This is a genomic window from Variovorax frigidus (assembly GCF_051216515.1).
GTDB lineage: Bacteria > Pseudomonadota > Gammaproteobacteria > Burkholderiales > Burkholderiaceae_C > Variovorax.
Genome location: NZ_JBPJZF010000007.1, coordinates 1 through 57,671 on the forward strand (window position 1 = coordinate 1; position 57,671 = coordinate 57,671).

Here is a 57,671-nt window from a genome sequence, read left to right on the forward strand (position 1 = left end):
GCCGCTGACCGAGGTCAGGCTGCCCGGCAGGAAATCGACGCGCGTCGTGTTGCGGTCGCCGACCAGCAGGTTGCCCAGCGGCACGCGCAGCACGCCGCCTTGCTCGATCACCGCGGCCCCCAGCGCCAGGCGGCCGAAGACCGCGTAGGGCACCGCCGGCGCGGCCTGGCCGTTGCCTTCGATGCGCAGCACGCGGTCGGGCGCATAGGTGCCGTCGCTCAACACACCCGCCTGGACCGAGGCCGAGACGCCGGTGGCCGGATAGATCTGCGCAGCGCGCAGCGTGAGGTCGCCCGAGGTGGAGAGGCCGGTGGTCGCCGCGCCCGTCACGGTGGCCGGCTTGTCGGAGAGGAAGCGCAGGTCGCCTTCGCTGGCGAGCGTGACATGGTCGAAACCACGCCGCTCGATCAAGGGACCGGTCGGCGGGTTCGGATTGCCGGCCTCCGGCGACAGCGGGACGCTGCCGTGGACGCTGCTCATCACGTACAGCGAACGCACGTCGACGAGGCCGGCGCGCACCTCCAGCTGCGCTTCGGAAGTCAGCCCGTCGCCCGTGCCGCCGACGACAAAGCGCCCGCGGGTCGTGTCCTGCGACGAACCCTGCGTGATGCCGGCCAGCCGCACGTAGGGGGCTTCGAGCGTGATGCGCGCATCGTTGCGCGCGCCGGCGGCCAGCCTGAGCGGGCCATAGACCGACAGGCTCTGGCCGAGCCGCAAGCTGGCGTTGTCTTCCAGGCTGATGCCGCCCCCGGTGTACAGCGCGAGGTTGTCGAAGCCGCCCTGCGCGAGGGTGTCCACGCCCAGCCGGCCGTGGCCGTAGACCAGCGCCGCATCGGCCGCGCCGGGGGCCAGCCCGGCCGGCAGGTCCGACGGGCCCTGCTGACCGCCGATCACCAGGTCGCGGTAGCTGCGCACCGCGTTCTCGGCCAGCGTGTACTGCGCCGGGCCGGAACTGATGCGCACCTCGGGCGATTCCAGCGCGACCTGCAGCGTGCCGCCGGCCGCGCCCGCGCCGCCCGCCCGGGCGCGCAGTTCGCCATCCAGGTAGAGGCCGTTGTTCGAGGCCAGCGCAATGCGCCCCCCGCGGCTCGCGACCGCGACCGGGCCGGCATCGCCCATGTCGAGCACCGCCGCGGTGCCCGAGGCATCGAGCAGTGCACCTTCGCGCACGACGATGAAGCCGTTGGCGGCCGTGGCCGAACCGTCGCTTTCCTTGATCTCGCCGCCGATCACGATGCTGCCGCCGTCGCGCACCAGGCCGTAGCGCCGGCCCTGCGCGTCGAGCGCGGTTGCGGGCGTGGCCGACACGTCGATCACTGCCTGTTCGCCGATCCAGATCGAGCGGCTGTGCGCCACGTCCACGGCGCGCTCCTGCTCGATCCGCGTGAGGTCGAGATTCTTGAGCGAGATGCTGCCGCCGTGCGCCTCCAGCCCGCCTTGCAGCGTGAGCTGGCCGACGCTCAGCACCTGGATCGATTGGCCCGCATCGACCGTGATCTGGGCGCCCTGGCCGATCGACATCGACACCTTCGACAGGTCGGCCGCCAGGGTCTGCGCCGTGCCCGCCTGCAGGCTCAGGCTCGCGCCCGCGCGCTGCTTGAGCACGCCCTTGGCGGCATCCTCGGTGTAGAGCGGCGGCGTCCAGACCTGCAGCGCCTGGCCGGCGTCGGCGCCGGTCGCGACGTTCTTGGCTTCAGGCGTCACGCGCAACACCGGCATCGTCACCTCGACCTGCGTGCCCTCGGCCACCACGAGGCCGCGGTCGCCGATCAGTTCGTAGCGGCTGAAACCCTTGTCGAAGAAGTGGCCGGCCAGCACCAGCGTGCCGGGCTCCGCAGCGGGCATGGCGCCCTCGCCGATGCGGATGCGGCCCGTCTCCAGGCTCAGCGTGCCGCCGCCCGTGGTGCCGCCGCCGCGCAGCACGCCGTCGATCGCCAGCACGCCCTCGCGGCCGCCGGTCTCGGCATTCGCCTGCAGCCGGATGTCGCCGCCCTTGCCGCCCTGCTGCGCCTTGCCGTTGGCCAGCAGCGCCGCGCCCGAGGACACGTCGACCACGCTGCCCTCGGCCAGCCGCACGTCGCCGCTGCTGCGGATCGACACGCTGCCGCCGTTGCGCCACGCCATGGCGTGCGTGTCGGCCGCGTCGAGCCACAGGTTGCTCCACAGGCCGCGCGTGTCCAGCGCCGCACCGCTGGCGACCGCCACGCCTGCACGCGTGTCTGCGGGCGTCAGGATGCGGGTGGTGTCGGCAAGGTAGTTGGTGCTGGCCTGCGTGAGCGTGTCGCCCAAGCGGATGCGGCCGCCGTGCGCCGTGAGGTCCGCGTTCACCTCGACCTTGGGGCCGTAGAGCGTGATGTCGCCGCCGTTGCCCAGCGTCAGCGCCGAGTCCACCGTGATCGAGTGCGTGGCCGCGATGCGCACCGCGCCCATCGCGAAGCCGTTGAGCAGCGTGGTGTCCAGGTAGAGCGTGTCCTGGCGCGCGGCCGGCAAGGCCGCCGTGAGGTCGAGGCCGGCGGCGATACGTTCAGCCGTGTCGCCGAGCACCACGTCCTTCACGCCCGCGGTGTCGAGCCGGCGGTGCATCAGGCCGGTGCTCTTGTCGTAAAGCGCGGCGTAGCTGCCGACCACCAGCTGCCCGCCACGCGCCGCCGCATTCTGCGACTGGTTGTAGCCGTCGAGCGCCGCATTCGGCGCCTGCGTCTGGCGCACACCCTGGAAGGTGTCGCCCAAAATGTCACCCTCGATCACCGCGCTCTTCGTCCCGACCACCAACAGGCCGGCATCGCGGCCCACGGTGTAGCCGTTCTCGAGGCGCTGGCGCGCTGCGATCAACGGGCTGTGGAAATACTCGGTGGCCGTGTCGCCCCAGCGTTCGTGGAGATCCTCGAAGCCCTTGTAGAGCCCCGTGTAGCGCAGGTCGCCCGGCGCCTTGTTCAGCTCGTACAGGCGGCCGTCGGCCCCCTTGAGCCAGCTCTGGTTGAGCTTGCCGGTCTGCACGTCCAGCGTGCCGCCCGACAGGTTGATGGTCGAACCCGCCTGCGTGACGAGTTCGCCACCGCCGAAGTTGACCACGCCGCCCTGCGCCATCCATTCGCCGACCGTGTGCCCTTGGGTGCCCAGGTAGCCGCCGACTTCGAGCAATCCGCCGGCCGTGTACCAGCGGTCGCTCTCGTAGCCGTTGGTGCCCTTGGGCACGAACACCAGGCTGCGGCGGTCGATCCACACGTCGTTGCTGTTGAGCGCCTTGCCGTCACGGTTGACCGGCGCATCGCGCTGCTCGTTGCCCTGCACGTTGATCTTGACGTTGTTGCTCTCCATCGTGAGCTGCACGCCCACCGCGCCCGCGACGTCGATCACCGCGCCGTCGCGCACCAGGCTGCGCCCGGCCGCCTGCACCGCCACCTGGCCGCCCGTGGCCAGCGTGAGTGAATCGCTCTGGAAGTCGACCGTGCCGCCGCTGGTGATCTCCACGCGCGAGAGGTCGCGACGGTCGTTGCCGGCATTGATGAGGTTGCCGCCCGGGTCCACGGCCGGCGTCACCAGGCCCGCGCGCTGGCTGTCGAGCGCCGAGGCGCCACTGGTGTCGAGCAGGATGGCGGTGGTGCTGCCCGCGCCCAGGGTCACGGCGCCGCGGGTGCCGAGCGCGTTGAGATGCACCGTGCCGCGCGTGTTGACCGTGGTGCTGGACAGCACGACGCCGTCCTGGTGCACCTCGCGGCCCGCGAGCGTGACGTCGCCCGTGGTCGCCGCGATCAACCCGGTGTTGACCACCTTGCCGGCGGTGCTGCCGGCGTTCAGCGTCACGAGCGCTTCATTGCCGCGCGTGGTCGAGGCCTGGTTGCCGTCGGTGCCCACGCCCTTGCGGATCGTGAAGCTGTCGCCCGCCGCCAGCAGCGCCTGGCCGCCGGGGGTGGTGATGGCTCCCGCATTGCTGACCTCGCCGCCCATCAGCAGCACATAGCCGCCGCCCTGCGTGGCCGTCTTGGGCACGGGGGTCGCGATGCGCGCACCGGCCTGCACCTCGACCTTGCCCAGCGCGTCCTTGAAGTTGGGCGTGTTGCCCGCGGCGTAGACGCCGTTGGCCTTGAAGCCCGCGTCGTCGAGGTGCGCTGCAGCGGCCACCAGGTTGCGCGTGTCGACCTGGCTCGTTCCGCTGAACACGATGCCGTTGCGGTTGACCACCAGCACCGTGCCGTCGCCCTTGATCTGCCCCTGGATTTGCGAGGGGCGTGCGCTCGGGTCGTTGACGCGGTTGAGCACGGCCCAATCGGCCTGCTGCCTGAAATCGACCGTCGTGTTCCTGCCGACGTTGAAGCTCTCCCAGTTCAGGATCGCCTTGTCCGCGGTCTGCTGGATCGCCACCGTGGTCTTGCCGTCGGCCACGGTCTGCACCGGTGCCTGGGCGTTGGCCCACCCGGCCGTGAGGCTGTGCGTGTCGACCTTCAAACCGCCTTCGGCCAGGCCGTCGGGCACGCCGCCACCGGCCGCGAGCGCCGCCGCGCGGGCGGCAGCCTGCGCCGCCTGCTGCGCCGCGATGCCGCGCGCCGCGAGATGGAGGTTGTCGATCGAGCGCGCGAGCTGCGCATTGGCCTGCTGCTGCTGCGCCTGCGGGTTGGTGAGCATCGACACCGGCTGGCCGTTGGCCAGCCGCCCCGTCGCCGCCACCGTGTTCTGGGTCACGTTCTTCTGCGCCATCCACGCCGGGCTGAAAGCCCGCTGCGCATGGGCCGCATGCATCGCGCCGCCCGCGGCGAGCATCACTGTGAGCGCACGCACCAGCGGCTTCATCCGCCGCACGCGTCGATCGAGGCGTGCAGGAACAGTGGTGGCTGGCTTCATCGGGGCAGGATGACGGGACAACATGACAGATTTCTTTCGAGGGCGAACGAATGGACGAAGATCGTGGCCATCACGCCGCGCATGCGACGGGTGGCCTTGTCCTTAGACGGATGCCGCGCTGGAAAGCTGTACGAATCTGCGCTCGAAAAACGCATGTCACGGGACCGTCATGCAAAGACACGGGAAGCACATGGACACGCCTGCATTCCGAAGGGGTCGTCTGCCTGCGGCATGCAGAATGCAGGCCTGCCACGCTTCACGCCCTGTTCATCTGCAGCCGAAACCGCCTCCGCAGTCCGACCGCGGCCCAGGTGTTTGCGACGACCGACGGTGTAGCGACAGATTCCGCGGGCCTCGCGGCGGATGCCGAATGCCCGATCGGCCCGTAACGGTTGGCCTGGGCCGATGTGATCTTCGTCATGCTTCAACTGCGCGTTGAACCCCTCGAGGAAGCTGCTCAGCCGTTCCAGTACCGGTGCCAACGCTTGACCACCGGCCCAAGCCAGGGAAGGCTCGAATACGGGTACGTCGCAGGAGGCTCGAGTTTCCTGATCACGCCGCGCCTCCCTTCTTCTTGCCCGCGTTCGGTGTCACCACTTCCGGCGCACTCAACGCATAGAACTCATGCAGCTTCGCCGCCAGCATCTCCTTGTCGGGCAACTGCGTCTGGTACTGCGCCACCAGGGCAGGCGAGAGCGTGCGGCTCAGCGCGTATTCCACCACCTCGCTGTCCTTGCTGGCGCACAGCAGCAGGCCGATGGCCGGGTTCTCATGGGACTTCTTCGCGTCGCGGTCCAGCGCTTCAAGGTAGAAATTGAGCTTGCCCAGATGCTCGGGCTCGAAACGCTCCACCTTCAGCTCGATGGCCACCAAGCAATTCAGACCACGGTGGAAGAACAACAGGTCGAGCGCGAAATCCCTGCCGCCCACCTGCAGCGGAAACTCCGAGCCGACGAAGCAGAAATCGCGGCCCAGCTCGCTCAGGAAGTTGCGCAGCTCAGCCAGCAGGCCACGATGAAGATCGGCTTCGGTATGACCTGCGGGCAGGTTCAGGAACTCGACCGAATAGGCATCCTTGAACGCGGCCGAGACAGCCTCGCCGTGAACTTGTGTCAGCGCTGCCGAGACTTTGGGTGGGGTCAGCACGGCCTGCGCGAAGGCCCCCAGGCGAAACTGCCGCTCCAGTTCGCGGCTGCCCCAGCGCTGCTGCGAAGCCATCCGCAGATAGAACTCGCGTTCTTCAGCCCGTTTGGCCTGGGTCAGGATGATGAGGTTGTGGGTCCAGGGCAGTTGTGTCAGCAGTGCTGTCACTTTTTCGTCGCCCCGATAGGTTTCAAAGAACTGCCGCATCCGAAACAGGTTGCGGCGCGTGAAGCCGCGCTGCCCAGGCAGGGTGCGCGCCAGGTGCAACGCCAAGTTGTCCACCACCCCCTCGCCCCACTCGGCTTCGGCGAGCTTGCCACTGATGTATTCGCCGATTCGCCAGTACAGGCCGACCAATTCGGTGTTGACCGCCTGATAGGCCCGCTGGCGGGCTTGTTCGATCAGGCGCACCACGTCGGCGAAGGCTGCCTCCATCCGCGCATTGGCGCCAGCCTCACCGCTCGATTCTTGCGACACCGTCGCAAGCGTCCTTTTGCCAGCCGTCACCTTCTTCTTCATTCACAGGCCCCCTTTATCGTTAGTACACCCAACGGTCCCCCCGGCTTCCTTCTCGATGGCCGGGAACACCACACGCTGCTCGATGACTTACGCGCCGTCAAGCATCCTCTTGACATCGGACACCTCTTGCTTGGCTATTGCCCGGTGCATTTCCGGAAATGTCTCGCACCTGGGAACTGCGCATTCCGCGACCAGGTGAGGACCGGAGGGATCGGAGCTCCCAAAGGTGGCCAAGGTGCTCTTTGCATCGCCCCCACCGGCGCCGCCTTGGACCGGGCACAGCACGCCGACGGCGACAAGCCATCCGTCGCCGGGCCTTCACCCCACGGGCTCCGACATAAGATCAAGCGAGCCCCCCGCCCGCCCATGACCACCCCGCCCTCTCCCCCAGCCACCTCCTTCCTCGCCCAGATCCGCCACATGCTGGACGCACTGCCGCCGAGCGAGCGGCGCCTGGGCGAGTTCATCCTGGACTTCCCCGGCGACCTCGCGAGCTACAACGCCTCCGAGCTGGCCGCGCTGGTGAAGGTGTCGAACGCGACCATGACGCGCTTCATCCGGCGCCTGGGCTACGACAGCTACGAGAGCGCTCGGCGCCATGCGCGGGAAGAGCGCTCGGAGGGCTCGCCGCTGTTCCTCGATTCGCTGCGGCCGGGCGCGCCCGAGGGCTCCATCGAGGCCCACATCCGGCTCGCGCAGCAGAACATCGCCGCCACCTTCGGCCACATCGCCGAGTCCACGGTGGACGAGATCGCCCAGGCCATCGCCAAGGCACGCAGCGTGTGGTTCCTCGGCTACCGGAGCAACCGCAGCTTCGCGAGCTACCTGCGCTGGCAGCTCGCGCAACTGCTGCCGCGCACGCAGGTGATTCCCGGTGCGGGCGAGACCCTGGGCGAGTACGCGATGGACATGGGCGACAAGGATGTGCTCGTCGTGTTCGCGCTGCGGCGCAGCCCGGCGGTCGCGGCCCAGTTCGCGAGCAGCGCCACGGCGGCGGGCGCCAAGGTGCTGTACGTCACCGACCAGCTCTCGCGCACCCATGTGAATGCGCGCTGGGTGATCCGCTGCCACTCGGCGGCGCCCGGACCGCTCGACAACCACGTGGCGCTGATGCTGCTGTGCGATGTGCTGGCAACGCGCGTCATGGAACAGGCCGGCGCGGCGGGCCGCAAACGCCTGTCCGGCGTCGAAGCGGCGCACCAGACCTTCGCCGAGTTGCGCGCCGAAGCCGCGTCCCGCCACCCCGCGTCCTGATCTCCCGAGGCCACCGGTCGCCAACGCCGGACGCGGGTTTCTACGCGTTTTCATGAAAACCAGTTTTCATTGAAACTCTGGCACGAAATCTGCGTTTCACTCACGGGTGACCCGATGGAGGCACCAATGCCGGGCGTTCCGATGAGAGCGCCTCTTCCAAACGTACAAGACCGAGGAGTTTTCATGGCTGGAGAAGCAATCGTTTCTTCGTCCGCACCACAAACCGCCCAGATGCGCCAACTCGAGACGGCGCTGGACGGCATGGGCGTGACGCGGTCGCACAAGAGCATCATCTTTCTGGTGGTCTGCGGTGTGCTGTTCGATGTGTTCGAGCAGAACGCCGTGGGCCTGGTGGGCCCGCTGCTGCGCCAGCAGTGGGGACTGAGCGCCACCGACATCGGCTTCCTCAACACCATCACCTTCATCGCGGCGGCGATGGGCCGGTTGGGCTCGGGTTACTTCGCCGACCGGAAGGGCCGGCGCTTCATGCTCAACGTGAACCTGGCGCTGTTCACCTTCGGTGCGATCCTTTGCGCCACCGCACCGAACTACACCGTGCTGTCGATCGGACGCTTCATCGTGGGACTGGGGCTGGGCGGCGAGATCACGACGGCGGTCACCATGCTGGCGGAGTTCTGTTCGGCACGCTTTCGGGGCACGGCGGTGGGGCTGATCAACGTCGGCGGTGGCGGGCTGGGCAACATGCTCGCGCCCGCCTTCGCACTCGGCGTGTTCGCGATCTTCCCGGGCGACAACGCCTGGCGCTGGCTCTTCGGCTGCCTGGTGCTGCCGGCCATCTTCATCGTGTTCTACCGACGCTTCATTCCCGAGACACCGCGCTTCCTGCTCTCGCAGGGCAAGGTGAAGGAGGCCAACCAGGTGCTGTCGATGCTGGCCGCGGGCCAACTCGCCAACGGCAGCTACCCCTTCCATGAATACATCACGGCCGATGCCGAATCGACCGCGCCACAGCGCAGGGCCACGCGCATCGGCGACATCTTCAGCGGCGTCTATGCGCGCCGGACCATCGCCGTCGGCATCGCCTCGTGGATGACCTTCGGTGCCCAGTTGTCCGTGCTGACGCTGATGCCCACCATCCTGGTGGCGCAGGGCTACTCGATCACCAAGAGCTTCGCCTTCACCATCGTGATGCAGAGCGGCAGCCTGCTCGGCGCGATCGCCGCTTCGGTGCTCGGCTACAACCTGCCGCGCAAGCGCGTGCTGACCTTCGGCGCCATCGCGGCCTGCCTCGCGGGCCTGGCTTTCGGCAACCTGACCGGCAGCGTGGCCTTCGTGCTGATCTTCGGCGCGCTGTTCCAGTTCTGCGTGCTCACCCTGAACACCTCCATCTGGATCTATGCACCCGAGCTCTACCCCACGCGCATGCGCGGCCTGGGCGTGTCCTTCCTGCTGGCGCTCGGCACGGTCGGCGGCGCGTTGTCCCAGCTGGCGGCGGGGAAGATGTTCGACCTGCACGGTGTGGCCGGCATGTTCGGGATGATCGCCGTGATGTATGCGATCTTCGCGGTCGCGGTGCAATTCGCGCCCGAGACCTTCGGCCGATCCATCGAGGGCGGCGACGACGATGCGCCCGCGCTGCCCACGACCTCCCGATAAGCCTCGCCCGGCACCGGACCGCCCATGAAACCCATCGTTCTGCTGATCAACCCGAACACCTCGCGCGAGACGACCGCGATGATGCACCGCCTCGCGCGCCAGGCCTTGCCGCAGACCTTCGCGCTCGAGAGCGAGACCGCCGCGCGCGGCGCGAAGATGATCACCACCGTCGAGGACCTCGCGGTCTCGGTGGCGGAGGTGCTCGCGATCGGCCGGCGGCGCGCCGCCGAGGTCGGCGCGATCGTGGTCGCGGCCTACGGCGACCCCGGCCTGGAGGCGCTCCGAGGCAGCGTGGCGATTCCGGTCTTCGGCATCGGCGAGGCCTCGATGCGCGAAGGCGCTGCGGGCGGGCGCCGCTTCGGCATTGCGACGACCACACCCGACCTGGGCCCGGCGATCACCGCGGCGGTCGAGCGGCTCGGGCTCACCCACTGCTTCACCGGCTGCCGGATTCCGCCTGGCGATCCGCTGGCACTGGCCGCCGACCCCGCATTGCAGGACGCCTACCTGGCCGATGCGGTCGCGCTCGCGATCCAGCAGGACGGCGCGCAAGCGGTGGTGATCGGCGGCGGCCCGCTGTCCGAGAGTGCCGAACGCATCGCCGGCCGCTTTGCCGTGCCCGTGATCTCGCCGGTCGCAGCGGCCATGCGCATGGCGGCCGCGGCGCTGCAGGCCTAGCTTCCAGCTCCTCTGTTCTATCGCGGCCCGCACGGGCCGTGCGGATGCGCACGTCCTCCTTTTTTCTTCTTCATTCACGAACCCACACCATGAACTTCCTTCACAGGCTCCCTTGCGCTGCGGCGCTCCTGCTGCTGGCACTGTCGGTCCAGGCCCAGTCCTCGCGCGGCCTGCCGCCCGGCGGCACGTCGTCGGTCACGCTGTACGGCATCGCCGCGACCGAACTGGTCCATGTCACCAACGTGCGCGAGGGCACGAGCCTCGGCCGCACCACCCGCCTGGAGAACAGCAAGGTGACGGCCTCGCGCCTGGGCTTCATCGGCACCGAGGACCTGGGCGGCGGGCTCTCCGCTGTGTTCAACCTGGAGACGGGCTATTCGCTCGACACAGGCAACCCGTCCAACGCCACGGCCTTCTTCAACCGCAGCAGCTACGTGGGGCTCCGGGGCGGCTTCGGCACACTGACGCTGGGCCGGCACTGGGATCTCGAAGACGACATCCTCGGGCGCTACTTCATCTTCGGCGGCTACGCCGCCTTCCAGTTCGCCGAGTTCGCAGGCCTCAGCGAAACGCTCCCCAACTCGGTCAAGTACGTGTCGCCGAACTGGGGCGGCGTGACGCTGCGCGGGCTCTACGCACTCGGCGAGGGCACGACCGGCCACGTGTCGGAACTGGCCGCCAACTACGCGGCCGGCGGCCCGTTCGAGGCGGGTGCGACCTGGCGCGTCCAGCACGACGCGCAAGGCCGCGCGACCCGGTTGGCAACGGTCGGCGCGAGCTACCTGTTCCAGCCCGGCGCCACGGGCAGCTGGCGCCTGCATGGCGGCTACGCGACCAGCACGCCCGACGCGGCCATCGGCACGCCGAAGGTCGCGGCCTACGACATCGGGCTGGTCTGGACGCCGCCGAAGCTCGCACTGAACCTGACACTCGACTACGTCGCGCGCGACCAGAAGGGCACGCCGAACGACAGCGCCTTCGTGCGGCTGGGCGCGGAGTACTTCCTGTCGAAGCGCACCACGTTGATCGCCAACCTGGTGCGGCTGCAGAACGAGGGCACGGCGAGCCAGCGCCTCTACGGGCTCGGCGCGGCGGGCTACGATCAGAACGTCTACAGCGTCGGCCTGCGGCACGCGTTCTAGGGACTGTTCACACCAGGCTGCTACGATGCCTCCGCCGGGAAAACAGCCTCCCGGCCTGCAAAGCAAGACGGTGTCCCGTCCAAGCGCTGGAGACCCTTCGGAGCCGTCCGTGGACACTGCATCGCCCTCTGCCCCGCCCTCAGCGCCTGCGGCCTCTTCCGCCCCCCTCGAGCCCATCACCTTTGCCGAGGCCCTGCGCTTCTGGCTGAAGCTGGGTTTCATCAGCTTCGGTGGCCCCGCCGGGCAGATCGCGATCATGCACGCCGAACTGGTCGAGCGTCGGCGCTGGATCAGCGAGAAGCGCTTCCTGCATGCGCTGAACTTCTGCATGCTGCTGCCCGGCCCCGAGGCACAGCAACTGGCCACCTACATCGGCTGGCTGATGCACCGGACGCGCGGTGGCATCGCCGCCGGCGCACTGTTCGTCCTGCCATCGCTGTTCATCCTGATCGCGCTGTCGTGGGTCTACCTTCGCTTCGGCGACGTGCCCGTGGTCTCCGGCATCTTCTACGGCATCAAGCCGGCGGTCACCGCACTGGTGCTGCACGCGGCGCATCGCATCGGCAGCCGCACGTTGAAGAACCGATGGATGTGGGGCATCGCCGCGGCCGCATTCGTCGCGATCTTCGCGTTCGACACGCCGTTTCCGGCGATCGTGCTGGCGGCCGGCGTGCTCGGCCACTTGGGCGCGCGATGGGCGCCCGCGGTGTTCTCGCCCGGCGGCGGCCACGGCCGCGTCCCGGCGCACTACGGCCCGGCATGGATCGACGACGACACGCCCACGCCGCCCCATGCACGTTTCTCGCGCACGCACCTGGTCAAGGTGCTGGGCATCGGCGCGGGCCTCTGGCTGCTGGCCATGGGCGCGCTCGTCGCGGTCCAGGGCGTGGACGGCACGCTCACGCAGATGGGCTGGTTCTTCACCAAGGCGGCGCTGCTGACCTTCGGCGGCGCCTATGCGGTGCTGCCTTACGTGTACCAGGGGGCGGTCGAGCACCATCACTGGCTTTCGGGCGCGCAGATGATCGACGGACTGGCATTGGGAGAGACCACGCCGGGCCCGTTGATCATGGTGGTGGCGTTCGTGGGCTTCGTGGGCGGCTGGCTGAAGCAGGTGCTGGGGCCGGACGCGCTGTTCCTGGCGGGTGCCCTGGCCGCCACCGTGGTGACCTTCTTCACCTTCCTGCCGTCCTTCGTCTTCATCCTGGCCGGCGGGCCGGCCATCGAGGCCACGCACGGCCAGCTGGGGTTCACGGCGCCCCTCTCGGCCATCACCGCGGCCGTGGTCGGCGTGATCCTGAATCTGGCGTTCTTCTTCGCCCAACACGTGCTGTGGCCCCAAGGTTTCGGCGGCCACTTCGACGCCGTCTCGGCAGCGATCGCCGTGGCTGCGGCCATTGCCCTGTTCCGCTTCAAGGTCGGCGTGCTGCCGCTGCTCGGCGGATGTGCGGCCGTGGGATTGGCGGTCACCCTGCTCCTCCCGGCGATGCGCTGAAGCCCTCAGCCCAGCAGCACGATCCCGCCAGGCAAGGCCGTGCGTTCCAACCGGAACAGCCGCTGGATCTGCACCAGCGCCTTGTCCAGGTCCGCGATCACGAAGCGCCCGCTGACGGGCTTGTCGCCCAGCGCGCGCGCCAGCAGCAGCACGCGGCCCGGCCGGTAGCGGTTGATCTCCGCCACCACCTCGTTCAACGCGGTGTTGCGAAAGCTCAGCACGCCCTCGCGCCAGGGCGACAGCGCCGCCGCGTCGATCTGCCGTGGCGCGCCCAGGGCGTGACTGTCGTAGGTGATCTGCTGCGAAGGCCGGAGCGTCGCCTCGCGCCCGCCGGCCGCCACCTGCACGCGGCCGTCGAGGCAGGTCACGACGCAGGAGCCGTCGGCCCGCCGGCGCATTTCGAAGCGGCCGTCGGTGGCCCAGGCTCGGCCCTGGTCGGCGCTCACGGTGAAGGGCTGCGCGGCGCGGGCGGCATCGACCGACACCTCGCCGTCGATCAGCTCGATGCCGGCGGCGCGCACGCCCAGGCTGCTGCGGGTGTTGAGGTCGACCGTGACCGACGGCGCCAGCGCCAGCCGGCGCTGCTCGCCGACGCCGGTGCGGATGTCGGCCCGCAGGGCCTCCACCGACGGCCACAGCGCGAGCGGCGGCTTGACGACCAGCGCGACGCCGATGCCGGTGACCGCGAACGCCATCGCACCGCCCAGCATCCGGCGCCGCGACAGCACGGGCGTGGGCATCGACGACGCCGAGGCGGCGCGCAGCCGCGCGAGTTCGGGGTCGTGCTGGCCGGCCAGCACGGCCGCGGGCCGCAGCGCGCGCCACTGGCCGTGGGCCTTGCGGAAGGCCTGGGCATGCGCCTCGCTGGTTTCGCACCAACGCTTCAATGCACGCGCATCGCGTGGCTTGGCCGCGCCCGATGCGAGCCGGCGCACCCAGGCCTGCGCCTGGGCATCGAGCGCGGCCGAACGCGGGTGCGGGTCAGCCGCGCGCATCGGGACCTCCGTCGCACGCACGGGCGAAAAAGGCAGGGAACACGGGGCGCATGTACAGAAGACGGTTCTCGCGCGCCGAAACTGCACACCCGCGGTGCCGCGTCATCGCATGCGCTCCATCACATGCTCGTGGGCGCGGCGCAGTTCGCGGTCGACCAGGCTCACCGACACGCCCAGGCGCCGCGCGACTTCCTGGCGCGGCATCTCGTCGACGCGGATCAGGATCAGGATGCGGCGGCGCCGCGGCGGCATCTCGTCGAGCACGGCCGCCAGGCGCTGGGCCTCGGAGCGGGCCTCCGCGGTCTGCGCGGGGCCGGGTGCGGGGTCGCTCAGGCTGTCGAAGATCTGCTCCACCTCCGCGCCCCCGAGGAAGCGGCCTTCGGTGCGCAGCCGGTCGAGCGCGGCGTTGGTCGCCATGCGCATCAGGTAGCTCAGCGGGTACTGCACGGGTGCGGCCGATTCGGCGCCGCCCTCGAGCCGCAGCCAGGTGTCCTGCAGCGCATCGCCGGCCAGGTCGGCGCTGCCCAGCTGCAACGTCAGCCGGCGCTTGAGCTCCTCGTAGCGGCCCAGCATGAAGTCGCGCAACGCGCCCAATCCGGTCTCGCTCATCGGGCCTCGCAGTCGCGGCCGGCCGCCAGGGCGCGCGGCACGATCAGCATGACGAAGGGCTCGGCCGCGTTGCGCGCGGGCGGCGGGCGGCCCACGCGCACCTCGCGCAGGGCCTGCAGGATGGCGCCGTCGCGCGCGGCATCGCCGGTGGTGTCGAGCAGCGTCGGGCGCGCGATGCGGCCCTCGCCGTCGACGTGGAAGCTCAGCGCCACGCGCCAGCCGTCGGGCGCGGTGCGCGCGTCGCGGCAGAAGATCTCGCGCACGCGGGACTGCAGCAGGCCGTCGTAGACGGGATCGCGCAGGGCCGGCGCCACGGCACCGGAGGCCTCGGCCCGCTCGCCCCCCGGTTCGAGCACGAAGGCCCCGGGCGCGGTGAAATGCAGCGCCAGGCCCGAGCCCTGCAGCAGCAGGCGCAAAGCGGCCTCGGGCGGGTAGTGGCCGGCCAGGGCCGGTGCACGCAGGCCCGCGACCTTGTCGGCCTGGTAGAAGCCCGACCACCCCGTCAGCGCGCCGAAGGTTTCGAGCGCTTCCGCCAAAGGCTGGGCCGGCAGGTCGAAGGCCATGCCCGCCGCATGCGCCGCTGCCGGCCGCGGCGGGGCGGCCATTCCGGCCTGCGCCAGGCTCATGCCGATCGCCAATGCGAGCGCGCAGGCGAGCGGAGCCGGGGTTGCCATGGACGGTGGGAGGTCATGCGGTGCAGAAGGAGCGCCGCGAAAAGGCACGGCTCGTCTCGCAGCGCATGCTGCCCGTGCAATTTGACCGGCGCGTGACGAAGGCCCCGGAAGTCGCGCGGCATCGGTACCTCGAAGGCGGGTTTTGCCCTACAGGCGATGCGCGTGCAACGATGTAACTTCTCTTTCACATTCCGGGCCGCGGTGCATTTCGCGCCATGCGCCTGCCATTTCGGCAAGCGGGCGGACCTGGCCACAGGAGCTGCCCATGGACGTGGTCGTCATCGGTGGAGCCGCAGGTGCATTCGATGTGCTGAAGCGCCTGGTTGCTGCACTGCCCAGCAATTTCCCCGCGCCCGTCGTCGTGGTGCTGCATCCCGACGAACGCCATCCCAAATCGCTGCCCGCCGCCTTGATGAAAGCGACGCCGCTGGATGTTTCCTATGCCGATGACGGCGAGGGCTTGAGACGCGGCCACGTCTACCTGGCACCACCCGATCGGCATCTGGTCTTCGACGCGGCCGGCCATGTGCATCTGGACGACGGGCCGAGGGTCCGACACCACCGCCCGGCAGCCGACCGCCTGTTCAAGAGTGCGGCCGGCGTCTTCGGCCGGCAGGTCATCGGCGTCGTGCTGAGCGGCAGAGGAAACGACGGCACCGACGGCCTGATCGCCATCAAGGGCGCCGGCGGCATCAGCATCGTCCAGAGCCCCAGCGACGCACAGGAACCCGGCATGCCCACGTCGGGACTGCTCAACGACAGCCCCGACCATGTGCCGCTCGCGGAGGAACTCGGCCCGCTGATCCAGCGGCTCGTCGCGCATCGGGCGCAGCGCGCGAGCCGACGCACCGTGGCGCTGTAGGCCCCTAACCGCGCCAGTGGCGCCGAGCCTCGTTGAGCTCCGCCATCGAGATGTGCAGTTCGGCCATGGTCTGGACCATGAGTTCGAGCAGCGCCGCGCGCTGGCGCACCCTGGCCGCCTCGGCACGCTGGGCACGCTGGGCCTGCTGCGTGGCGGCCCGCAACGCGCGCTTCGCGGGCGAGTCGGGTCCGCTCGTATCGTGCAGCGAGGGCTCGTCGGACAGAGGCCCGACCACGCCGGCAGCGAGGCGCATGGGGCTCACGCCTCGACGGGCGCTTCCACGGCGGCCGGCGCGTCGGCACGGGCCTCGCCTTCGGCCTCCGAAGCCGCCTTGTAGTTGCGCAGGTGCAGGAAGAACTGACCCATCATCTGGGTCCACAGGTTGAGCGTGAGCGCCAGATGGGCCGGGGTCACGCCGCCGGCGGCCACCACGTCCATCTCGAGCACCACGAAGTCGCCATGCTGCGCCACGCGCGCGAAGCGCTTGCTGCGGTGCCACGACGAGAGCACGCCCTCGGGCAGCGTGCCGCCCTGCACGCGCAGCGGGCAGCTCAGCGTGAGGTCGGCGAACTCGCCAGCGGCGATGGGGTTGCCCCACAGCACCTGGAAGCCGATGCCGTGGCTCGCGCTGTGCAGGCGCACCACGCCATCCTGCTCGACGGCGGTGACGGCACAGCCGGCCGCCTGGATGGCGTCGGTCACGACAGTGGCATTGAGGCTCTGGAGCAGCGCGGGGGCGACGGCAGCGGTTTCGGCGGCAATAGGGGTCGATTTCTCGGTCATGGGTGGGGTCTCCGGAATGCGTTGAAAAGAGGGTGTGGAATCAATTGATCTGCCGCAGTGCCGCATCGAGCGCCGCGCCGTCGATCTTCACGTTGGCGGCCGGCGCGAGGCCGGCCATGTGCGCCTGCACGAGCTGCTGCTGGCGTTGCTGGCGCAACGCGGCCTGCAGCTGCGGCTTCATTTCCTGCAGCGTGGCCGTGCGGGCCGGCTGGGTCTCGAGCAGCTTGACGATGTGGAAGCCGGCATCGGACGCCACGGCCTCACTGACCTCGCCGACCTTGAGCTTGCCCACCGCCGTGCGCACCTCGGGCAGCAGCTGGGCCAGCGGCAACGCGCCGACCTCGCCGCCGCGTTCGGCGCTGCGTTTGTCGTCGGAGCGGCTGCGTGCCAGGCTCGCGAAGTCGCCGCTGCGCGCCTGCGTGGCGAGCTTGCGCGCCTCGTCGCGAACCTTGGCCTGCGCGGCCGCATCCCCGGCCGGTGCGGCCAGGTAGATCTGCGCCACGCGGTAGAGCGCGGGCAATGCGAAGCCGCCCTTGCCCTGTTCGTAGGCGGTGTTCACTTCGGCGTCCGACGGGAAGCCCGCGGGCACCTGGGCCAGCGACTCGAGGTAGCTCGTGGCCACGATGCGCTGCGTGATCTCGTCGACCGCAGCATCGATGCGCGCCTTGACCTCGGGCCGCTCGGCCCAGCCCTTGGCGCGGGCTTCGCGCAGCAGCGCTTCGCTCGCGAGCCGCTGGCGCAGCCAGTTGTCGAGCGCACCGCGGTTGTCCTTGAGCGCCGTGCGTTCGGCTTCGGGCAGGCCCTGGAGCAGGCGCTCGACGTCGGCCCGGCCGACCGTCACCGCGCCCAGGCTGGCCACCACGGGATTCGATGGGGCGGCCTGCGGCGGGGTCTGCGCCGTGGCCGCGCCGAGGCACGAGGCCAGCAGCACGCCGGCCGCGGCGCGCAGCGAGGGCATGCGGACCGCAAATTGCTTCTTCATTCGGTGGATCTCTTTCACTGCGTTTTCAACAAGCACCAGGGGCCGCCGCGCGTCACGCATCGCAGGCATTGCCGCAGCTTCCTCCTGCAGGCTGCGGCGTTCGTCACGGCTTCCCTGCAACATGACGAAGCACTCGCGACCGAGCAGCAGGAGGTTCGGCGCCGGCATGGCGATCAGGCGGCGGACCATGGGGCGTCTCACTGCGCCGCGGCGGGCGCCGGTGCCCCGACGGCAGGGGGGGCGGCCGGCATGCTCACGCTGCGCGCATCGAAGCGGCCTTCGTAGAGCTTGTCGCCGTACTGCTGCGCGATCTGCTCGTACTTCACGCGGCTCTGCGCGGCGAAGGGCTGACGCGACGCGAGCACGCTGCCCAGGTCCACGGTCTCGTAGGCGCGCAGGATCTCCTGGCCCACCGCATAGAGCTGCGTGTTCTTGGCCTCGCATTGCGTGACCGCGGTGCGCTGCAGCGTCGTCTCGGCCGCCAGGCGCTGGCGCTCGGTCTCCGAAGCGCGCGCCATCTTCAGCAGCTCGTCGTAGGCGTTGCGGTACTGCGCGACCTGCGCGGTGGCGCGTTCGGTCGCAGCCTGGGCCTGGGCCTTGAGTTGCTGACCGCCTTCGGCGGCCTGCGCACGGCCCTGGCGCTCGGCACCGAGCTGCGACTCGGCCCGGGCCAGCGCCTTCTTCAGTTCGGCGACTTCGGCGGCCGGCGCCGGTGCGGCAGCGGCAGGCGCCGCCGGCGCGTTGCCGGACTTGAGCTGCGCCAGCTCGTTCTGCGCCTGCTGCAACTGCGAGGTGGTGATGCGCAGCTGCGCGCGCAGCCGCTCTTCCATGCCCTGTGCCGGTGGCGTCTGCGCCAGGGCGGCACCGCAGGCCAGCGCGGCGGCCAGGCTGAAGGCCAGTGGCTTCCAGCGCGGCGCAAGAGCGCGCGATCGATTCGATGGGGTGTTCACGCGCCGCTCCTTAGAACCGTGCATTGAATTCGAGCTGCAGCGTGTCGATCGCCAGCGGCGCGCCGAAGACCTGCTTGGTCGCCGACCAGCGGCCGGTGAACCAGGCGTTCTTGTCGATCGCGTAGGAGGCGCCGAGGAAGTAGCCCTTGGCGTTGGTGCCGCCCTGGTGGAAGGTCGAGTCGTTGAAGCCGTCGGGCAGCGCGTCGGGTTCGATGCGCTTGTAGCCGGCCAGCACGTTCCAGTCGCCGCGCACGGCGGGGCTGGGTTTGCCGTAGGTGGCCTGCAGGCTGTAGGCGCTGCCGCCGCTCTGGAAGTCCGCCTCGGTGGTGGCGCCCGTGCCGCCGAAGTTGTTGATGATGCCGCCGCGTGCGCGCGCGAACATCTCGGTCTTGTCGTAGGCCATGTTGCGGATGAAGTTGGCGTCCAGGCGCAGCGCGTTGCCGGCGACGCGGGTGTCCCAGCGGAAGTTCAGGTCGACCAGCTGGAACTGGGAAGCCAGGCCCACGTACTGCGGCTGCGGCGTGTTGCCCGGGTCCAGCGGGTTGAGCGCGATGTCGCGCAACAGCATGAGCGTGTTGCCCTTCTGCATGAAGGCCGGGCGTGCCCAGTCGGTGCTGCAGCTGTCGGCGCCCGCATACAGCGCGCAGGGCGACGAGACCTTGCCTTCGGTGTTCTTGAAGTCGTAGTAGGCGATCGCACCGCGCAGGCTGTTGACGCTGTCGAGCTTCCAGCGCGCGCCGGCCTGTGCGCCGAGCAGCCACTTGTTCTCGCTGCTCATCTTGTCCTGCTGGCGGCTGGGAAAGCTGTCCGACGAGTACTCGAGCGGAATCAGGCCCAGCGTGCCGAACACCGAGATGTCCTTGTTGGCCAGCGTCTTGTCGAACTGCGCGGCGATGCCGTCGAAGTTCAGGTCGCCCGAGAACAGCGTGTCGGTCGAGACGAAGGGGTTGCCGAAGCGCCCGCCGGTGACGGTGAGCCATTCCATGGGCTGGTACGACATCCACATCTGGTCGAGCCAGACGTTCTTCTTGGCGAGACCGCCGCCCAGCGTCTGGGTGGTCGACACCGGGCTGCCGTCGCTGCCCGAGGCCAGCCGGATGCCGGCCTTGGTCTGGTCGCTGATGTCCGCGAAGATGCCCAGGCGGGCCCGCGCGCGGAACAGGTTGCGCCGGTCCTGGCGCGTGTTGAGCAGCGAGGGCAGCGCGAGGTTGGTGTTGTTGTTGACGTCGAAGCCGCTGCCTTCGTTGAAGGCCGGCCAGTTGATCTCGATGTTGCTGTTGCCGCCCGAGTAGCTGCGCGACTCGTTGCGCACGCGCACGTCGCCTTCGACCCGGATGCGCTTGCTCCACTCCGGCGTCTCGTTGGGCGCGGCCCAGCCTTCGGACTTGGCCTGCGCCATGACCTGGCCCTTGACCTCGTCGCGGATCTGGTCGCGCACGGTTTGCGAGATGTAGGGCACGCGCACGTCGCCCGGCTCGACGCGCAGGCCGCTGCCGGCGACAGCTGCCGGTGCGGCGGCTGCGGCCTGGCGCTGCAGCTGCTGCGCGGCCATGGCTTCGGTCTGGGCCTGCGCCAGCAGCGCTTCGCCCACGTCCTTGCTCAGCGTGCCGCTTTGCATCAGGCCGCGGACCAGCCGCACCATGGCGCTGTCGCCCACCGGTGCGGCCGCGGTCTGCGCATGGGCTGCGGTGCCCATCGCGCCCAGCAGCGCGAGGGCGGAGGCCGCCGCCAGCGACTGCGCGCTGCGTCGGAGAGTCTTGGATTGGTTCATCGGATTGCTCTAGAAATGAATGGAATGGACAGGGATGCCGGAGGCCTCGATCAAGGCCGGCGCCCCTTCATGGACACGCGCATCGGGAAGCGCGCGGAAGCCGGCGGGCTCTCGTCGATGCGGGTCATCTCGCGGGCCATGGCGAGCACGGCCTCATCGGACTGCGCGTTGCCGGTGCTCTTCACCAGTTGCACACGCGTGGTCTTGCCGGCCGCGTCGAGCCACAGGTCGATCTGGATGTCGTCGAAGGTCAGCTGGCGGGTGCGCGGATCGCGCGACAGGGCCTGCTGCAGTGCATTGGCCACGTAGCGCCCGTAGGAGCCGCTGCCCAGGCCGCCGCCACCGCCGCCGCCGGTCATGCCGCCGCCGCGTCCGGCCGCGATGCCGAAGGCGTCGGTGCCGGCCTGCGCCGCGCCGTCGATGGTCACCGGGTCGCCAACGTCCTGCGACGGGCTGGGCGGCGCGTCGTCCTTGGGCGGCTCCTTGTTGTCGATCGGCGTCGGCTCGGGCTCGACCACGTCGGGCTTGACCTTCTCGGGTTCAGGCTCGGGCAGCTTCTCGGGCTCGGGCGGCGGCGGAGGGGGCGGCGGCAGCATCAGCATCGGCGCATCGGCCACCTGGCGCTTCTGGCTCGCCGTGTCGGACAGCAGGTACCAGACCAGCGCCGCCAGCAGCGCCAGCACCACCGCACCGATGACGAATCCGCCCCAGCGACGCCACAGGCCGACCGCGTCCTTCGACGCCGGCCGCCCCGGGCTGGTTGGATGGGCAAGGTTCACGGGCCCGTCCTCAGCTCGGCTTGCCGGTCACCAGGCCGACCTGGTTGAGCTCGATGCGGCGCAGCAGGTCGAGCACCTCGACCACCTTGGCGTACTGCACCGCCGCGTCGCCGCGCACGATGACCGGGAAGTCCGGCGACAGGGCCTTCTCGGTGCGCAGGCGCTCCTCGAGTTCGGCCAGCGTGACCGGGTAGGCGTCGAGGAACAGCTGGCCCGCGTTGTCGACCGTGATGGCCTTCGTCTTGGGCTTCTCGAGCGCGATCGAGGAACTGGCTTTCGGCAGGTCGACCTTGATGCCCGGGATGCTCGCGTTGCTGGTCAGGATGAAGATCACCAGCACCACCAGCAGCACATCGACGAAGGGCGTGATGTTGATGCCGCCGGTGCGCTTCTTGGTGCCGAACTTGGCAGGGTTGGCCATGGTGTTCTCTCGGCCTCAGGCAGCCACGTGGCCGGGTGCGGAGGTCCAGCCGGCGTCGGCGTCGGTGCCGGCACGGCGTGCGGCGCGCGCCGGTGCGGACTGCGGCAGCGAGCGGCCTTCGCCCTGCTCTTCGGCCAGGCGCGTGACGAACTCGTCGACGAACACCGCCATGTCGGCGCCGATGGCGTCGGAGCGCGATGCGAGCCAGTTGTAGCCGAACAGCGCGGGGATCGCGACGCCCAGGCCGGCAGCGGTACACAGCAGCGCCGCGGCCATGCCGGGAGCGACCGAGTTGATGTCCACCGCGCCGGCCATGGCCGCCACGACGAACACCAGCATGATCCCGATCACGGTGCCGAACAGGCCGACGTAGGGTGCGCCTTCGATGGTGGTCGAGAGCCAGTTCATGCGCTTGGACATGCGCTCGTTCTCGCGCACCATCACGCCGTCCATCGCAGCGCGGATCGCGCCGATGGTCGAGGCCGACACCGCGCTCAGGTCGTAGCCGCGGTCATGGCGGCGGCGCATCTCGTCGATGGCCACTTCGTACAGGCGCCACAGCGACGAGTCGGTCTTGACCTGCTCGGACACGGCATTGCTCACGGCCAGGCGGTCGAGCGGGGCACCGGCGGTTTCGCGGAACAGGCCGATGAAGGCGGTGTTGGCGCGCGAGGCGGCACCGTAGCTGCGGCCCTTGCCGATCATGATGGCCCACGACAGCACCATCATCAGGCCCAGCAGCGCGACGACGATCCAGGCGTCCAGCGGCATGGCCGCGAGGATGAAGCCGAAGTGGCTCTTGCCGGCCTGTTGCTCGTCGGCACCGAAGACGGCCAGACGCGATTCGGCACCTTGCGACACGGCATCGGCCAGCAGCAGGGCGTCGGGGCGCGCGACCTTCGACAGGCGCACTTCGTCGATCGCGCCGGTGAAGGCGGCCAGCGAAGGCACGGCGGCCTGGCCGGCCGGCGTTGCGGTCGCGGCGGCGTCGGCACCGATCGAGGCGGCGCTGGCGAGTGCCGGCGTCGGCGCGGCGAGCGAGACGGTCGGACGGCCACCCACGAACAGCGTGGCGTTCTGGCCGTCGGACTTGAGCGCCAGGGAGGCCCACTGGCCGGCCTGGATCGGCTGGCCGGGCGCGCTGCGCTGGCCGTTGATGCGCACGAAGGGCACGCCCTGGTCGACGCCGATCACGAGTTCATTGGCGCCGTCGCGGCGCGCATAGACCACCTGCTGGGCACCGAGCTGCTCGGGCTTGATCCAGGCCGAGAAGGTGAACGGTGCGCCGGCCTTCTGCGCCAGCGAAGGCGAGGCCGGCAGCATCAGTGCGTCGCGGCCGAGCTGTGCGCCCTTGCCGATCACGGTGCCGTCGAGGCTGACCACGGCGCTCTGGCCATGGTTGCCGTAGGCGGTGGTGTCGCGCGGCGGCACGTTGGCTTCGGCGAAGTGATAGACCAGCGTGTAGTCGGGGTCGTAGGTGCGCTGGCCGTTGCCCGAGGCCGGGGCCTTGGGGTTGCCGTAGTACATCCACAGCTTCTGCGGCGCACCCGCGCCGACCGCGGGCACGTCGACCCAGATCAGCGCCATGCCCAGCAGCGGGTCGAACTGTTCGATCTGGTGGTTGAGCACCGTCTTGTCGTCACCGGCGACGAAGCGCAGGTCGGCGCCGGTCTCGTTCACGCCCTGGAAGCTGAAGTTGCCGGTGTGCAGACGCACCAGCACCGGGGTGCGGCCGGCGTCGCCGCCGATCGCGCCGGCCTGCGGGCCGCCGTCGACGGTGAGGGGCTTGCGGTAGGCCCAGTCGGGCTGCCACCAGGCGTGCGCCAGGCCCGGCAGAAGCGTGCTCAACAGGGTGAGCAGAACAAATAGTGTGCGTCGCATGACAGAGTTCTCCGGAAGCTCGTAGGAATGACGATGAAAGATCGAGGGGTCGTACCGCTGACGGTCAGTAGCTGGCCGTCAGGCTGAAATTGATGCGGGTGTCGTGCTTCTCGGTGCGCGCACCCTTCTTGAGCGGGTAGCCGACGTCGACGCGGCCGTTGAGGCGCTCGGCGACGCGGAAGGTGGTGCCGAAGCCGACCGAGGCCAGCGTGAAGCCGTCCTGCTGTTCGGGCAGCGGGTTCTTGAGGCGCAGCCGGCCCGCGTCGGCGAAGGTGTAGAGGCGCCAGTTCTCGACGGTGGACCCGAGCCAGTCCAGCGGCTTGGTGCGCCATTCGAGCGAACCGACCAGGCCGATGTCGCCGGTGCTCTCGGCCGACAGGTAGCCGCGCACCGAGTTCATGCCGCCGGCCGCGATCTGCTCGCTCGACACCAGCGGCGAATCGCTGAGCTGGCCCGACAGGCGGAAGCCGATCTGCGAATCGCCGGCCAGCGTGTAGCTGCCGTTCAGGTCGCCCTTGAGCACCATGAAGCTGGGCGAGGACTTGTAGCGCTTGTAGTCGAAGGCCTGCCAGTCGCTGCCGTAGCCGAAGGCGCTGCGCGTGCCCGCCACCAGCGACAGGCCCAGGCCGACCTGGCTGCGCTCGGCCTGCAGGAAGCCGTTGTAGCCGAGCGTGATGGGGGCGTACTTGAGCGGCACGGTGTCGCCGGTCGTGCCCAGCATCAGCGCTTCCTTGTTGTCCTTGAAGTCGACGCCCACGCTCAGCGTGTGCCACCAGTCGCCGGCGTTGGGCACGGTGTAGGTGGCCTTGAAGCCGATCGAATGGCCCTTGCCCAGCACGTTGGTGCCGCCGACCGTGGCGACCGCGCTGTCGGACTTGTAGGCCGAGGCTTCGATCGCCCACGCGGTGCCGGGAATCGGCGCGCTGTACGAAGCAGAGATCACCTGCGTCTGGTCCAGGTCCTGCGGCGCGCCGAAGAAGCTCAGCGAGGCGCTGTGACCCATCTGCCAGAGGTTGTCGTGGCCGATCGAGGCGGTGGCGCGCAGCTTGCGCGTGTCGGCGCTGTAGTCGTTGTTCAGGCCCAGGCTGGCCCGCCACGGGCTCTCGTCTTCCACCTTGAGGTCGACGTCCATGGTGCCGGGCATCGCGCCCTGCTTGACCAGCGGCATCACCTGGCGCTTGCCGCCGCGGTTGAGCGCGGTGAGCTGGGTCTGGGCCAGGTTGAAGTCGGGCACCTGGCCTTCGCGCAGCGCGGGCACCTGGTCGCGCACGTCGACCGGCGAGGTGTACTCGGAGCCGATCACGCGCACGCGGCCCACGCGGGTTTCATTGACCTGCAGGAACACGATGCCCTCGGTCACCTGCTGCTCGGGCAGGTCGACGTAGACCGACTGGAAGCCCTTGGCCTGGTAGACGGCCAGCAGCGCGTCGCGCGCCGCCTCGATGTCCTTCATCGTGCGCTCGGGGCCGAGGAAGGGCGTGACGGCCTGCTCGATCTCGCGCACGTCGAGCGCGGTGTTGCCGCGCACGATGTACTCGACGACGTCGACCTTGCGCTGGGGCTGCTCGGCTGCTGCGGCAGGGGCTGTATCGGCCACGGCGGGCGCGGCCGCCGGCACCGGCGTCTGCGCGGTCGCGGCGGCGTGCGCCGTCAGGCTCAGGACGGCCAGGCACACCGCTTTCCAGCGCACCGGCGGCCTGTTCTCTTTCAGTTCATGCATGGGTCCAACTCGCTCTTCAAAAGGGATGCAATGCGACGCCTCGGGGGCACCGCGCAGGAAAGGTGAAGCACGGCGCACGGTCGGGGACATCCCATGATGGAAGTCCTTCATGTCGCAGTTGCGTACGGATACATAGACGCAACGGAGGCGCGGCGACTGTCGTTTGTCACGAAAACTTCATCAAAAAAGAAAGGCGGCCCCTGGTGGCGGCCGCCTTCCTCACATGGCTGGGGAGATCGCGGGATCAGAGCCCCAGCGTGCGGCGCTCCGCCGGCGTCAGCTGGTTGCGCGCGCCCTCGTCGACGCGGCCGGCCTGGCCCAGCACCTGCACCGCGCTGTCCGGCCGGTAACCGACCGGCGCGGCTGCGGGTGCGCCGGAAGAGCGCTCCCCGCCGCCGTCCACCGGCTCATTGCCGAAGCCCAGCACCCGCACGGTGAACACCGAGGGCAGGCTCTGGCGCGCCGCCACGCGTTCGCGCTGCAGCACCTCCTGCGCCGCGCCCGCGGCCTGCGAGGCGGCAGCGCTCGCGTTGCTCAGCGCGCCCACGTTCACCGCCGCCACGGTCGGGATGCCGATGGCTTCGCCCTTCACGGCGATGTTGGCCGCGTTCACCACCTGCAAGGCCGCGAGGTTCACGTTGCCCGACACCCGAATGCCCGCCTCGCCGGCATCGATGGTGCCCAGCGGTGCGATCAGGTCGATGTCGCCGGCCGGCACTTCCGGGATCGGCGCCAGCGTCGCGATGCCCGCGCCCGTGCTCGGCACGTCCGACGACAGCGTCACGTTGCCCCACTGGTCGTACACGCGCTTGGGTGGCGTGTAGACCACGGTGGTCTTGGAGCCCCGACCCGCGTTGATGTCGCCCTCGGCCGACCAGCCCAGGATGCCGCCGCCGAAGGTGGTCATGATCCGGCTCTGGCCCAGCAGGATGCTGCCCAGCGAATAGATGTGGATGTCGCCTGCGCCCTGCGTGATGACGCCCGGCGTGACGTTGCCCTTGGCCACGGGCGCCTCGCCCTCGGTGCCGAAGGTCTGCGCGCCGCCCGGCGTGAACAGCTGGATGTTGCCGCCGAACAGGGTGTTGACTCCGGCCGGCCCGTACATCGTGATGTTGCCGGCGTAGCTGCGCGCCTGCCCGTCCGCATCCGCGCTCGGGAACAGCGCGGCGATGGCGTTGCGCCCGCGCAGGTAGCTGCCGTAGCGCACGCCGTCCACGTCGTTGTACTCGCGCCCGCCCGCGCGCAGTTCGGCGTAGTACACGTGGCGCGCATAGATGCTTTGCTGCTCGGGCGCGAGCGCCTGGAAGAAGGCCTGCGCGTCCGCGTCGCTGCCGGTGTAGCCCTGCGTCTGCCTGAGCCACGGCACCAGGTTCTGCGCATCGCCGTAGACCTTCACCGCGCTGCCCGGCCGATCGGCCAGCGCCGTGCCGGCCGGCAACAGGTTGGCCGCGTCCAGGTAGCGCTTGAGGAAGCCCTGGTAGTCGGGGCCGGCGCTGCCCGCGCCCGCCACCATCACGATGTCGGCGCCGGGACGCGTGTCGTTGGGCGCCACCGCGCCGATGCTGGCGACGCTGGCGCGGTCTTCCATGCGGATGTTGCGGCCGGCGTTGATCTCCAGCGTGCCGGGACCGGCCACGTTGAAGCTGCTGTAGACGATGTCGCGGCCGGCCGAGACCACCGACACGTCGGTCGGTGCGTCGTGCACGAACAGGTTGCCGCTGGAAGCGGCATTGAGCTCCGTCGCGCTCAGGGTCGGCTCGCCGGGCCGGGTGCCGCTGGCGACGATGTCGCGCCCGGCCATGACGCGCACCGGGCCCGCGCCTACGTACCAAGTCCCCTCCCCCTTGTCCAGGCTCAGTTGTTCGCCGTTGCGCAGGCCGACGATGTCGCCCGACAGCGCGTAGAAACGCGCCGGCGTGCCGCTGCTGTTGCCGCTCGCCGTGTCGGCGCCGAAGGCAAACAGCGGAAAACGCCCGTCGATGCCCTTGATACGGGCATCGCCCTGGTTGCTGACCCGTTCCACATAGCCGTTTTCATGGCCCACGAAGCCCGGGTTCAGCGGCGTGGCCAGCGCGCTGGCCGGTGCGCTGGAGGCGCTGATGGCGTAGCCGCCGCCGTACATCGAATCGCCGGCCAGAAAGCTCAGTTCGCCGCTCGCCGATGGGGCCAGCACGATGCCGAACCGGACCTGGCTTCTGGAGCCCCCTTCATCGGACAACGCCGAGGCGCCGTAGTAGATGCTGCCCTGCGCCGCCGTCACGCGCAGGATGGACGGGTAGACGTAGCGGCCATCGGTTGGCGAAGCGTCCCGGCCCGCCAGGATGGCGTCGGAGCTGGCGTTTTGCGTCTCTGCGGACTGGGTGCCAGGCGTGAGGTTGCCGCCGGCCGAGAACAGGTTGATCGCGGTGTGCGGCGTCCACAGCGAGAACCAGCTGCGCCCGCCGCCCAGGTAGGCCGTGCCGTTGTCCAGCGTGAAGGCCTGGGTGTTGAACTGCGGCGCGCGGCCCGCGTCGACCGCGGCGCCGAGCACCAGGTCGCCGCGCATGTTGAGCGTCATGGCGCTGTCGCCCGGAACGAGCGTCAGCCCGCCGGTGGCGACACCCTTGGTGGCCTGATAGACATCGAAGGCGCGGGTTTCGGTGGCGTCGTTCTGGTTGGGGTTACGGCTGAACAGCAGATCGATGCCGCCCAGTGCACCCGCCTGCACCTGGGTGGCGCCGCGCAGGTTGACGATGGTGCCCTGCAGTTCGTGCACGGGTGCGGAAACGCGTCCCCGGTCGTCGAGCATGTTGCGTGCGGCCAGCGTCGGGTTGATGCCGCCGCCCACGCGCAGCGACAGGTCGCCACCGCCGGTCAATTGCAGGCTGCCGTCGGCGCCGACCCGGCCGGTGCTGCCGACGGCGAACACCAGCGACTGGCTGCGCGGATGGAGCCGCGCGCCCGAGGTGGTGGAGGTGTCGCCGCGATGCTCGATGGCGCCGGCGTCCTGCCCCACGCGCACATCCACGTTGCCGCCGCCGAGCGTCCCGAAGCCGGTGAAGCCGACCAGCGCCGTGCTGGCGCGCGGAAGGATGACGGTCGCCAGGGTGCCGAAGTTGATCCACCAGGCTGTCGGCAGGCTGTTGCCCGCCGACAGTGCATCGCCCGTGCCCTGGCGCCAGAGCCAGTTGCCCACGGCGCTGCTGGGCGCCTGCGTCATGTCGTTCTTGGCAACGTTGCTGTTGTACGTCGCCACCAGGTCGCCCATCAGCCGGCCGCCGGCCGACAGGGTGAGGTTGCCGCCCTGGTCGGGGTACCAGGCCTTGTAGAGGCTGTCGGCGCCGCTGACCAGCGCCTCGTAGCCGCCGACCTTGTCGCTCAGTACCTTGCCGTCCGCGTCCTGGCCGCGCGGCTGCTCGTAGGCACTGTCCGCTGCCGTCGCCGTGCCGGCCGTGTACACGCCATACAGCGAATCGGTGCGCACGTCGCCGGCCGCGGCCAGCGCCAGGTCGCCGGTGCCGGTGCGCACCACGCTGGTACGCGTCGCGCCGCGCTCGTAGGCCAAGGCACCACCGGAGGGCGCCGCGCAGAACTCGGGCATGTCTTCGCACATCGTGGCCCAGCCCGCGGCCGGTCCGTTCTCGAAGTCGATCGGCTCCCCGGCCACGGCGCCCATGTTCTCGGCGCCGGTTTCGCTCCAGACCAGCCCGCCCGCAGGGACGGCATTCATGCCGTAGTGCGTGTCCGCCAGGCGCAGGGTGCCATGCGCCGCGTGCGGATCGGTCAGCCGGCGGTCGGCCGCGCCGAGGTCGGCACCGGCCACGAGTTGCAGCGACCACGACTGGCTGCCCTCGGGCAGCATCTGCGCCAGCGCCCAATTGCGGCCCTGGTTGCCGTCGGCGTCGGCCGGACGCAGCGCGATGCTCTCGGCGCCGCCCAGCTTTACGTCGGTCATCGATGGAATCAGCGACCCGGACTTGAGCGACAGGCTGCCCGCCAGCTGGACCGTCGGGACCGCCTGCTGGTTCAGCTTCGGGCCCGACGGCAGGGGCACGCCGGCCGGCCAGGTCATGGCGCCGAGCGCCGTGTTGCCGGCCAGGCGCGTGCCGGCGCCGAGCTTCATACCGGCCTGCAACACCAGGTCCTGCGCGAGGATGGTGCCGGCCGCATGCAGGCGGCTGCCGTCCGCGTCGAGGATGTCGCCCGACAGCACCGTGCCGGCCGCCAGGCGGAGGTCGCCAGCGAGCGTGGCAACGGCAGGCAGCACCGTGCCGCCCACCATCGTCATGGCCTGCATCGGCAGGTCGTAGTTCAGCACCTTGCCGCGCTCGAAGGCGGTGCCCTCTTGCAGCACCACGTTGGCACCCGGGACCACCACGTCGCCACCGAAGGGCTGCACGCCCTCCACCAGCAGCCAGCCGGTGTCGTCCTGCGTGACGGGCGGCGGTGCGAAGCCGTCGTTGATGCTGCCGTAGACGCTCAGGTCGCCGGCTGCGCGCAGCGTGAGGCGGCCCACCTCACCGGAGCCGTAGACGCCCGTCTGCGGGTTGCGCGAATTTTTCAGGCTGGCATAGCGGTAGCCCGACAGGTCGAGGTCGCCCTGCACCACGAGGTCCTTGTCGGTGACGATCTCCACGCCCGGACGCAGGTGCAGCGCGTCGGCGTAGGCCGCGTTGTTCAGGCCGGCGAGCTTGCCGTCGAGCAGCGCCCCGTTGGCGAGCGCGGCGTCGATGAACTTGACGCTCTGCAGGTCCTTCTTGTCCAGATAGGCCTGCGTGATTTCGCGGTACGGACGCCCACTGACGGCGTCCAGGCCGTCCTTGATCACGGCGTCTGCGTCGGTGTCGTCGTAACGCCAGACCGCGTTGACCGCGATGGAGCGTGCACCTTCGATGCTCAGGCTGCCGCTGGCGTCGATCCGGATGTCGCCGCTGATCTCGCCGGTGCGCCCGGCCGTGAGTTCGAGCGTGCCGCGCCGGCGGCCATCGTGCTGGCCCGCCTTGTTGCCGGCCACGGCGCCCGTGCCGTGGCGCAGGTCGATGCGCGCGCCGCCGGCCAGGGTCAGCGTGCCTTCGCCGCCGTCGAGTTCGACGATGGCACGGTTGGGGCTGTCGATGATCTTGCCGTAGCTGTCCACGCGCAGCACGCTGCCGTGGGCATCGAGCAGCGCGTTGCCGCCGAGGGTCAGGCCGTTCTTGCCCGCTAGGCGGATCGATCCCACTCGCTCGCCGCTGGCGTCGACGGTGCCGGCCACCGTGAGGCTGCCGTTGTCGACGGAGACGTTGACCTCGCCGGCCTTGAGCCCGTCGCCGATGGTGAGGTCGCCCTGCTTCAGCTGAAAGCTCCGCTCGCCGAACACGCCGCCGTCGTTGAGGCGCTGGTTGAGCGCAGCGAATTCGCCGTCCAGAGCGCCACCGAGGTTCTGCGCGCGGATGTCGATCCCGCCCGCGCGATAGGGCACCAGCGTGCCGCCCGCGTCGTAGCGCCCGCTGCTGCCGCCCAGGATGCGCCCCTGCAGCGACACCGTGCCGGCCGCCGCGTCGAGCGCGATGGCTTCGAGCGTGCCGGCCTGGTTGTGCTGTGCTGACACATCGACGACCGAGCCGGCGGCCTGGTTCACGTTGCCGTGCAGGCTGGCCAGCTTGACGTCGCCGCCCCAGCTGTAGCGCGTCACGTCGTTGAAGGCCACGGCCCGGCCGGCGAGGTCCAGATGCGAGGCCCCGCCCAGCGTCAGGTCGCGCTCGGCCGACAGGCTCAGCTTGCCGCTGGGCAGCAGCACCGCGGTGTCCACCACCAGGTCGCGCGCGGCCAGGCTCAGTTCCGCACCCAGCGCGTCGGCGCTGCGAGCCGCCAGCGCCTGCGGCGAGGCCGGGGCGCCGGTGGTTGCGCGCAGCATGCCGCCGGCCGAGATGCGCATGACCGAGTTGGCCGTGCCGGTCAGCAGCGGGGTGTGCAGGTTCAGGTCGCCGCCGCTGTAGTCGTAGCCCTTTCCGGTCACATAGGCGCCCTGTCGGTGGTGCACCGCCAGGCTGCCCGTGTGGTTGGCGCTGAAGCGGTCGGACGCGTTGAGGTTGACCGTGCCGAAGCCCAGCACCAGCCGGTCGTGCGCGTCCAGCGGCTTGACCTGCGCGCGTGCGACGTAGCCCAGCGTGATGCGCTCGGCCTCGACGTTGAGCACGCCGTCGCCGTCGCCCGCGCCACCGGTCACCATGGGGGCGGCTGCCGTGGGCGAGCCGTTCCAGACCAGGCTGGCCGTGCGCAGCGTGACCGTGTTGCCGGCCGTGCCGGCGCCGTACAGCGCGGGCGTGGTCAGGACGAGGTCCTGCAGGCGCGACACGCCGTTGGCGTCGTAGGTGTCGAGCGTCACATCGCCGTAAAAGCGCATGCCCTCGCTGGCCGCCAGGCTCAGCGTTTCCAGCGCCGGCGCACCCAGCGCGGTGTCGCCGCGCAGCAGGCTGTCGAGCAGTTCCTGGTTGAGCGTCAGGCCCGCGGGCAGCTTGCCTTCGGCTGCCATCGCGCCCAGCGTCTGCGCGCTGCCGGCATTGATGCCGCCCACGGCCAGCGACAGGTGGCGCGTGCCGTAGCGCACCGCGTCCGTCAGCTCGAAGGCGCTGTAGGTCGCCACGGCGATGCTGCCTTCGGAGTAGAGCCGGGTCACACCGCCGCACACCACGTCGCACACGCCGATGCGGATGCTCGAAGGCATGCCCGACGAGGCGGCGGTGTAGGGGTCGTTGGCCAACATGTCCAGCCGCCCGTTCGACACCGCGAGCACGCCGGCGTCCACCGGCGCGAAGACATAGCCGTTCGCGGAATCCTGCGTGGCCGCACCCTGGCCCAGCGTGATGATGCTGGCGCCCTGCTCGACCGTGATGCCGCCGTTTGTGGCGACCAGGAACACCGACGGGGCGACCAGGCTGGCGCCGCCGCGCAGGTTCACGTTCGTTGCGGCTGCGTTGAAGGTCAGGATGTTGCCGCCCTGCCCGTACACCGCCGATGCCCCGCCGCCGATGCTCAGGCCGCCGGCACCGATGGCGTTCAGGTCGGCGTCGCGCACGGTGGCGCCGACGTAGCCGGGTGTGCGCGACTGGCCGTCCGCGACGATTTCGATGCCGCTCAGGCTGAGCACACGCGTGATGCCGCGCGCACCGCCGGCCGCGCCGTCGCTGCGCAGCAGGCCGTCGAAACTGAACGGCTGCTCGATGCGGTCGTGGTCGGCCTCCGGGCCGTTGAGGTCCACCAGCAAGCGCTTGCCGTCGCGCGACTGCAGCACGGCAGGCACGCCCAGGCGCGCCGCGTCGGCCTGCGCGAAGGCGCTCACCCCCATCTCGTTGTACTGCGAATAGGTGCGCAGCACGTCGGCCGGCGTCAGGATGACCTGGCTGGCCAGCGTGTCGCGCACGCCCGTGCCGGCGGTCGACAGGTGCGCGCCGACGCTGAAAGAGCCGTTGCGCATGGCGAGCGCCCGGGCCGATGCATCGCCGACGGCGCCGCCGCCGATCTCGACGCGGAAGGCGCCGGGCAGCAGCGCATAGGACGAAGGCATGAGCGTGTAGGTGCCCGCCGGCAGGCCGGCGACGCCGTTGCGCACGGTGATCTGTCGGCCGACGGCCGGGTCGCTCGCACCCTCGCCGACCGGTGCCTGGGCCGCCTGCACGCCGGGCACGATCGCGTACACCGGGTTGGTGGCGAGACTCGGCAGCGTGAAGCCGCCTTCGGCCGCGACCTGCGTCAGCGGATGAAAGCGCGCATCGGTCGAGCCGCCGCGGCCGGACACGAAGCCCGCGCCCTTCAGATCGCCGCCGCCCGTGAGGTCGACCACGGCGCCCTCGCGCACCTGCACCGATTCGGCCTTGAGCGTGACGAGGCCCAGCCCGGCCTGGTTGGTGAAGAGCTTGTCGATCGCTTGGCCGCCATGTCTGAAGACCACGCCGTCGACGGTGCCACCGTAGGGCATGACCAGGCCGGCGGCGCTGACGGAGGTGAGGCTGCCGGGCAGCAGTTCGACCTGGCCGCCTGAGTTGCTGTTCGGGCCCAGCGTGATCGTGCCCAGCGGTGCGCGCAGCACGCCGCCCTGGTGGACCACGTCGGACTCCAGCGTCAGCGAACCGAAGGCCGAATACGGCACGGCCGGGTCGACCGCGCTGGTGCGTGCCACGTCGATCTGCCCGCCGATCAGCACGGTTCGCGCGCCGGTCGTCGGGTAGATCTGCGAGGCCAGCAGGTCCAGTTGATTCGCCGTGGTGAGCGAAGTGATGCCGTCGCCGGCGGGAAGGGTCGGCGCCAGCAGGCGGATATCGCCCGTGCTGTCGAGTGCGACCGTCGCGAAGCCGCGGCGGTCGACGTTGTAGACGTCCTCGCTCTCGGTGGCGGGATACCCGGCACCGAACCTCACGCCATCGCGCACGTCGATCAGGTTGGCCTCGGCTGTGAAGACGGCCTGCGTCTCGCGCGCCGAGGGCGAGGTCCACGGTGCGCGGTCGGTCACGTAACGGTCGGTGCTCTGACGCATGGGCGCGGCGAGCCGCACATAGGGCGCGGCGATGGTGATCTGCGAAGCCGGGTCCGCACCGTTGGCCAGCCCGATGACGCCCGCATACAGCGACAGGCTGCGGCCCGCCGTCAGCGTCACGCTTTCGCCGAAGCTCAGCGTGGGGGCGAGCAGGCTCACGGCATCGAAGCCGCCGGCGTGGATGGCGTCCGCCGAGATGCGCGCGTTGCCATACGCAAGGTCGCCGCCGGCCAGCGCGGCCAGCGTGCCGGGTGCGCCTTCGGCCAGACGCTCGCGCGTGACGATCATTTCGCGCTGGGCCCGCACGCGTTCCGGCACGGTGAGCCGGGACGCGTAGAGCGCGCGGTCCAGACCGATGTCCAGCGTGCCGCCGGCAGCGCCCGCGCCGCCCGCGCGGGCGACCAGATCGCCTTCGAGGTACAGGCCGCTGACCGACGCAATGCCGATGTGTCCGCCGTCGCCCGCGACATCCACGGCAGACCCGCCGCGCACATCCAGCACCGCTTGAGCGCCCGAGGCTTCGAGACGCGCGCCGCGCTCGATCAGCACGAACTGGTCGGCGCCGCTGGTGATGCTGCTGGCGGCATCGATCTCGCCGCCGACCACGATGCGACCGCCATCGCCCACGAGGCCATAGCGAAGGCCGTTCACGTCCAGCGCGGTCACGGCCCGCGCCGAAGCGTCCAGCAGCGCATGCCGGCCCAGCCGGATGGAGCGGTTGTGTCCGGGCCCGCTCGCGTTCTCGGCGGCGATGTCTTCGGTCAGAAGCTGCCGCAGCGTGATGTCGCCACCCCATGCGTTCAGCCGGCCGTCGACGGTCAGCTGGCCGATGCTGGCCAGCGTGATCGACTGGCCCGGGTCGACCGACAGCACCGCGCCTTCGCCGACCTGCAGCAGCGCGTCCTGCACGTTGACTTCGGACGACACCCGCGCCCCGACGTTCAAGGTCAGGCTGGCGCCGCGCCGCTGGTGCATCACGCCGCTGTCTTGCGACGGCTGATAGAGCGCCGGCGCCACGCGGGCCAGCGCCTCCGACGGGTGGGCCGTGCCCGGCACCTGCCGCCCGCCCTCGCGCAGTTCCAGCACCGGCATCGTGACGTCGACCACGGCACCGTCCGCCACCGTGAGTTGTCGGTTGGCGGTCAGGTCATAGGAAGCAAACCCTTTGTCGAAGAACCCGGCATCCAGCAACAGCGTTCCGGCATGGGCGTCGGTCGCGAGCGCGCCGCCGACCTGCAGGTCGCCGGCCTGGAGGGTCAGCGTGCCGCCGCCCGACACGCCCGCGCCGCGCAGCGCGCCGTCGAGCGTCAATGCGCCGGCGGACGGCAAAGCGCGGTCCCGCGCGAACGACGATGCGCGCAAGCTCAAGTCGCCGCCCTTGCCGCCGCGCAGCTTGCCTTTGGCCGACAGGGCCGCGCCGGAGGACACGTCGATCACGCTGCCGGCGCCCAGGGTCACGTCGCCGGCGCTGCGCAGGCTGATGCGGCCGCCGTCGAGGTACGGCAGGTCCAGCGTGCGCGAAGGGTCGAGCAGCAGGTTGCTCCACAGGCCGCTGGCGTCGAGCACGACGCCCTGGCCCAGGGTGACCCGGCCTGAAGGCGCCGCTGCATTGACGTGCGTGTCGGCCTTGCCGCTCGGGCCCATCTGGTCGAGCACATCGCCCAGCGAGATGCTGCCGCCGCGGGCCGTAAGGCCGGCGTTGACCGCCACCTCGTTGCCGTACAGCGTGATCTCGCCGCCCGCCGCCACGCGCAGATCGGCATCCACCACGATGCGGTCCTTGGCTGCGATGCGGATCGCGCCCAGTGCAAAACCATTGAGCTGCGCGGTGTCGAGCACCAGCGTGCGCTGCCGGGCTTCGGGCAGCGCCGTCGTCAGATCCAGGCCGTCCGCGATGCGCGTCTGCATGTCGCTCAGCGTCACCTGGTCCAGCGTGGCCGCAAGGCTGTCCTCCAGCGCACCGGTGCGCTTGTCGTAGTAGGAGAAGTATTGCCCCACGACGAGTTGGCCGCGCCGTGCCGCAGTGTCGTGCGACTGGTGATAGCCGTCCAGATCGGCTTGCGCCGCCTGGATCTGGCGGGGGCCCTGGAAGGCCTCGCTGACGATGGCGCCCTCGAGCACTGCGGCGCTCGTGGCGATCACCAGCTGGCCCGCATCGCGCCCGACCGTGTAGCCACTCTCCAGTCGCTTCTGCGGACCGATCAGCGGGTTGTAGAAGTACTCGGTGGCGCCCTTGCCCCAGCGCACATGCTCGTCCTCGAAGCCCTTGTAGACGCCCGTGTAGCGCTGGTCGCCCGGGGCCTTGTTCACTTCGTACAGCCGGCCGTCCGACCCCTTGAGCCAGGTCTGACGGATGAAGCCGGTCTGCACATTGAGGGTGCCGCCGGACAGATTGATGTTCGAGCCCGCCTGCGTGACCACGTCGTTGCCGCCGAAGCGCAACGTGCCGCCCTGCGCCATCCATTCGCCCACGGTGTGACCCTGCGTGCCCAGGTAGCCGCCGACTTCGAGCAATCCGCCGGCCGTGTACCAGCGGTCGCTCTTGTAGCCGTTGGTGCCCTTGGCCACGAAGACCAGGCTGCGCCGGTCGATCCACACGTCGTTGCTGTTGAGCAGCTTGCTGTCGCGGTTGCCCGGCGCATCGCGCTGCTCGTTGCCCTGGATGTTCACCTGGAGGTTGTTGGTCTCCATCGACAGGTTGACGCCCACCGCGCCCGACACGTCGAGCTGCGCGCCGTTGCGCACCAGGCTGCGGCCCGCGGCCTCGACCACGATCTGGCCGCCGGTCGCAAGCGTGAGCGAGTCGCCCTGGAAGTCGACACTGCCACCGCTCGTGACCTCGATGCGCGACTGGTCGCGGGAATCGGTGACCACCACGGTGTCCTGCCCGTCGATCGACACCGGTATGCGCAGGCCGTCGCGTTGGCTGTCGAGCGCGGTGCTGCCGGCGTCGGACTCGAGCACCACGGCGCTCACCGCCCCCGGCGCAAGCACGACCCGGCCCGTGTCGCCGATGGCGTTCAGGTGCACCGTGCCGCGCGTGTTGACGGTGGTGGTGGCGAGTGCGACACCGTTTTGCCGGACGTCGCGCCCGACCATCGTCACGTCGCCTTCACGGGCCACGATCAGGCCGGTGTTGGTGACCTTGCCGGAGAGGCTGTCAGCGCTGAACTGCGGGGTGATCTCGTTGCCGCGCGTGGTCGATGCCTGGTTGCCATCGGTGCCCACGCCCTTCCTGATGGCGAAGCTGTCGCCGGCCGCGAGTGCGGTCTGGCCCTTGGGCGTAGCGATGTCCCCCGCGTTGTGCACCTCGCTGCCCAGCAGCAGGACGTAGCCACCGCCTTCGGTGGAGGTCTTCGGGGCCAGCGTGGCGATCCGCGCACCGGCCTGGATTTCCACCTTGCCCTGGGCGTTGGTGAAGCTGGGCTGGGCGGCGTTGGCGCTATAGATGCCGCTGGTCTTGAACTGGCCGTCGTCGATCTCGGCGGCGGCGGCCACGAGGTTGCGCGTGTTGACCTGGCTGGTGCCATTGAAGACGATGCCGTTGCGGTTGACCACCAGCACCGTGCCATCGCCCTTGATCCGGCCCTGGATCTGGCTGGGGCGTGCGTTCGAGTCGTTGACACGGTTGAGGACGGCCCAGTCGGCCTGCTGCCTGAAATCGACCGTCGTGTTCTTGCCGACGTTGAAGGTCTCCCAGTTCAGGATGGCCTTGTCCGCGGTCTGCTGGATGGCGATGTTCGTGCGGCCGTCGACCTGGGAAGGCTCCGGGGCGTTGGCGTTGTGCCAGCCCGCGGTCAGCGCGTTGGTGTCGATCTTCAGGCCGCCCTCGGTCAGGCCGTCGGGGACGGACGCGCCGTTCGCGGCGGCGAGGCGGGCGGCAGCCTGGGCCGCCTGTTGCGCCGCGATGCCGCGCGCGGCCAGGTTCAGGTTGCCGATGGAGCGTTGCAGTTGCGCCTGCGCCTGCTGCTGTTGCGCCATCGGGTTCGTCAGCGTCGAGGCCAACTGCCCGTTAGGCAGACGGCCCGTCGCCGCAGCCGTGCTCTGCGCGAGGTTCTTCTGCGCCATCCAGGCGGGGCCGAGCGCGCGCTGCGCGTGGGCGCCGCCGGCGAGCAACAGCACGACGACGGCCGCGGTCACCGGCTTCAGGCGCGGCGAGCGCATCGACCGGCCGTGCGCGACGCGATCGGGATGAGGAATGTGAACGGTGCGTGCGGGGTTCTGGCGTGGCGACATGAGGGGGCTCGTGAGAACGTCGGTTGAATTCGGGCTGTCCGGCGATCGCATGCGATCGCGTGATGGACGAGCTTCCCTAGACGTTGCAGCGCGAAAGACCCGCCAGGGAATTCCGGACTTTTTTTCCTAGCCGAGCATCACCAGCCCCGCGGGCAGCCGTGTGACGCGCGCGCCGAACAGCACCTCGATCTGTCCGATCGCCTCGTCCAGCGCATCGATGCGGAAATGCCCGCTCAACCGATGGCGGGCCAGCGCGTCGCTGGCGAGCACCACGCGGCCCGCGCGGTAGCGGTTGATCTCGTCCACCGCCTCCGACAGCGGCGTGTTGTCGAAGGCCACCACGCCACGGCGCCAGGCCGCAGCCTGTGCCACGTCGAAGGTCGCCACGCGCGACGCGACGCCGGCACCCACCCCCACGCGCTCCCCCGCGCGCAGCGCGAAGCGTCCCGCGTCGGACAGCACCACAGCCGAGCCTTCGGTGCAGGTCACGACGCAGCGGTCGGCCTGGCGCCGCAGTTCGACGCTGCCCACGCCGGCCAGCACCTGCGTGCCGTCGATGTCCACCGTCAGCGGCGCGGCATCCGGGCCGCGCCGCACCGCGATCTCGCCGGCGATCAACCGCAGGCGCCGACCCTCCTGGGCCGTGCCGACCGGCCGCAGCGACAGGCTGGTGCGGGTGTTGAGCGTCAGGTCGATCGCATCGGACAGCGCCACCCGGCTCTGCTCACCGATCCCGGTGCGGTAGTCGGCCGCGATCTCGTCCCACGAAGGCCACAGACCCAGCGGTGGCCGCACTGCCGCCACCACCGACGCCGCGCCCGCCGCCGACAGGCCCGCGCCCAGCAGCCAGCGGCGCCGCGGATCGACGCCGGCCAGTACCGCGCCGCCGGCGCCGCGCCGCCGGCTCTGGGGGAACAGCTCGCCGTGCGTGCGCGCGACCGCGCCGATGTCTCGCCATTCCTGACGCGCCCGCGCGAAGGCCTCGCGGTGCGCCACGCTGCGCGCGCACCAGTCCGACAGCAGGCGCGCATCGCGGCCGCGCGCCTGGCCCGATTGCAGCCGACGCACCCAGGCGCGCGCCTCCTCGTCGAGGGAGGACGCCGGTTCGCCGGAGGAATTGGAAGCCATGTTCAGGTTCATCGATGGGATCGGGAGCGCGCCGCCTTCACGCCTCAAAGTCCGGGGGCACTCCACCTGGACGAATGGCGCAGCCTCCGACCGCCAACAATTTTCTATTTCCGGTGGATCTGCATCTGCTCGGCGCAGAAGGTGTGGGCCAGGTGGATCTCGCGTTCGACGCGCCGCAGCGAGATGCCGTAGCGCTGCGCCAGCTCCTTCTGCGGCGTGCCTTCGACGCGCGAGGCGAACAGCAGTTGGCGGCGCAGCGGCGGCAAGCGGTCCATCGCGTGCGCCACGGCCTCGAGTTCGATGCGCGCCGCGGCCGCATCGGCGGGATTGGCCGCCTTGTCGGGCAGCAGCAGCGCGTCCACTTCCTCCATCGACAGCAGTTGCCGGTCGGCGCGGATGCGGTCGATCGCCAGGTTGACGGCGGTGCGCAGCAGGAAGCTCTGCGGGCTCTTGACCGGCGCGCCCAGCGCGCGGGTCGAGAGCTTGACGTAGGTGTCGTGCAGCACATCCTCGGCCATCTCGATCGAGCCCAGGCGGTGCACCAGCTTGCGCTTGAGCATGTCGTAGCGGTCGACGAAGAAGCGCAGCAGTTCGGAGGGCATCTCGCTCATGGGGCCACCGGCGCCGGTGCGCAGTCGCCGGTCTGCGAAGGCGGCCGCGGCAGCACCAGCAGCGAGACCGGCTGCGTCCCCTGCGCCGGTGCCGCGTCGCGCAGCGCGAGGCCGGTCAGCCGGGACGCGATGCGTGCGTCGCGCGCCGCATCGCCCGTGGGATGGAGGCGCAGGCGCGCGATGCGGCCGTCGGTGCCGGTCCAGACGTTCATCGCCAGCCGGTAGGTGCCAGGCACGGTCAGCGGATCCGCGCACAGCGCCGACAGGATGCGCGCCTGCAGCCGGCCGCGGTAGTGCAGCAGGGCCGGGTCCGGCGCGGCCTGCGCAGCATCGCCCGGCGCTGCGGCGGGCGCAGACAGCGGCGCGGACGCCTCGACCGGCTCGCGCGCCAGCAGGAAGCCCGTCGCGGAGGTGGGCGTCGCCACCACGCCCGTGCCTTCGAGCAGCCGCTGCAGCGCGACGGCCGGCGTCATCTCGCCCTGCACCGCCGCGGCACTCAGGCCGCTGGCGGTGCTGGCGTCATAGAGCAGCGACGCGCCGGTGAGCCGATGGAAGACCGTGAGCGCCTCCGCCAGCGGCTGCGCGGCGATGTCGAAGCGCAGCATGCCGGCCGGCGACGCGGGCGCGGCCACCGGCATCGTCGATGCGCCCCGCGCCATGCCGCACACGCTCGCCATCGCGATCACGACGGCCAGCACGCGTCGCATGACGGCTGGCATGAGGAGGCTTCAGGGGAAGGGGCGAAAAGGTGCATGGCGAGGGCGCGCGCAAGCACCTCGCAAGGCTGCCACCGCACGGCCCGATGCTGCGCACCGCGGATGACACTGTCATGTCACCCGCGTGTTCGATGCCGCGCCGCCCGTCTCAGCGAACCAGCCCGCGCCGCTCGCCCGGCGTGAGCGGCTGCTGCTGCGCCGCGCTCAACACGCCCGCGCCCAGCACCTGCACCACGCCGTCGGGGTTGTAGCCGGCGCGCTCGCCCGCGCTGCCGTCCGGGCCTGACGGCAGGCCGGCCGGTGCTTCGTTGCCGAAGCCCAGCACCCGCACGGTGAACACCGACGGCAGGCTCTGGCGCGCCGCCACGCGTTCGCGCTGCAGCACCTCCTGCGCCGCGCCCGCGGCCTGCGCGGCGGCAGCGCTCGCGTTGCTCAGCGCGCCCACGTTCACCGCCGCCACGGTCGGAATGCCGATGGCCTCGCCCTTCACGGCGATGTTGGCCGCGTTCACCACCTGCAAGGCCGCGAGGTTCACGTTGCCCGAGACGCGGATGCCCGCCTCCCCTGCGTCGATGGTGCCCAGCGGCGCGATCAGGTCGATGTCACCGGCCGGCACTTCCGGAATCGGCGCGAGCGTCGCGATGCCCGCGCCCGTGCTCGGCACGTCCGACGACAGCGTCACGTTGCCCCACTGGTCGTACACGCGCTTGGGTGGCGTGTAGACCACCGTGGTCTTCGAGCCTCGGCCAGCATTGATGTCGCCTTGCGCCGACCAGCCCAGGATGCCGCCGCCGAAGGTGGTCATGATCCGGCTCTGGCCCAACAGGATGCTGCCCAGCGAGTAGATCGCGATGTCGCCTGCGCCCTGCGTGATCACGCCCGGGATCACGCCGGCCACCGGCCGCGGTGCCGCGCCCTCGACGCCGAAGACCTGCTGCCCGCCGGGGGTCAGCATCTGGATGCCGCCGCCGAACAGCGTGTTGACGCCGGCCGCACCGTACATCGTGATGCTGCCGCGGTAGTCGATGCGCTGGCCGTCCGCCTGCGTTTCGGGGAACAGCGTGGCGATGGCGTTGCGTCCGCGCAGGTAGCTGCCGAAGCGCACCCCGTCGACGTCGCTGTACTCGCGCCCGCCCGCCTGCAGCTCGGCGAAATACACCTGGCGCGCGAAGATGCGCTGCTGCGCGGACGGCAGCGCATCGAAGAAGGCGCGGGCCTCGTCCGCCGTGCCGGTGAAGCCCAGGCCGTTGCCCGGGCCGGCCAGCCACGCGACCAGCTCGGCCTCGTAGGTCTTGACGACCTTGCCCGGCTGGTCGGCCAGCGCGGTGCCGACCCGCGCACGGTTGGCCGCGTCGAGGTAGCGCGACAGGAAGGCGCCGTAGTCGGCGTCCTGCGTACCCACGCCGGCCAGCATCGCGATGCGCGCGCCCGGCCGGCGATCGCCTGGCAGCAGCGCGCCCAGGCTGGTGACGGCGGCGCGGTCTTCCATCTGGATGTTGCGCCCGGCGCTGATCTCCAGCGTGCCCGGACCGGCGACGTTGAAGCTGCTGTAGAGGATGTCACGGCCGGCGACCACGCGTGAGACGTCCTGCGCATGGTTGTGGATCGCCAGGTTGCCGGTGGACTTGGCCTCGTATGTCGAGCCGATGCCCATGCTCAGATTGGTGGGCCGGCCCAGCACGGTGCCCGCACCCACGATGTCGCGCCCGGCCCTCACCCAGGTCGGCGCCACCGCCTCGTACCAGGTCTGGCCGTCGGCGCGCAGCAGGATCTCGCCGCTGCGCAGGCCCAGGATGTCGCCGTCCATCGCATAGAAGCGCGATGGCGTGCGCGGCGCGTCGGTCGGGGCCGCCGCATAGCTGTCGGGCGTGAACGCGAACAGCGGGAAGTCGACGGTCCGCCCCGTCAGGTCGTTGCCGCCACCGCCCAGGTTGGTGACCACGCGCCTGTTCCCGTCGTAGCCCACGAAGGCCGGCCGGAGCGGACTTGGCATCAGCGCCGGGTCGGCGCCCGACTGGTTGATCGCATAGCCGCCCATGAACAGCGAGTCGCCCGCGATCAGTTCCAGCTGGCCGCTGCGCCCCGGTGCCAGCAGCAGCGAGTTTCTGGCCGTGCCCTCGTTGACGTCGGCACTGGCGCCGTTGGCCGCCGAGCCGCTGTAGATGCTGCCGCCCGGCGCCGCGGCACGCAGGATCGAGGGGTAGACGAAGCGGTAGTCGGTCGGCGAGGTGTTGGTGCCCGTGGTGGCGGAGGTCGCCGTGCCCTCGCTCATCAGCGTGCTCGGCGTGAGGTTGCCGCCGGCCGAGAACAGGTCGATGGCCGTGTGTTCGGTCCAGAGCGAGAACCAGCTCAGGCCGCCACCGCCGTAGCTGGCGAAGGGCGTGCTGTTCTGCGCGCGCACACGGCCGGGGTCGGACGCGCCGCCGATCACCAGGTCGCCCAGCGTGTCGACGCGGATCGCCGAGTCGCCGGGAATCAGCACCACGCCGCCCGTCGACTTCGCGCGGTTCGAGGAGAAGGGGTCGAAGGCGCGTGGCTCGCTCAGGTCGCGCCCGCCCAGCACCATGCCGCCGATCGATGCCGCGCTCAGTTGCGTCGCGCCGCGCAGGTTGATCAGCGCGCCTTGCAGGTCGTGGTTCGGCACCGTCGTGGCGTCGGCCCGGCCGCGCGCCTCCAGCGCGCTGTTGAGGCCGCCGTCTAGGCGCACCTCGAGGTCGCCGCCGCCGGTGAGCACCAGGCTGCCATCGTCGGCCACACGGCCGGTGCTGCCCACCGCCACCACCAGCCCCTGGCTGCGCAGGGATGCCTTGCGCTCCAGCATGCCGGCGTCGCCGCCTGCATGCAGCCGCACGTTGCCGCCGCCCAGCGTGCCGAAGCCGACGAAGCCCACCAGCGAGGGCTGCACATTGACCGGCATGCTGCTCGCGGGGTCGACCGCGTAGCTGCCGAAGTTGATCCACCAGGCGGTGGGCAATGCGGCGCTGCCGTCGCCCTGGCGCCAGAGCCAGTTGCCCACGTTCACGCTGGACTTCTGCGCCGGGTCGGCATACGCCGTGGCCAGCATGTCGCCGGTGACGTCGCCACCCGCGAGCACCGTGAGGTTGCCGCCGGCCTCGGGGAACCAGGCCTGGTAGCTGCGGCCGGTGCCGGCCACCAGCGGCTCGTAGTCGCCGCCGAGCGGGCCGAGCACGGTGGTCTGGCCCGGCGCCGTGCCGCGTGCCTGGTCGTGGCGCGCGTCGACGCCCGCGGACTGCGTGCCCGCGGTGTAGATGCCGTAGAGCGAGCGCACGTTCAGGTCGCCCGAGGCGATCAGGTCGAGGTCGCCGGTGCCGGTGCGCACCACGCTGAAGCCCTGCCCGTGCACGGCCATCACGTGGGTGGCCGAGCCTTCGATGACGCAGTCGGCTGGGTTGACGACCTCGCACCACCACATGTCGTCGGCGCTCACCGGCGTGCCCGCGGGCCAGCCGTAACCGTTGTCCGGCGCCCAGACCAGCGTGCCGCCGCCCTTGACGACGGTCGCGCCGTAGTGGCTGTCGGCCAGCCGCAGGTTGCCGGCATTGGCCACCGTGAGGCGGTGGTCGGCGGCGCCCAGGTCGGCGCCGGCCACCAGCCGCATCGACCACGATTCGCTGCCCGCGGGCAGCAGCGTCGCCAGCGCCCAGTTGCGGCCCTGCCGGCCATCGACGACGGGGCGCAGGTCGATGTAGCCGACGCCCTCCTCGAGCTTCACCAAAGTGGCCGAGGGGATCAGCGCGCCGCGCCGCAATTCCAGCACGCCGCCGAGCAGCACGCTGTTGCGCACGATGCCATCGGCATAGGCTACCGGCAGCGGCACGCCTTGCGGCCAGACCATGGGCCGCAGCACGGCCCCGACGGTCAGCGGCGTGCCGGCGCCCAGTTGCGTGTCGGCAGGCAGCGTGACGGCCTCCTTGAGCAGCGTGCCGCGCGCATGCAGCAGCTGGCCCGATGCGTCGCGCACGTCGGCGGCCAGCACCGTGCCGGCGGCCAGGGTGTAGGGCTGCGCCAGCGTCGCGGCCGCCGGCAGCCGCACCGCCTCGCCCAGCGTCAGCTCCTGCAACGGCAGGTCGTAGTTCAGCGTGGCGCCCGAGGGGAAGGCCGAGCCCTCGGTCAGGCGCACGCCGCCGATGGGCAGCACCAGGTCGCCGTTGTAGGGCTGCAGGCCCGGCACCAGCGCCCAGCCCTCGTCGTCGTCGGGCGTTGCCGGCGGCGGCGCGAAGCCGTCGTTGATGCTGCCGTAGATGTCCATGTCGCCCGCCGCGCGCAGCACCAGGCTGCCGGCCTCGCCCGAGCCGTAGACATGGGTCTTCTGCGTGCGTGCGTTGAGGCTCGCGTAGCGGTAGCCCGACAGGTCCAGGTCACCCTGCACCACCAGGTCCTTGTCGGTCACGATCTCCACGCCGGGGCGCAGGTGCAGCGCGTCGGCATAGGCCGCGTTGTTCAGGCCCGCGAGCTTGCCGTGGATCAATGCACCGTTGGCCAGCGCCGCATCGATAAACGTCGTGCTCTGCTTGTGCTTGTGGTCCAGGTAGGCCTTCGTGACTTCCCGGTAGGGCCGCCCGCTCACCGCGTCGCTGCCGTCCTTGACGATGGCCAGCGGGTCGCTGTCGTCGTAGCGCCAGACCGCATTCAGCGCAATCGAGCGTGCGCCCTCGATCGTGAGGCTGCCGCTCGCGTCGATCCGGATGTCGCCGCTGGTCTCGCCCGTGCGCGCCGCGTTGAGTTCGAGCGTGCCGCGCTTCTGACCGTCGTGCTGGCCCGCACCGTTGCCGACCGTCGCGGCCGTGCCGTGGCGCAGGTCGATGCGCGCACCGCCGGCCAGCGTCAGCAGGCCGTCGCCACCGCTGAGCTCGACCGTCGCGCGGTTGGGCGAATCGATGATCTTGCCGTAGCTGTCCACGCGCAGCACCGTACCGTGCGCATCGAGCACCGCGCCGCCACCGATCGTGAGACCCTGCCGGCCCGCGAGCCGGATCGCGCCCACGCGCTCGCCGCTCGCGTCGATGGTGCCGGTCACCGTCAGGCTGCCGTTGTCGACCGAGACGCTCACCTCGCCGGCCTTGAGTTCGTTGCCGATGGTGAGGTCGCCCTGCTTCAACTGGAAGCTGCGTGCGCCGAACACGCCACCGTCGTTGAGCCGCTGGTTCAGCGCCGCGAAGGCGTCATCGGGCGCGCCGCCCAGATGCTGCGCGCGGATGTCCACGCTGCCGGCCTTGAACGGCACCAGCGTGCCGCCCGCGTCGTAGCGTCCGCTGCTGCCGCCCAGGATGCGGCCCTGCAGGTCGACCGTGCCGGCCGCCGCATCGAGCGCCACGGCCTCGAGGGTGCCGGCCCGGTTGTTCGCGGCCGACAGGTCGATGGTCGCGCCGCCCGCCTGGCGGATGTCGCCCGCGCGGCTCTCCAGCGCCACATCGCCGCCCCAGCTGTATTTGTCGACGTCGTGGAAGCTCAGCTTGCGGCCGCTGAGGTCGATGTGCGCGCCGTCGGCGAGCGTGATGTCGTCCTGCGCGCTCAGCGTGAGCCGGCCGCTGGGCAGCACGATGGCGGTGCCGAGCACGATGTCGTGCGCGTCGAAGGCGAGGTCGGCACCGAGCGCCTGCACGCTCTGGGCCGCGGCCGGGTCGTGCACGGTGCCTGCGGGCGCGCCGATGCGCAGCGTGCCGCCGACCTTGACACGGTGGACCGCGCCGGCATCGCCGGTGAGCATCGGCGTCGTCAGCTCGAGGTTGCCGCCGCTGTACGCATAGCCCTTGCCCGTTTCGTAGGCACCCTGGTGCTGGTAGACCGACAGGCTGCCCTTCTGGCTGGCGGTGATGCGCTCGCTCGCCGCCAGCCTGACGGTGCCGAAGCCCAGCGCGAGCCGTGCATCGACGTCGCTGCCGTTGGCCAGCACGTTGGGCAGCCCGCCGAACTCGATGCGCGCGGCCTCGATGGCCAGCGTGCCGCTGCCGGTGCCCGCGCCGCCGCCGACCACCGCGCCCGGCGCCTGCGTCGCGCCGCTCCAGACCAGGTTGCGCGTGCGGATGGTCGCCACGTCGTCCGCCGTGCCGTGGCCGTAGATGGCCGGCGTGCCGAGCACCAGCGTGTCGAGGTGCGATCGGCCCGTGAGCGGGTCGATGGTGTCGAGCGTGACGCTGCCGTAGAAATTGATCGCGTCGCGTGCGGTCAGCGTGAGCGCTTCGAGCGCGGGCGCACCGGTGCTCGCGTCGCCGCGGAGCAGGCGTTGCAACAACCCCTGGTTGAGCGTGAGGCCGCTGGCCAGCACGCCGCGCGTCGCGGCATCGGCCAGCGCCTCGGCCGAGCCCGCGTTGACACTGCCCACCGCCAGCGACAGGTAGCGCGCGCCGTAGTGCGTGGCGTCGCCGAGTTCGAAGGCGCCGTTGGTGGCGGCCGTGAGTGTGCCCTCGGTGTAGAGCGCGCTGTCGACCTTGCACGAAGCGGTGCCGCATACGCCCAGCCGGATCGAGCCCGCGCCCGCGGCATCGGGCGCCATCACGTCGATCCGGCCGTTCGACACCGCCAGCAGGCTGCCTTCGCCTGGCCGGTAGACGAAGCCGGCGGACGCGTCGTAGACCGCCTTGCCCTGGCCCAGCGTCGAAATGCGTGCGCCCGCCTCGACGGCGAGGTCGCGTCCGGCGAGGAAGACCTCGGGCGCCTGCAGCGATGCGCCCTCGCGCAGGACCACGCTGGTGGAGCGGCTGTTGAAATCGATGCTGCGGCCGTCCTGGCCGTAGACCACGGTCGGCGTGCCGCCGATGACCAGGCGGTCGGCGTCGAGCGCGTTCAGCGTGTCGGCGCGCACCGAAACGCCGGCGAAGCCCGCGGTGGGCGCATGGCCCGCGCCCAGCACTTCGATCGTGCCGCCGAGCACCACGGCCGTGCCACCGTGGCCGCCCTCGGCCGCCTGGAGCCGCGCCTGCCCGTCGAAGCGCAGCGCCACGTCGTCATGGCCCGGCTTGAGCACGAAGGCCAGCGTGCGTGCATCGGCCGGCAGCATCGCGCGCGGCACGCCCAGGCGCGCCGCATCGCTGCGCACGAAATCGGCATAGCTTGTCTCGTTGTACTGTGCGTAGGTGCGCAGCACGTCCGCCGGCGTCACGATCACCTGGCTGGCCAGGCTGTCGCGCAGGCCGGTGCCGGCCACCGACAGCCGGCCCGCGCCGGCCCAGGAGCCGTTGCGCATCGCCTGCACCTGCGCGGCGGGAGCGCCGCCGTCGGCCAGGCCATTGAGCTCGACGCGGAAGGCGCCGGGCAGCAAGGCGTAGGTCGACGGCATCAGCGTGTAGGTGCCCGCGGGCAGGCCCGGGATGCCCGCGCCCAGCGTGATCTGCCGGCCCACGCCGATCTTCGAGGCGCCCGCTTCGCCGGCGAGCGGTGCCGCCGACGCCTGTGCGCCGGGCACGATCGCATAGACGGCGTTGGTCGACAGCCCCGGCAGCGAGAAGCTGCCGTTGGCGGCGTTCTGCACCAGCGGGTGGAAGCGCGGATCGGTCGAGCCGCCGCGGCCCGAGACGAAGCCCGCACCGACCAGGTCGCCACCGCCCGCGAGATCGATCACCGCGCCGTTCTGCACATCCACCTGTTCGGCCGCGAGGGCGATGCCCGCCGACACCACGAAGGCACCGCCCGCGCCGCCACCGGCCCCCAGCAGCCGCACTGCGTTGCCGCCGTAGCGGTAGTCGATGCCGTCGGTCGTGCCGCCGTAGGGCATGGTCAGCCCGGCGCCGCTGACCGAGGTGCGGCTGCCCGGCAGCAGGCTCAGGCGGGTGGTGCCGAGCACGAGGTCGCTGCCCATGCGGATCACGCCGAAGGGCGCACGGATCACCCCGCCCTGCTCGATCACCCCGGCACCGAGTTCCAGGATGCCGAAGGCCGAATACGGCATGGCGGGCAGCGTCTCGCCGCGGCGTTCGAAGCGCAGCACGCTGTCGGGGTCGAACATCTGGCTGCGCGCCACCGGATGCGTGCGATAGCCCGCGTGGATCTGCGCCGTGGCGCCGGTCTCGGGATAGAGCTGCGCCGCCGCCAGCGTGAGGTCGCCGTAGGTCCACAGCCGCGATCGCGGCTCGTTGTCGGTGGCCGCCAGCATGCGGATGTCGCCATCGCTCGCGAGCGACACCGACGCGAAGCCGCGCCGCTCCACGCGCACCGGCGTGAACTCGGTGCGCTCGGCATAGCTGCCCAAGGTGCCGAAGGAAATGCTGTTGCCCAGGTCGAGCAGATGGCCGGCCTCGACCGAGAAGCGGGCCTCCGAGGCCTGCTCGGTCACGCCGAACAGCACGCGCGGCCGCAGCCGGCCGTTGTTCGTGTAGTACGCGCCCGTGCCCGACAGCGTGACGTACGGCGCCGCCAGCCGCACCTGCGCCGAAGCCGACGACGACTCGGCCAACGACATCGAACTCGAGAACAGCTTGAGGCTCTGGCCCATGGCCAGCGCCACATCGCCGTCGAAGGACAACTGGCCGTTGACCAGCAGCGCCAGGTTGTCGAAGCCGCCGGCAGCCAGCCGGTCGGTCGACAGCCGGGTCTTGCCGTAGTGCAGCGCGGCATCCGCCTGGCCGGGCGCGAGGTCCCGCGCCAGGCCGGGCGCTGGCGCGGCCGACACGGTGAGTTCGCGCGGGACGATCACCGCGTTCTGCGCGCGCTCGGTGCCGAAGTCGACGTAGACCGGCGACTCGAGCGCGATCTCCAGCGCGCCACCCGCCGCGCCCGCACCGCCGGCCGCCGCGCGCAGCGAGCCCTCGAGGTACAGGCCGAGGTAGGAGCTCAACGCGATGCGGCCGCCGTCGGTGGCCACCGTGGTCGGCCCCTGGCCCGGGATGTCCAGCACGGCCTGCGCGCCCGAGGCGTCGAGCCGCGCGCCCGGCCGCACGATCACGTAGGCGTCGGCCGAATTGGCGACCGCCTTGGCGTGGTCGATCACGCCGCCCAGCACGATGCTGCCGCCGCGGTCCACGCGGCCGTAGGTCCGCCCGTTGACGTCGACCGCGCTGTGCGCCGTGGCCGACACGTCGAGCACCGCGTGCTCGCCGATCCAGATCGAGCGCTCGTGCAGCGTGCCCTGCGCGGGTGGCGTGAGCGCGGCGACGTCGAGGAAGCCGAACTGCTGCTGCCGCACGTCGATCGCGCCGCCGCGCGCGACCAGCGTGCCGTCGACCGTGATCTGGCCCGCGCCGCGCAGCGCGATCGACTGGCCGGGGTCGACCTCGATGCGCGCATCGCGGCCGACGACCAATGCGTTGACCCGCGGATCGTCCTCGGTGTCGAGGTCGCCGCCGGCCTGCAGCCGCAGGCTCGCGCCCTTGCGCTGCGTGAGCGATGCGGCGCTCGCGTCCTCCTGGTAGAGCGGTGGCGTCCACAGCGCCAGCGCGGCCTTGGGGTCGGTGCCGCTGGACAGCCGTCGGGCGTCGTCCACCAGCCGGTAGACCGGCATGCGCACCGCGACCTGCGTGCCTTCGGCCACGCTCAGGCTCTCGCGGCCGGTGATCTCGTAGGCGGAGAAGCCCTGGCCGAAGAAGCCACCCGCGAGTTGCAGGGTGCCGTCGTCCGGCGCCGGCGCAGCGGCGTCGGTGGCATCGGAGATCAACACCTTGTGCGCCTGCACGATCAGCTTGCCGCCGCCCGCCACGCCCTGGCCGTGCAACGCGACGTCGGGTGCGAGCTGCAGCGTGCCGGTGCGCGTGGTGGTCGCCAGCGTCACGTCGCCGCCCCGGCCCGCCTGCGTGCGGTACTTGGGCAACAAGGCCGCGCCAGAGGACACGTCGATCACGCTGCCCTGATTCAGCATGACGTCGCCGCTGGCGCGGATCGACACGCTGCCGCCGTTCAGGTGGGCCAGGCCACTGCCGCCGACCGCACCGGCAGCGTCGAGCGCGAGGTTGCGCCACAGGCCGCTCACGTCGAGCTTCACGCCGTCGGCCAGCGTCACATGGCCCAGCGCTGCGGCGCCATTCACCATGCTGTCGACGATGCCGCTGTTCGTCTTCTGCGCGAGCACGTTGCCCAGTTCGATGCGCCCGCCGTGCGCGGTGATGCCGGCGTTCACCGCCACCTCGTTGCCGTAGAGCGTGACGAGGCCGCCATCGGCCAGCCGCAGGTCGGACTGCAGGCGGATGCGGTCGGTGGCCGCGATGCGCAGCGCACCGAGCGCGAAGCCTTCGAGCTGCGCCGTGTCCAGCACCAGCGTGCCCTGGCGTTGCGTGGGCAGCGCGGTGTCGAGGTCGAGGCCGGCGGCGATGCGCTCCTGCGTCGCCAGGAGCTCGACCTGCTTGAGCGTCGCGGCGAGCGCATGGTGCAGGGTGCCGGTGCTGCGCTCGATCGTCGGCGTGTACTGCCCGACGATCAGCTGTCCGCGCCGTGCCGCCGCCAGGTGCGACTGGTCGTAGCCGTCGAGGTCGGTGCGCGCGGCCTGGGTCTGACGCGGGCCCTGATAGGCCTCGCCGACGATGTCGCCCTCGAGCACCGCGGCCTGCGTCGCGACCACCAGCTTGCCGGCGTCGCGGCCCACGGTGTAGCCGCTTTCCAGGCGGGCCTGCGGCGCGATCAACGGGCTGTAGTAGTGGTCGGTGGCCTTCTCTCCCCAGCGTTCGTGCTTGTCTTCGTAGCCCTTGTAGACGCCCTCGTAGCGCAGGTCACCAGGCGCCTTGCTCACTTCGTACAGCCGCCCGTCGGCGCCCTTGAGCCAGCTCTGGCGGATCTTGCCGGTCTGCACGTCCAGCGTGCCGCCCGAGAGATTGATCAGCGAGCCCGCCTGCGTGACCACGTCGTTGCCGCCGAAGCGCAGCGTGCCGCCCTGCGCCATCCACTCGCCCACGGTGTGGCCCTGCGTGCCGAGATAGCCGCCGACCTCGAGCAGGCCGCCGGCCGTGTACCAGCGGTCGCTGGCATAGCCGTTGGTGCCTTGCGCCACGAAGACCAGGCTGCGGCGGTCGATCCACACGTCATTGCTGTTGAGCGCCTTGCCGTCGCGGTTGACCGGGGCGTCGCGCTGCTCGTTGCCCTGCACGTTGACCAGGAGGTTGTTGCTGTCCATCGCGAGCCGAACGCCCACCGCCCCGGACACGTCGATCTGTGCGCCGTCGCGCACCAGGCTGCGGCCCGCGGCATTGACCACGATCTGTCCGCCCGTGGCCAGCGTCAGCGAGTCGCCCTGGAAGTCGACGCTGCCGCCGCTGGCGATGTCGATCAGCGACTGGTCGCGGCGGTCGGTGATGTGGACCAGGTCCTGGCCCTCGATGACCACGCCGGGCGCACGCAGGCCCGCGCGCTGGCTGTCCAGCGCCGTGGTCTTGCCGTCGTCGTCGATCACGACCGCGGTGGTGGCGTCCTTGGCGAGCGCGACCTTGCCCTCGGCATCCAGCGCCTGCAGGTGCACCGTGCCGCGCGCGTTGACGCTGGTGGTGGCCAGCACCACGCCTTCCTGGCGCACGTCGCGGCCCGCGAGCGTGACGTCGCCTTCGCGCGCCACGATCAGCCCGCTCTGCGTGACCGTGCCCGCTCGGCTGTCGGCCGCGAACTGCGGCGTGACCTCGTTGCCGCGCGTGGTCGATGCCAGGTTGCCCGCCGTGCCCGCGCCCTTGCGGATCACGAAGCCGTCGCCGGCCGCGAGCAAGGCCTGCCCCTTGGGCGTGGCGATCTCGCCGGCGTTGTGCACGTCCTTGCCCAACAGCATCACATAGCCGCCGCCGTCGGTCGAGACGGTGGGCGCGGGCGTGGCGATCTTCGCGCCGGCCTGCACCTCGATCTTTCCGAGGTCTTCCTGCAGCGTGGTGAAGCTGGGCGTCGCGCCCGCGCTGTAGATGCCGTTGGCCTGGAACTGGGCGTCTCCGATGCGGGCCGCGGCCGCCACCAGGTTGCGCGTGTTCACCTGGCTGCTGCCGCTGAACACGATGCCGTTGCGGTTGACCACCATCACCGTGCCGTCGCCCTTGATCCGGCCCTGGATCTGGCTGGGACGCGCGGCCGGGTCGTTGACGCGGTTGAGCACGGCCCAGTCCGCCTGCTGCCTGAAATCGACCGTGGTGTTCTTGCCGACGTTGAAGGTCTCCCAGTTCAGGATCGCCTTGTCCGCGGTCTGCTGGATCGCCACCGTGGTCTTGCCGTCGGCCACGGTCTGCACCGGTGCCTGGGCGTTGGCCCAGCCGGCCGTGAGGCTGTGCGTGTCGACCTTCAAACCGCCTTCGGCCAGGCCGTCGGGCACGCCGCCACCGGCCGCGAGCGCCGCCGCGCGGGCGGCAGCCTGGGCCGCCTGCTGCGCCGCGATGCCGCGTGCGGCGAGGGTGAGGTTGCCGATCGAGCGCGCCAACTGCGCGTTCGCCTGCTGCTGCTGCGCCTGCGGGTTGGTCAGCGTCGAGGCCAATTGCCCGTTGGGCAGACGGCCCGTCGCCGCGGCCGTGTTCTGCGCCAGGTTCTTCTGCGCCATCCAGGCGGGGCCGAGTGCGCGCTGCGCGTGGGCGGGGCCCGCGGCCCCCATCGCAGCGCCGGCGGTGAGCAGGGCCGCCACGGCCCGCATCATCGGGTTGAGCCGCGTCTGCCGGGAGGAGGTTCGCCGGCCCGAGGAAAAGGCCAGGGAAGTGGAAGCGTTCCTGTGGCGCTTGACCGCCGTGTTGCGTTGCATGGGTGACCTGTTCGTGTTCAGTGGCTCGACCGCGCCACGACGCATGCCGGCCGTGCCGGCGCGGGGTTGTCGTGGCTTACGGGAGCTATGACAGAACAGGGGAGATGCGACTGCAGCATGTCACGAAAACTTCACAAAGAAGAAGTGCGCCGAGATGGCGCCATTGTTCGCGCCGGACTTGACCCGGCCATGACATGCGCTGCGCCGATGCCTCTGCGCTCCGCGCGGTCGCAGTGCTGACACACAACGCGGCCATGCTGCACGCGGACGCGATCCGTCTGCCCTTCTTCTTCCGCGAACCGACGACGCCGCGAGCGCCTGGCCCCCGAATGAATTCGTCCGAAAAAATGCTGGCACGACTGCGGCGCAACGAGGCGCTGTACCCGGTCTTCCAGCCGATCGTGGATTTGCGCAGGGGCAGCATCTTCGGCCACGAAGCCCTGATCCGCGGCCCGATCGGCACGCCTTTCCATTCGCCGGCCGCGCTGCTCGCGCTCGCCGCCGAGGAAGGCTACCTGACCGATTTCGAACTCGCCTGCGTCGACGTGATCCTGCAGCACTGGGGCCAGCTCGACGACCCGGGCCGGCTGTTCCTCAACATGAGTTCGGACGCGCTGGCCGCGGCCATGGAAGGCCCCGCGCCGGGCCGCTTCGAGCGCGCACTGATCCAGAACGGCATCGCGCCGCGCTCGGTGACGGTCGAGATCACCGAAGACCGGCCGGCCAGCGACATGGGCGCTCTGCGGCTGGCGGTGAAGGCGCTGCACAGCACCGGTGCGCGGATCGCGCTGGACGACTTCGGCGAAGGCCAGTCGAACCTGCGGCTGTGGAGCGAGCTCAAGCCGGACTTCGTGAAGATCGACAAGTTCTTCACCCACGGCATCGCGAGCTCGCCGCAGAACCTGGAACTGGTGCGCACGATCGTCGGCTTCGGCCACACGCTGGGCACCACGCTGGTGGCCGAGGGCGTGGAGGACACCAAGGACCTGCGGGTGCTGCGCGACCTGGGCATCGACCACGGCCAGGGCTATCTGTTCGGCCGCCCCACGCGCACGCTCCACGCGTCCGCGCCCTCGCCCATCGCGGAGGCGATCCATGACAGCCGCATCGCCGTGATGCCGCACGCGGCGCAGCAGGCGCAACCCGGCGTGCTGCGCAGCCTGGCGGTGATCCAGGCGCCGACCCTGGGTCCGGCCACGCCGATCGACGAGGTCTCGACGTTGTTCCAGGCCCATCCCGAACTGCATGCGCTGGCGGTGGTCGACGGGGGTCGGCCCGTGGCCCTGATCAACCGGCAGGCGTTCATGAACGACTACGCGCGGCTCTACTTCCGCGAAGTGCACGGGCGGCGACCCTGCATCGGCTACGCCAACACCAGCCCGCGCGTGGTCGAGCTGGAGGACAACGTCGAACAGCTGGTGGGCATCCTGATGTCGGAAGACCAGCGCTACCTCAACGACGGTTTCATCGTCACCGAGAGCAAGCGCTACATCGGGCTGGGCACGGGCGAGCAGTTGGTGCGCGCCGTGACCGAGGCGCGCATCGAAGCCGCGCGCCATGCGAACCCGCTGACCTTCCTGCCCGGCAACATCCCGATCAGCATCCACATCGAACGCCTGCTGGCCGGCCATGCGGGCTTCGTCGCCTGCTATGCGGACCTGAACAACTTCAAGGTCTTCAACGACCACTACGGCTACTGGCGCGGCGACGAGATGATCCGCATGCTCGCGCGGTTGGCCGTGAAGCATGCCGATGCGCACCGCGACTTCGTGGGCCACATCGGCGGCGACGACTTCCTGGTGCTGTTCCAGAGCGAGGACTGGCAAGCCCGGTGCGAGCAGATGATCGAAGACTTCGACCTCGAGGCCCGCGGGCTCTATGACGACGCCGCGCGCGGCGCGGGCGGCATCGAGGGCAAGGACCGGCGCGGCACGGTGCACTTCTTTCCCTTCACCACGCTGTCGATCGGCGCGGTGTGCATCGCGCCGGGCCGCTTCGCCCACGCCGAGGACGTGGCGGCCGAGGCGGCCATCGCCAAGCACGATGCCAAGACCGCGAGCACCGGCCTCGCGGTGCGCGAGCCCGGGGCCATCGCGCCCTCGAGGCCCGGCCGTGCACCCTATGCGCTGCCCAGCAGCACGATGCCGCCCGGCAGCGAGGTCACGTCGAGCCGGTAGACGTCGCGCACCAGCGCGATCACGTCGTCGAGCCGGTCGATGGAAAAACTGGCCTGCACGCGCTTGCGGCCGACCGCGGCGTCGGTCAGGATCAGCCGGCCCGGACGGTAGCGGTTGACTTCGGCCACCACGTCGGCCAGCGGCGTCTGGTCGAACACCAGCTGACGGCGGCGCCAGGCGCTGACGGCCGCCGCATCGGCGCGCCGCGCGACGCCGGGCTGCGCCCCGGCATAGACCAGTTGCCGATCGACGTCGACCGAGGTGCTGCCCGCCTCGCCGCGGCGCACGTCGACGCGGCCCGCGAGGCAGGTCACGCAGACCTCGCCGTCGATGAGACGCACATTGAAGCGTGCATGGTGCGCGCTGATCAGGCCGTCGCCGGCGCGCACCTGCACCGCGGGCGCGGCGGCGTCGAGGTCGGTGCGGATCTCGGCCTCGCCCTCGAGCAGCTCGAGCCGCGCCACGCCACCCTCGGCACCGCGCAGGTCCATGCGCGTGCGGGTGTTGAGCTGCACCACGACGCCCTCGGCCGTGACCCACTTGCGCTGCTCGCCGGTGCCGGTGCGCAGGTCGGCCGCGAGCTCGGTCACCGCCGGCCACAGGCCCAGCGGCGGGCGCACCACCAGCCATGCGGCCGTGCCCGCCAGCGCCGCACCCAGGAAAGCGCGGCGACCGAAACGGCCCGCATCGCGCTGCGTGGCCTGGGCCGCCTCGGCACGCTGCACGCGCCGTGCGGCCGGCCGCAGGTCCTGCCAGACGGCGCGCGCCTGCACGAAGGCCGACGCATGCTCCCGGCTGCGGGCACACCAGCGCCTGAAAGCCTGCGCATCGTCGGTATCGGCCTTGTGCGACGCCAGCCGGACGACCCACTGCTGCGCCTCGCGCCGGATGGCCTGCATCCGCTGGTCGGGGGTCTGGTTCGGTTCTTCAGTCATGGGACTTGGACTGTTTTCCGGCGCCGGGACCGAAGCGCTGGATGAAATCTCTGCCCAGCCGTTCGCAGCAATGCTCGAGGCCGGCGCGCAATTCCTTCTCGATGGTGCGCTCCGAGACGCCGAAGCGGCGCGCGATCTCGCGGTGCGGCATCTCGTCGATGCGCGCCGCGACCACGATGGCGCGGCGCCGCCGCGGCAGCTCGGCCAGCGCGCGCTCGAGCGCCTCGATCTCGCCGCGCGCCTCGGCGGTGCGGGCCGGGTCGGCCATCTCGTCGGCCATCTCGTAGAGCGCCTCGACGTCGGGCACGCTCAGCAGCCGCGCACCGCTCTTGCGCTGGTCCTCGGCGATGTTGAGCGCGATGCGAAACAGGTAGGCCGACGGATAGCGGATCGCGCCGCGCACGCTCATCGACTCCATGCGCAGGTAGGTCTCGTGCAGCGCGTCGTTGGCCAGGTCTTCGGAGCCCAGGCGCTTGTGCAGGTGGCGCTGGAACTGGTTGTAGCGCGACAGGAACAGCGCGCGCAGCGCCGCCTTGATCGATTCGGGCATGCGCGTCAGTCCCCGGCCGCGAGCGCGGCGCGGCACACGCCGGCCGGATCGGCGCGCGGGCTCAGCAGCACCGTGATCGGCTGCGCGAGCCCGGGCGGCGGCACGCGGCCGATGGCCAGGCCGCGCAGTTGCGCGAGCAGCGCGGTGTCACGCGCGCTCGCACCGCTCGATTCGAGCAGGCTCGCGCGCCGGATGCGCCCTTCGGGGTCGGTCCAGAGCTGGAGCGCGGCGCGGTAGCGGCCGAAGGTGTCGGGCTGGGCCGCGCACAGGGTCCGGGTGATGGACGACTGCAATGCAGCCGCGAAGTCGGCGGCGGGGGGCGGTGTCTTCAATGCAACGGGCATCGGCATCGACACATCGGCCCGCACCGGTTCCGGCACCAGCGTGAACGCGTCGCGACCGCTGTAGCGCGCATGCAGGCCGGTGCCGACCAGCAGCAGCCGAAGCGCTTCTTGCGCAGTGAACGCGCCCTGCACCGCCGCGGCCGTGCGGTCCTGCGTCAGGGCGCTGTCGACCAGCACCGAATGCCCGGTGAGCCCACCGAAATCCGCGAGCCCTTTCTGCAACGGCTGGGAAGGCAGATCGAAGTGGATGCGCACAGCGGCATCAGCCACGCCGTCGGCCTCCGCCGCCCCGGCCATCGTCGCGACCGCGAGACCCCACACCAACGCCCACGCCACGCGCCAGGCCCGTGCCCATCGGCGGCCTGGAGCGAGCGGAAGCGCCATGGGTCGGGATCATTCGGACGGAAGGAGACGTGCGGAAGAAGAGGAAATGCAGACACGGGGGAAGGACGCGGCATGCTAGGCCGCGCGCATGACCGATCCGTGACGCGCCGCCCGAGGCACTTCGCCCCTCGCCCATCGACATGCGCGCGTCATCCGCACGTCATCCGCATGCGCTAGGCTGAACGGTCGTGCGCGTGCGGGTCGACAACAGAAGACAACGGCGCCGCCACCCATCCCACGGAGTCCGAATGCCCACGCCATTTCTGCTGCCGCTCACCGTCGCCTGCGGCCTGCTGTGCACCATGGCCCCGGCATTCGCCTCGCCGCCGAAGGATGCACCCGCGAGCT

At 70.8% G+C, this 57,671-nt stretch carries 30 protein-coding genes (1 of these 30 running past the window's edge); 8 read left to right on the forward strand and 22 right to left on the reverse strand.

The features are described 5' to 3' along the window. Positions 1–4,839 (reverse strand): two-partner secretion domain-containing protein (locus tag ACSFBC_RS20760; RefSeq protein ID WP_435512255.1); only part of this gene is annotated, 4,839 nt, incomplete at its 3' end. Between the two features lie 552 nt (positions 4,840–5,391). Next, on the reverse strand, positions 5,392–6,501 hold the full coding sequence (locus tag ACSFBC_RS20765) for a PDDEXK nuclease domain-containing protein (protein ID WP_435512256.1): 1,110 nt from the start codon (positions 6,499–6,501) through the stop codon (positions 5,392–5,394). A 366-nt stretch (positions 6,502–6,867) separates the two neighbouring features. Between ACSFBC_RS20765 and ACSFBC_RS20770 the strand changes: the two genes are divergently transcribed. From ACSFBC_RS20770 to chrA, 5 genes are all read left to right on the forward strand, one after another. Continuing rightward, entirely contained in the window at positions 6,868–7,755 is an 888-nt protein-coding gene (locus ACSFBC_RS20770; RefSeq protein WP_435512257.1) for a MurR/RpiR family transcriptional regulator, read from the forward strand. A gap of 183 nt (positions 7,756–7,938) precedes the next feature. Further along, on the forward strand, positions 7,939–9,372 hold the full coding sequence (locus ACSFBC_RS20775) for an MFS transporter (RefSeq protein ID WP_435512258.1): 1,434 nt from the start codon (positions 7,939–7,941) through the stop codon (positions 9,370–9,372). 24 nt (positions 9,373–9,396) lie between these two features. Continuing rightward, positions 9,397–10,050, forward strand: a complete 654-nt coding sequence (locus ACSFBC_RS20780; protein ID WP_435512259.1) for an aspartate/glutamate racemase family protein — start codon at positions 9,397–9,399, stop codon at positions 10,048–10,050. Positions 10,051–10,139: 89 nt separating this feature from the next. Further along, on the forward strand, positions 10,140–11,192 hold the full coding sequence (locus ACSFBC_RS20785) for a porin (RefSeq protein WP_435512260.1): 1,053 nt from the start codon (positions 10,140–10,142) through the stop codon (positions 11,190–11,192). Between the two features lie 109 nt (positions 11,193–11,301). Next, positions 11,302–12,687, forward strand: coding sequence for a chromate efflux transporter (chrA, locus tag ACSFBC_RS20790; RefSeq protein WP_435512261.1), 1,386 nt, complete (start codon positions 11,302–11,304; stop codon positions 12,685–12,687). A 5-nt stretch (positions 12,688–12,692) separates the two neighbouring features. Here the strand turns inward: chrA and ACSFBC_RS20795 are convergent, their stop codons facing one another. From ACSFBC_RS20795 to ACSFBC_RS20805, 3 genes are all read right to left on the reverse strand, one after another. Next, the gene (locus tag ACSFBC_RS20795; RefSeq protein ID WP_435512262.1) at positions 12,693–13,682 is read right to left on the reverse strand and encodes a FecR family protein; all 990 of its coding nucleotides are present in this window, start codon (positions 13,680–13,682) and stop codon (positions 12,693–12,695) included. Positions 13,683–13,784: 102 nt separating this feature from the next. Continuing rightward, complete coding sequence (locus tag ACSFBC_RS20800) at positions 13,785–14,291, reverse strand: RNA polymerase sigma factor (protein WP_435512263.1); 507 nt, start codon at positions 14,289–14,291, stop codon at positions 13,785–13,787. Next, positions 14,288–14,965: a secretin and TonB N-terminal domain-containing protein gene (locus ACSFBC_RS20805; protein ID WP_435512264.1), complete on the reverse strand. Its 678-nt coding sequence runs from the start codon at positions 14,963–14,965 to the stop codon at positions 14,288–14,290. Before ACSFBC_RS20805 ends, ACSFBC_RS20800 begins: the two co-directional genes overlap by 4 nt. 265 nt (positions 14,966–15,230) lie before the next feature. Here ACSFBC_RS20805 and ACSFBC_RS20810 point away from each other — a divergent pair, with 265 nt between their 5' ends. Next, complete coding sequence (locus ACSFBC_RS20810) at positions 15,231–15,827, forward strand: chemotaxis protein CheB (protein ID WP_435512265.1); 597 nt, start codon at positions 15,231–15,233, stop codon at positions 15,825–15,827. A 4-nt stretch (positions 15,828–15,831) separates the two neighbouring features. Here the strand turns inward: ACSFBC_RS20810 and ACSFBC_RS20815 are convergent, their stop codons facing one another. The 14 genes from ACSFBC_RS20815 to ACSFBC_RS20880 all read right to left on the reverse strand — a co-directional run bounded on the left by ACSFBC_RS20815 (position 15,832) and on the right by ACSFBC_RS20880 (position 52,933). Next, positions 15,832–16,080, reverse strand: coding sequence for a hypothetical protein (locus ACSFBC_RS20815; protein ID WP_435512266.1), 249 nt, complete (start codon positions 16,078–16,080; stop codon positions 15,832–15,834). 5 nt (positions 16,081–16,085) lie between these two features. Then, positions 16,086–16,610, reverse strand: coding sequence for a YbjN domain-containing protein (locus ACSFBC_RS20820; RefSeq protein WP_435512267.1), 525 nt, complete (start codon positions 16,608–16,610; stop codon positions 16,086–16,088). A gap of 40 nt (positions 16,611–16,650) precedes the next feature. Then, positions 16,651–17,592 carry a peptidylprolyl isomerase gene (locus tag ACSFBC_RS20825; protein WP_435512268.1) on the reverse strand — a complete coding sequence of 314 codons (942 nt, stop codon included), beginning with the start codon at positions 17,590–17,592 and terminating at the stop codon, positions 16,651–16,653. Between the two features lie 197 nt (positions 17,593–17,789). Further along, positions 17,790–18,542: a hypothetical protein gene (locus ACSFBC_RS20830; protein WP_435512269.1), complete on the reverse strand. Its 753-nt coding sequence runs from the start codon at positions 18,540–18,542 to the stop codon at positions 17,790–17,792. A gap of 10 nt (positions 18,543–18,552) precedes the next feature. Further along, on the reverse strand, positions 18,553–20,313 hold the full coding sequence (locus ACSFBC_RS20835) for a putative porin (protein ID WP_435512270.1): 1,761 nt from the start codon (positions 20,311–20,313) through the stop codon (positions 18,553–18,555). A 50-nt stretch (positions 20,314–20,363) separates the two neighbouring features. After that, positions 20,364–21,092, reverse strand: a complete 729-nt coding sequence (locus tag ACSFBC_RS20840) for an energy transducer TonB (RefSeq protein ID WP_435512271.1) — start codon at positions 21,090–21,092, stop codon at positions 20,364–20,366. Positions 21,093–21,102: 10 nt separating this feature from the next. Further along, positions 21,103–21,513 (reverse strand): ExbD/TolR family protein, encoded by a 411-nt coding sequence (locus tag ACSFBC_RS20845; RefSeq protein ID WP_435512272.1) that lies wholly within the window; start codon positions 21,511–21,513, stop codon positions 21,103–21,105. 15 nt (positions 21,514–21,528) lie between these two features. Next, entirely contained in the window at positions 21,529–23,394 is a 1,866-nt protein-coding gene (locus tag ACSFBC_RS20850) for a DUF2341 domain-containing protein (protein WP_435512273.1), read from the reverse strand. Positions 23,395–23,458: 64 nt separating this feature from the next. Beyond that, positions 23,459–25,114 carry a ShlB/FhaC/HecB family hemolysin secretion/activation protein gene (locus ACSFBC_RS20855; RefSeq protein ID WP_435512274.1) on the reverse strand — a complete coding sequence of 552 codons (1,656 nt, stop codon included), beginning with the start codon at positions 25,112–25,114 and terminating at the stop codon, positions 23,459–23,461. Between the two features lie 244 nt (positions 25,115–25,358). Further along, positions 25,359–37,841, reverse strand: a complete 12,483-nt coding sequence (locus ACSFBC_RS20860) for a filamentous haemagglutinin family protein (RefSeq protein WP_435512275.1) — start codon at positions 37,839–37,841, stop codon at positions 25,359–25,361. Positions 37,842–37,967: 126 nt separating this feature from the next. Then, positions 37,968–38,969, reverse strand: coding sequence for a FecR family protein (locus ACSFBC_RS20865; protein WP_435512276.1), 1,002 nt, complete (start codon positions 38,967–38,969; stop codon positions 37,968–37,970). A gap of 104 nt (positions 38,970–39,073) precedes the next feature. Further along, positions 39,074–39,580, reverse strand: a complete 507-nt coding sequence (locus tag ACSFBC_RS20870; RefSeq protein WP_435512277.1) for an RNA polymerase sigma factor — start codon at positions 39,578–39,580, stop codon at positions 39,074–39,076. Then, complete coding sequence (locus tag ACSFBC_RS20875) at positions 39,577–40,299, reverse strand: STN domain-containing protein (RefSeq protein WP_435512278.1); 723 nt, start codon at positions 40,297–40,299, stop codon at positions 39,577–39,579. The genes ACSFBC_RS20870 and ACSFBC_RS20875 overlap by 4 nt, the downstream gene beginning before the upstream one ends. 145 nt (positions 40,300–40,444) lie before the next feature. Further along, on the reverse strand, positions 40,445–52,933 hold the full coding sequence (locus ACSFBC_RS20880) for a filamentous haemagglutinin family protein (protein WP_435512279.1): 12,489 nt from the start codon (positions 52,931–52,933) through the stop codon (positions 40,445–40,447). A 329-nt stretch (positions 52,934–53,262) separates the two neighbouring features. Here ACSFBC_RS20880 and ACSFBC_RS20885 point away from each other — a divergent pair, with 329 nt between their 5' ends. Next, a complete protein-coding gene (locus ACSFBC_RS20885) occupies positions 53,263–55,110 on the forward strand; it encodes an EAL domain-containing protein (protein ID WP_435512280.1) in 1,848 nt (615 codons plus the stop codon). Here the strand turns inward: ACSFBC_RS20885 and ACSFBC_RS20890 are convergent. From ACSFBC_RS20890 to ACSFBC_RS20900, 3 genes are read right to left on the reverse strand one after another with little or no spacing between them, the layout of a single operon-like run. Next, positions 55,053–56,045, reverse strand: a complete 993-nt coding sequence (locus ACSFBC_RS20890; protein WP_435512281.1) for a FecR family protein — start codon at positions 56,043–56,045, stop codon at positions 55,053–55,055. The two genes, ACSFBC_RS20885 and ACSFBC_RS20890, sit on opposite strands and share 58 nt — an antisense overlap. After that, positions 56,038–56,595, reverse strand: coding sequence for an RNA polymerase sigma factor (locus ACSFBC_RS20895; RefSeq protein WP_435512282.1), 558 nt, complete (start codon positions 56,593–56,595; stop codon positions 56,038–56,040). Before ACSFBC_RS20895 ends, ACSFBC_RS20890 begins: the two co-directional genes overlap by 8 nt. Before the next feature lie 5 nt (positions 56,596–56,600). Beyond that, on the reverse strand, positions 56,601–57,323 hold the full coding sequence (locus ACSFBC_RS20900) for a secretin and TonB N-terminal domain-containing protein (protein ID WP_435512283.1): 723 nt from the start codon (positions 57,321–57,323) through the stop codon (positions 56,601–56,603). A 248-nt stretch (positions 57,324–57,571) separates the two neighbouring features. On the opposite strand from ACSFBC_RS20900, the gene ACSFBC_RS20905 reads away from it, so the two are divergent. Then, a protein-coding gene (locus ACSFBC_RS20905) for a hypothetical protein (protein WP_435512284.1) crosses the window boundary here: on the forward strand, positions 57,572–57,671 show its beginning. The gene runs 263 nt beyond the window's last position; 100 of the gene's 363 nt are visible here — the first part of the coding sequence; its start codon is at positions 57,572–57,574; its stop codon lies beyond the right edge, outside the window.

Bases quoted from the DNA above. Each gene is read 5' to 3' on its own strand.
- ACSFBC_RS20765 (WP_435512256.1), bottom strand. From the start codon at position 6,501: ATGAAGAAGAAGGTGACGGCTGGCAAAAGGACGCTTGCGACGGTGTCG.
- ACSFBC_RS20770 (WP_435512257.1), top strand. From the start codon at position 6,868: ATGACCACCCCGCCCTCTCCCCCAGCCACCTCCTTCCTCGCCCAGATC.
- ACSFBC_RS20775 (WP_435512258.1), top strand. From the start codon at position 7,939: ATGGCTGGAGAAGCAATCGTTTCTTCGTCCGCACCACAAACCGCCCAG.
- ACSFBC_RS20780 (WP_435512259.1), top strand. From the start codon at position 9,397: ATGAAACCCATCGTTCTGCTGATCAACCCGAACACCTCGCGCGAGACG.
- ACSFBC_RS20785 (WP_435512260.1), top strand. From the start codon at position 10,140: ATGAACTTCCTTCACAGGCTCCCTTGCGCTGCGGCGCTCCTGCTGCTG.
- ACSFBC_RS20795 (WP_435512262.1), bottom strand. From the start codon at position 13,682: ATGCGCGCGGCTGACCCGCACCCGCGTTCGGCCGCGCTCGATGCCCAG.
- ACSFBC_RS20800 (WP_435512263.1), bottom strand. From the start codon at position 14,291: ATGAGCGAGACCGGATTGGGCGCGTTGCGCGACTTCATGCTGGGCCGC.
- ACSFBC_RS20805 (WP_435512264.1), bottom strand. From the start codon at position 14,965: ATGGCAACCCCGGCTCCGCTCGCCTGCGCGCTCGCATTGGCGATCGGC.
- ACSFBC_RS20810 (WP_435512265.1), top strand. From the start codon at position 15,231: ATGGACGTGGTCGTCATCGGTGGAGCCGCAGGTGCATTCGATGTGCTG.
- ACSFBC_RS20815 (WP_435512266.1), bottom strand. From the start codon at position 16,080: ATGCGCCTCGCTGCCGGCGTGGTCGGGCCTCTGTCCGACGAGCCCTCG.
- ACSFBC_RS20820 (WP_435512267.1), bottom strand. From the start codon at position 16,610: ATGACCGAGAAATCGACCCCTATTGCCGCCGAAACCGCTGCCGTCGCC.
- ACSFBC_RS20825 (WP_435512268.1), bottom strand. From the start codon at position 17,592: ATGAAGAAGCAATTTGCGGTCCGCATGCCCTCGCTGCGCGCCGCGGCC.
- ACSFBC_RS20835 (WP_435512270.1), bottom strand. From the start codon at position 20,313: ATGAACCAATCCAAGACTCTCCGACGCAGCGCGCAGTCGCTGGCGGCG.
- ACSFBC_RS20845 (WP_435512272.1), bottom strand. From the start codon at position 21,513: ATGGCCAACCCTGCCAAGTTCGGCACCAAGAAGCGCACCGGCGGCATC.
- ACSFBC_RS20850 (WP_435512273.1), bottom strand. From the start codon at position 23,394: ATGCGACGCACACTATTTGTTCTGCTCACCCTGTTGAGCACGCTTCTG.
- ACSFBC_RS20855 (WP_435512274.1), bottom strand. From the start codon at position 25,114: ATGCATGAACTGAAAGAGAACAGGCCGCCGGTGCGCTGGAAAGCGGTG.
- ACSFBC_RS20860 (WP_435512275.1), bottom strand. From the start codon at position 37,841: ATGTCGCCACGCCAGAACCCCGCACGCACCGTTCACATTCCTCATCCC.
- ACSFBC_RS20865 (WP_435512276.1), bottom strand. From the start codon at position 38,969: ATGGCTTCCAATTCCTCCGGCGAACCGGCGTCCTCCCTCGACGAGGAG.
- ACSFBC_RS20870 (WP_435512277.1), bottom strand. From the start codon at position 39,580: ATGAGCGAGATGCCCTCCGAACTGCTGCGCTTCTTCGTCGACCGCTAC.
- ACSFBC_RS20875 (WP_435512278.1), bottom strand. From the start codon at position 40,299: ATGCCAGCCGTCATGCGACGCGTGCTGGCCGTCGTGATCGCGATGGCG.
- ACSFBC_RS20880 (WP_435512279.1), bottom strand. From the start codon at position 52,933: ATGCAACGCAACACGGCGGTCAAGCGCCACAGGAACGCTTCCACTTCC.
- ACSFBC_RS20885 (WP_435512280.1), top strand. From the start codon at position 53,263: ATGAATTCGTCCGAAAAAATGCTGGCACGACTGCGGCGCAACGAGGCG.
- ACSFBC_RS20890 (WP_435512281.1), bottom strand. From the start codon at position 56,045: ATGACTGAAGAACCGAACCAGACCCCCGACCAGCGGATGCAGGCCATC.
- ACSFBC_RS20895 (WP_435512282.1), bottom strand. From the start codon at position 56,595: ATGCCCGAATCGATCAAGGCGGCGCTGCGCGCGCTGTTCCTGTCGCGC.
- ACSFBC_RS20900 (WP_435512283.1), bottom strand. From the start codon at position 57,323: ATGGCGCTTCCGCTCGCTCCAGGCCGCCGATGGGCACGGGCCTGGCGC.